The sequence below is a fragment of the Rhodanobacter lindaniclasticus genome, from assembly GCF_004799035.1.
GTDB lineage: Bacteria > Pseudomonadota > Gammaproteobacteria > Xanthomonadales > Rhodanobacteraceae > Rhodanobacter > Rhodanobacter lindaniclasticus.
Map to the genome: position 1 here is coordinate 1 of NZ_MWIO01000035.1, position 57,671 is coordinate 57,671.

44 protein-coding genes and 1 tRNA gene (1 of these 45 running past the window's edge) are annotated in these 57,671 nt (G+C 68.0%); 22 read left to right on the forward strand and 23 right to left on the reverse strand.

All coding sequences use genetic code 11. The annotated features are described in order from the left end of the window. From B1991_RS19095 to B1991_RS13025, 8 genes are all read right to left on the reverse strand, one after another. A partial coding sequence (locus tag B1991_RS19095; protein ID WP_281280545.1) for an ESPR-type extended signal peptide-containing protein occupies window positions 1-599 on the reverse strand: 599 nt, incomplete at its 3' end. Between the two features lie 82 nt (window positions 600-681). Then, window positions 682-822: a hypothetical protein gene (locus tag B1991_RS18685; protein WP_168709643.1), complete on the reverse strand. Its 141-nt coding sequence runs from the start codon at window positions 820-822 to the stop codon at window positions 682-684. 120 nt (window positions 823-942) lie between these two features. Continuing rightward, window positions 943-1,887: an AraC family transcriptional regulator gene (locus B1991_RS13000; protein WP_136259107.1), complete on the reverse strand. Its 945-nt coding sequence runs from the start codon at window positions 1,885-1,887 to the stop codon at window positions 943-945. A gap of 119 nt (window positions 1,888-2,006) precedes the next feature. Then, a complete protein-coding gene (locus tag B1991_RS13005) occupies window positions 2,007-4,076 on the reverse strand; it encodes an FUSC family protein (RefSeq protein ID WP_136259108.1) in 2,070 nt (689 codons plus the stop codon). 118 nt (window positions 4,077-4,194) lie between these two features. Next, on the reverse strand, window positions 4,195-4,758 hold the full coding sequence (gene efpL / locus B1991_RS13010) for an elongation factor P-like protein EfpL (RefSeq protein ID WP_136259109.1): 564 nt from the start codon (window positions 4,756-4,758) through the stop codon (window positions 4,195-4,197). Window positions 4,759-4,797: 39 nt separating this feature from the next. Next, the gene (locus B1991_RS13015) at window positions 4,798-4,989 is read right to left on the reverse strand and encodes a hypothetical protein (RefSeq protein WP_136259110.1); all 192 of its coding nucleotides are present in this window, start codon (window positions 4,987-4,989) and stop codon (window positions 4,798-4,800) included. 14 nt (window positions 4,990-5,003) lie between these two features. Then, window positions 5,004-5,486, reverse strand: coding sequence for a Tse2 family ADP-ribosyltransferase toxin (locus B1991_RS13020; protein WP_136259111.1), 483 nt, complete (start codon window positions 5,484-5,486; stop codon window positions 5,004-5,006). A gap of 70 nt (window positions 5,487-5,556) precedes the next feature. Further along, window positions 5,557-6,324 carry an SDR family NAD(P)-dependent oxidoreductase gene (locus B1991_RS13025; RefSeq protein WP_136259112.1) on the reverse strand — a complete coding sequence of 256 codons (768 nt, stop codon included), beginning with the start codon at window positions 6,322-6,324 and terminating at the stop codon, window positions 5,557-5,559. Window positions 6,325-6,518: 194 nt separating this feature from the next. Here B1991_RS13025 and B1991_RS13030 point away from each other — a divergent pair, with 194 nt between their 5' ends. Next, window positions 6,519-6,923 (forward strand): RcnB family protein, encoded by a 405-nt coding sequence (locus B1991_RS13030; protein ID WP_425466690.1) that lies wholly within the window; start codon window positions 6,519-6,521, stop codon window positions 6,921-6,923. Window positions 6,924-7,072: 149 nt separating this feature from the next. On the opposite strand, the gene B1991_RS13035 is transcribed toward B1991_RS13030, so the two are convergent. Then, on the reverse strand, window positions 7,073-7,651 hold the full coding sequence (locus tag B1991_RS13035; protein WP_136259113.1) for a GNAT family N-acetyltransferase: 579 nt from the start codon (window positions 7,649-7,651) through the stop codon (window positions 7,073-7,075). A 2-nt stretch (window positions 7,652-7,653) separates the two neighbouring features. Continuing rightward, window positions 7,654-8,142, reverse strand: a complete 489-nt coding sequence (locus B1991_RS13040) for a GNAT family N-acetyltransferase (protein ID WP_136259114.1) — start codon at window positions 8,140-8,142, stop codon at window positions 7,654-7,656. 55 nt (window positions 8,143-8,197) lie between these two features. Here B1991_RS13040 and B1991_RS13045 point away from each other — a divergent pair, with 55 nt between their 5' ends. Further along, window positions 8,198-8,836 carry a glutathione S-transferase family protein gene (locus tag B1991_RS13045; protein WP_136259115.1) on the forward strand — a complete coding sequence of 213 codons (639 nt, stop codon included), beginning with the start codon at window positions 8,198-8,200 and terminating at the stop codon, window positions 8,834-8,836. Further along, entirely contained in the window at window positions 8,833-9,309 is a 477-nt protein-coding gene (locus B1991_RS13050; RefSeq protein ID WP_136259116.1) for an NUDIX hydrolase, read from the forward strand. The genes B1991_RS13045 and B1991_RS13050 overlap by 4 nt, the downstream gene beginning before the upstream one ends. A 15-nt stretch (window positions 9,310-9,324) precedes the next feature. Here B1991_RS13050 and B1991_RS13055 read toward each other — a convergent pair whose 3' ends face one another. The 8 genes from B1991_RS13055 to B1991_RS13090 all read right to left on the reverse strand — a co-directional run bounded on the left by B1991_RS13055 (window position 9,325) and on the right by B1991_RS13090 (window position 21,698). Further along, entirely contained in the window at window positions 9,325-10,629 is a 1,305-nt protein-coding gene (locus B1991_RS13055; protein ID WP_136259117.1) for a metal-dependent hydrolase family protein, read from the reverse strand. A 65-nt stretch (window positions 10,630-10,694) separates the two neighbouring features. Next, complete coding sequence (locus B1991_RS13060; RefSeq protein WP_136259118.1) at window positions 10,695-12,167, reverse strand: restriction endonuclease subunit S; 1,473 nt, start codon at window positions 12,165-12,167, stop codon at window positions 10,695-10,697. Further along, window positions 12,164-13,822, reverse strand: a complete 1,659-nt coding sequence (locus tag B1991_RS13065; protein WP_136259119.1) for a type I restriction-modification system subunit M — start codon at window positions 13,820-13,822, stop codon at window positions 12,164-12,166. Before B1991_RS13065 ends, B1991_RS13060 begins: the two co-directional genes overlap by 4 nt. A 12-nt stretch (window positions 13,823-13,834) precedes the next feature. Further along, complete coding sequence (gene dinD / locus B1991_RS13070) at window positions 13,835-14,698, reverse strand: DNA damage-inducible protein D (RefSeq protein ID WP_136259120.1); 864 nt, start codon at window positions 14,696-14,698, stop codon at window positions 13,835-13,837. Window positions 14,699-14,723: 25 nt separating this feature from the next. Next, window positions 14,724-17,534, reverse strand: a complete 2,811-nt coding sequence (locus B1991_RS13075; protein WP_136259121.1) for a type I restriction endonuclease subunit R — start codon at window positions 17,532-17,534, stop codon at window positions 14,724-14,726. A 229-nt stretch (window positions 17,535-17,763) separates the two neighbouring features. After that, window positions 17,764-18,666 carry a hydroxymethylglutaryl-CoA lyase gene (locus B1991_RS13080; RefSeq protein WP_136259122.1) on the reverse strand — a complete coding sequence of 301 codons (903 nt, stop codon included), beginning with the start codon at window positions 18,664-18,666 and terminating at the stop codon, window positions 17,764-17,766. 151 nt (window positions 18,667-18,817) lie between these two features. Beyond that, window positions 18,818-20,806, reverse strand: a complete 1,989-nt coding sequence (locus B1991_RS13085) for an acetyl/propionyl/methylcrotonyl-CoA carboxylase subunit alpha (RefSeq protein ID WP_136259123.1) — start codon at window positions 20,804-20,806, stop codon at window positions 18,818-18,820. A 94-nt stretch (window positions 20,807-20,900) separates the two neighbouring features. Further along, window positions 20,901-21,698, reverse strand: a complete 798-nt coding sequence (locus B1991_RS13090; RefSeq protein WP_136259124.1) for an enoyl-CoA hydratase/isomerase family protein — start codon at window positions 21,696-21,698, stop codon at window positions 20,901-20,903. 114 nt (window positions 21,699-21,812) lie between these two features. Between B1991_RS13090 and B1991_RS13095 the strand changes: the two genes are divergently transcribed. The 3 genes from B1991_RS13095 to B1991_RS13105 are packed head-to-tail and all read left to right on the forward strand — an operon-like array spanning window position 21,813 to window position 24,189. Then, complete coding sequence (locus B1991_RS13095; RefSeq protein WP_136259125.1) at window positions 21,813-22,058, forward strand: FeoA family protein; 246 nt, start codon at window positions 21,813-21,815, stop codon at window positions 22,056-22,058. Further along, entirely contained in the window at window positions 22,055-23,890 is a 1,836-nt protein-coding gene (feoB, locus tag B1991_RS13100) for a ferrous iron transporter B (protein WP_136259126.1), read from the forward strand. The genes B1991_RS13095 and feoB overlap by 4 nt, the downstream gene beginning before the upstream one ends. After that, window positions 23,887-24,189 carry a DUF6587 family protein gene (locus tag B1991_RS13105; RefSeq protein WP_136259127.1) on the forward strand — a complete coding sequence of 101 codons (303 nt, stop codon included), beginning with the start codon at window positions 23,887-23,889 and terminating at the stop codon, window positions 24,187-24,189. The genes feoB and B1991_RS13105 overlap by 4 nt, the downstream gene beginning before the upstream one ends. 109 nt (window positions 24,190-24,298) lie before the next feature. Here B1991_RS13105 and rpsT read toward each other — a convergent pair whose 3' ends face one another. Next, window positions 24,299-24,562, reverse strand: a complete 264-nt coding sequence (gene rpsT / locus B1991_RS13110) for a 30S ribosomal protein S20 (protein ID WP_072760571.1) — start codon at window positions 24,560-24,562, stop codon at window positions 24,299-24,301. A 220-nt stretch (window positions 24,563-24,782) separates the two neighbouring features. Between rpsT and murJ the strand changes: the two genes are divergently transcribed. The 6 genes from murJ to B1991_RS13140 all read left to right on the forward strand — a co-directional run bounded on the left by murJ (window position 24,783) and on the right by B1991_RS13140 (window position 32,294). Next, window positions 24,783-26,393, forward strand: a complete 1,611-nt coding sequence (murJ, locus tag B1991_RS13115; protein ID WP_136259128.1) for a murein biosynthesis integral membrane protein MurJ — start codon at window positions 24,783-24,785, stop codon at window positions 26,391-26,393. Window positions 26,394-26,427: 34 nt separating this feature from the next. Beyond that, on the forward strand, window positions 26,428-27,381 hold the full coding sequence (locus B1991_RS13120) for a bifunctional riboflavin kinase/FAD synthetase (RefSeq protein ID WP_136259129.1): 954 nt from the start codon (window positions 26,428-26,430) through the stop codon (window positions 27,379-27,381). A gap of 98 nt (window positions 27,382-27,479) precedes the next feature. Next, the gene (locus B1991_RS13125) at window positions 27,480-30,446 is read left to right on the forward strand and encodes an isoleucine--tRNA ligase (protein ID WP_136259130.1); all 2,967 of its coding nucleotides are present in this window, start codon (window positions 27,480-27,482) and stop codon (window positions 30,444-30,446) included. 135 nt (window positions 30,447-30,581) lie between these two features. Continuing rightward, window positions 30,582-31,082, forward strand: a complete 501-nt coding sequence (gene lspA / locus B1991_RS13130; RefSeq protein WP_136259131.1) for a signal peptidase II — start codon at window positions 30,582-30,584, stop codon at window positions 31,080-31,082. A 113-nt stretch (window positions 31,083-31,195) separates the two neighbouring features. Next, window positions 31,196-32,158, forward strand: a complete 963-nt coding sequence (gene ispH / locus B1991_RS13135; protein WP_136259132.1) for a 4-hydroxy-3-methylbut-2-enyl diphosphate reductase — start codon at window positions 31,196-31,198, stop codon at window positions 32,156-32,158. 60 nt (window positions 32,159-32,218) lie between these two features. Further along, window positions 32,219-32,294, forward strand: a tRNA-Thr gene (locus tag B1991_RS13140). A gap of 80 nt (window positions 32,295-32,374) precedes the next feature. On the opposite strand, the gene pyrC is transcribed toward B1991_RS13140, so the two are convergent. Then, window positions 32,375-33,418: a dihydroorotase gene (gene pyrC, locus B1991_RS13145; protein ID WP_136259133.1), complete on the reverse strand. Its 1,044-nt coding sequence runs from the start codon at window positions 33,416-33,418 to the stop codon at window positions 32,375-32,377. A gap of 317 nt (window positions 33,419-33,735) precedes the next feature. On the opposite strand from pyrC, the gene pilV reads away from it, so the two are divergent. The 6 genes from pilV to B1991_RS13175 are packed head-to-tail and all read left to right on the forward strand — an operon-like array spanning window position 33,736 to window position 41,846. Beyond that, entirely contained in the window at window positions 33,736-34,266 is a 531-nt protein-coding gene (gene pilV, locus B1991_RS13150) for a type IV pilus modification protein PilV (protein WP_136259134.1), read from the forward strand. Beyond that, window positions 34,263-35,642 (forward strand): PilW family protein, encoded by a 1,380-nt coding sequence (locus tag B1991_RS13155; RefSeq protein WP_136259144.1) that lies wholly within the window; start codon window positions 34,263-34,265, stop codon window positions 35,640-35,642. The genes pilV and B1991_RS13155 overlap by 4 nt, the downstream gene beginning before the upstream one ends. 56 nt (window positions 35,643-35,698) lie before the next feature. Continuing rightward, window positions 35,699-36,328: a pilus assembly PilX family protein gene (locus B1991_RS13160; RefSeq protein ID WP_168709644.1), complete on the forward strand. Its 630-nt coding sequence runs from the start codon at window positions 35,699-35,701 to the stop codon at window positions 36,326-36,328. A 31-nt stretch (window positions 36,329-36,359) separates the two neighbouring features. Next, the gene (locus B1991_RS13165) at window positions 36,360-40,823 is read left to right on the forward strand and encodes a PilC/PilY family type IV pilus protein (protein WP_136259136.1); all 4,464 of its coding nucleotides are present in this window, start codon (window positions 36,360-36,362) and stop codon (window positions 40,821-40,823) included. Further along, entirely contained in the window at window positions 40,813-41,259 is a 447-nt protein-coding gene (locus B1991_RS19100; RefSeq protein WP_136259145.1) for a type IV pilin protein, read from the forward strand. Before B1991_RS13165 ends, B1991_RS19100 begins: the two co-directional genes overlap by 11 nt. Then, window positions 41,256-41,846 carry a GspH/FimT family pseudopilin gene (locus B1991_RS13175; RefSeq protein WP_168709645.1) on the forward strand — a complete coding sequence of 197 codons (591 nt, stop codon included), beginning with the start codon at window positions 41,256-41,258 and terminating at the stop codon, window positions 41,844-41,846. Before B1991_RS19100 ends, B1991_RS13175 begins: the two co-directional genes overlap by 4 nt. 246 nt (window positions 41,847-42,092) lie before the next feature. Here the strand turns inward: B1991_RS13175 and recD are convergent, their stop codons facing one another. From recD to recC, 3 genes are read right to left on the reverse strand one after another with little or no spacing between them, the layout of a single operon-like run. Continuing rightward, on the reverse strand, window positions 42,093-44,090 hold the full coding sequence (gene recD, locus B1991_RS13180) for an exodeoxyribonuclease V subunit alpha (protein ID WP_136259138.1): 1,998 nt from the start codon (window positions 44,088-44,090) through the stop codon (window positions 42,093-42,095). Continuing rightward, window positions 44,080-47,742 (reverse strand): exodeoxyribonuclease V subunit beta, encoded by a 3,663-nt coding sequence (recB, locus tag B1991_RS13185; RefSeq protein ID WP_136259139.1) that lies wholly within the window; start codon window positions 47,740-47,742, stop codon window positions 44,080-44,082. Before recB ends, recD begins: the two co-directional genes overlap by 11 nt. Further along, a complete protein-coding gene (recC, locus tag B1991_RS13190; protein WP_246031165.1) occupies window positions 47,739-51,236 on the reverse strand; it encodes an exodeoxyribonuclease V subunit gamma in 3,498 nt (1,165 codons plus the stop codon). The genes recB and recC overlap by 4 nt, the downstream gene beginning before the upstream one ends. A 173-nt stretch (window positions 51,237-51,409) precedes the next feature. Here recC and B1991_RS13195 point away from each other — a divergent pair, with 173 nt between their 5' ends. From B1991_RS13195 to B1991_RS13210, 4 genes are all read left to right on the forward strand, one after another. Then, window positions 51,410-51,832 (forward strand): YciI family protein, encoded by a 423-nt coding sequence (locus B1991_RS13195; protein ID WP_136259140.1) that lies wholly within the window; start codon window positions 51,410-51,412, stop codon window positions 51,830-51,832. A gap of 67 nt (window positions 51,833-51,899) precedes the next feature. Then, window positions 51,900-53,159 (forward strand): RNA polymerase sigma factor, encoded by a 1,260-nt coding sequence (locus B1991_RS13200; protein WP_136259141.1) that lies wholly within the window; start codon window positions 51,900-51,902, stop codon window positions 53,157-53,159. 313 nt (window positions 53,160-53,472) lie between these two features. Further along, window positions 53,473-57,237, forward strand: a complete 3,765-nt coding sequence (locus B1991_RS13205) for a diguanylate cyclase domain-containing protein (RefSeq protein WP_246031166.1) — start codon at window positions 53,473-53,475, stop codon at window positions 57,235-57,237. A 176-nt stretch (window positions 57,238-57,413) separates the two neighbouring features. Next, window positions 57,414-57,671, forward strand: the 5' end (the start) of a protein-coding gene (locus B1991_RS13210; protein WP_136259142.1) for a diguanylate cyclase domain-containing protein. The gene runs 3,462 nt beyond the window's last position; the window shows 258 of its 3,720 coding nt (coding positions 1-258); it begins with the start codon at window positions 57,414-57,416; the stop codon falls past the right edge of the window.

Below are 57,671 nucleotides of genomic sequence, written 5' to 3' on the forward strand. Positions count from 1 at the left end.
CCGCCGCCGCCGCCCCCGCCGATGCGGTCGCCATTGCCCGCGTTGCCGCCGTTGCCGCCGGTGATGATCAGGCCTGCGCCGACGACGAGGTTCGTATCCGCGGTGTACACCCCATCGCCGCCGCCACCGCCGCCGCCGCTCATGAACGAGGTGCCGGGGTCGGTCTGGCCGTCCATGCCGTTGCCGCCGGTGACCGACGTGGTGCCGATGGTCGTGGCGCCCACGCTGCCGCCGGCGCCGCCGGCGCTGATGGCCGAGCCGCCGTGGCCGCCGGCGCCGCCATTGCCGTTGCTGCTGGGGTCGCCTGCCAAGCCGCTGCCACCGCCGCCACCCGTGCCGTTGCCGTTGCCGCCGCTGCCGCCGTAGGCGCCGCCCCCCGAACCGCCGATACCACCCTGGCTGCCGCCCACGGTGGCCCATGCCGGCAACGGGGCGAGGCTGGCCGACAGCGCCACGGCGCAAGCCACGGCGAGCAGGCGGCGCGGCCTGCGCGAGGCTGTCGCGGCGGTGTCGCCCTGGCGCGGCTGTGTCGCCAGTTCCGAAGCCACCTGCATCACGCGCAGGGCACGGTTCCAGACCAGTCGATAGGTACGGTTCATGATGGGATTCCTTGGGACAGAAGAGTGATGCGACGGCGGCGCGAGGGCGCCATCGGAAAAGTCGAGTCGCGGGCGGGCTGCGCTACGTGCGGGCGCAGGCTCTGACCGGGGCGGTCATGGGCCAGGGCGGCCAGCCGAGGGCGGCCAGGGCGTCGGATTCGAGCGCGAACGGACCGCGGCGCGCACCGGCGCTCATGCTGCGATCACCGGCAAGCTTGTCCATCGCGCAAGATCCCCCTTGGTCACACTTGCGCCGCGGCCTCGTGCCGTCGAGCGCACCGCGGATTATGGCGGTTCATTGCAGCGGGCGTTTGATCGGGATTGCTGTCGCCGTGTGCCGGCATCAGAGCAGCTTGATCATCACCGTGACGGATTGCTCGCCGTCCGCGCGGAGCCATGGCGGTGATTCGTAGCGTTCCAGCGCCGGGGTCATGTCGAAGCGCTGGCCGTGCTTCTGCAGCCACACCGGACTGATCGCGAAATAGGTCGAAAAGATGCCGGCATAGGGGCCATCGTGGCGCAGGCAGGCGTAACGGCCGGCCGGCACGGTAAAGCGCTCCAGCGGCGCCGGCAGCGGATCGGGCAGGCCGGGGTCGGCGACCATGCAGAAGTAGCGGATCAGGCCGTTCGGGGTGATCTCCGGGTTGTCACGGATCAGCGCATGGGCGGCTAGGCCGTCGGGTTCGACGCCGAGGCTGCGCAGCAGGTCGGCGAAGCGCAGCCAGCAACGCTCGGCCTGGTCGTAACTGCCGTGGAAGCGGGCGCCGACGAGGGGCAGCGCCGGCCGCGTTTCCACCCGCACGTGCCGCGCCCGCTCCAGGTCGTCCGGCGTCATGTTCACCACCGCCTGGCGCGCCAGCTCGCGGTAGCGGGTGGGCGGCAAGCCGAACTGGCGGCGGAAGGCGTGGTTGAACGCCGCCAGGCTGCCGTAACCCACCGCCGTGGCGATCTCCTGTACCGCGCGCGGCGAGGCCAGCAGCAGGATCGCCGCGGTGTCCAGGCGGACGCGCCGCACGTAACCGTTCACCGTCTCGCCCATCACTTCGGCGAACAGGCGGTGGAAGTGGAACGGGCTGAGCTGGGCCTGCGTCGCCAGCGCAGCCAGGGTGGGTTCGGCGGGAAAGCCGGCCTCGATGGCGCGGATCGCCGCCAGCACGCGCGCGTCCTCGATCAGCGCGGGTGGCAGGTGCCGGCGCAGGTGGCGCAGGTGGGGGCCGGCCGGCGGCTTATCGAAGCGCAGCGGATTGGAGCGGTCTTGTTCCTGCGGGGGGATGACGGTGGTCTCCATGATGGATGGGCCTTCGCCCGACGGGCCGCGAGGCAGCGCCGCATGCGGGATGGTGATGGATGGTGGGCGCCGACGGTACGAACTCGCGCACGTTACGGACAGCGGACAGCGGCGCAGAGCTAGTCGGGTGTGCCGTGGACGGCCGTCGGTGGACTGCGCGAGATGACGTGGGCCAGTGTGTCCACGTTGTCGACCAGGCGGTCGCTGATCCGCGCCAGCAATTCGGCGGCCGCGGGGTCGCCGCCTTCCCGCGTGGCGCCGGCCAGCTGACGTTGCAGCGCGCGCAGGTCCGGCAGCGGGCCGGTCTGGCGCTGTTCGCGCAGGGCGGTGGCGATCGCGCGCAGATTGTCGGCGGCCTGTTCGACGAAGCGCGCGACGCCGGCCGGCTCGGCCAGCGTGGCGAGATCGCCGAGGGCGGCCTCCAGCGTCATCGCTGTGCGCGCCAGGCGGTTGCCGTTGGCAAACAGCGCGCGGGCCAGCGCCAGCAGCTCGGGCGGCGTGGCCGGTTCGGTGCGCATGCGGTCGATCGAGGCCTGCGCATTGGTGCGCGCGGTGCGCGCCGCGCTGCGCGTGTCGTCGTGCCGCGCGGTCTGCCCGGGCTGCGCCAGTGCCTGCAGGTAGCTGGCATAGGCGTCCAGCATCACGGCCAGCGCGGCGCGGGCGCGGCCACGCTCCCAGGTCGGCCAGGCCACGTAGGCGAGCAGCGCCATGCCGCAGCCGAGCGCGGTGTTGAGCACGCGGTCGCTCACCGCCAGACCGGGGTTCACGCCGTCGAACGAGAGCAGGATCACCACCGTGCCGGTCAGCGCCGCCACCGCGATGCCGTAATGCGCGCCGGCGAGATAGCGGAACGCCACGCACAGCACCGCCATCAGCGCCAGGTGCGCCCACGGCTCGTCCGGCGTGACGTGCAGCAGCACCGTGGTCAGCACCAGCCCGAGCACGGTGCCGAGCACGCGCAGCAGGCCGAAGTTGAAGGTGGCGGCAAAATCCGCACGCAGCACGATCGCCGCCGTCATCGGCAACCAGTAGCCGTGCGGAAGTTGCAGCCAGCGCGACAGCGCCAAGGTTGCGGTGAGGCACACGGCCATGCGCACGGCATGGCGGAACGCCACCGAACGCGGCGTGAGGGTGGCGCGCAGGGTGGCGCGGATCGACGTGCTGCGCAGGGTTGGCGGCAGGAGGGTTTCCGCCGCGCTGGCGCGCAACTCGCCCCGGCTGCCGGCCCAGTCGGCGTTGCGCACCGCCGCGGCAAGCTGGCCGACCAGGGCATCCCGATGTGGTGCCGACCCGTCGCCCTCGCCGTGCCCCGCACGCAGTGCCCGCAGCAGGGTGTCGGCACGCGCGGGCGAATCGCCGTGTTCCAGCGCGTCGGCGATCGCCGCGAGCACCTCGGCCGCCGCGTCGCGGAAGCCGGCCTGCAGGACAGGACCGGCATGCAGCTCGGCGAGGGCGGTGAGTTCCAGCCGGATGCGTTCGGCCAGCTCCAGCAGCACGCCGAAAGCCTCCATCGCACGGCCGTGCGCGCGGTGGCGGCCCAGCAGGGTCTGTTGCAACGTGGTCATCGCCTCGCTCAGCGCCGGCACGTCGGAAGCGTCGTGGCGGGTTTCGCGGGCCAGCGTGGCCAACCCGCGATATACCTCGACCAGCGCATGGCGCTCGGGCCAGTAGCGTTGCAGCGGCCACGCCGCCAGCGAGAACGAGGCCAGCAGCAGGCCGCCGGCGAAGATCAGCGCCGCGCCGCCCAGCGCGCCCGGCAGCGGCTGGGGAGAGGCGGCGGTGATCACCAGCAGGATCATGCTGGTCATGCCGGCGCGCGCCGTATCCGGGCCGAACACCACCAGCAGCCCGCCGCAGAAGCCAAGTGCCGCCGTGACCGCCAGCAGCGGCAGCAGGTGGCCGCCGAGCAGGAAACCGGCCAGCGAGGCCAGGCCCGCGGCCAGCGCGTTGAGCAGCAACTGCCGCAGACGCTGGCGATACGGGCCGGGCTGGTCGGAGAACATGGCGTTGAGCGCGCCGCTGGCCACGGCCAGGCCGATCGTCAGGTGGCCCGTCGCCATGCCCACGGCCAGGGGCAGCACCACGGCGGCGGTGTTGCGCACGACCACCCGCCACGGCACGTTCGGTCGCTTGACCCGGGTCAGGCTCTCGATGGCGTGCGCGCGCAGGGAGTAGCTGGTGGAGGACATGCCGCTTGGATACCTCGCGCCGACTTGTGCGACGGTAGGAGCGCACCCGGTGCGCGATGCTGTTGTGACGTGGCGAGAAGCTCGCGCACAGGGTGCGCCCCTGCAGGCCTCGACCTGCTCAGGCGCGGCCGGCGAACTCGCCGGTGAGCGTGTTCACCCACACCTTCTCGTCGACGCTGATGTACTCCGGCACCTGCACTTCGATGCCGGTGTTCAGCCTGGCCGGCTTGTTGCGCTTGGTGGCGCTGGAGCCTTTCATTTCCGGGGCGGTGTCGACCACGGTCAGCACCACGCTGGTGGGCACCTGCAGGCCGACCGGGGCGTCATCGATCAGCTGCACGTAATAGCCTTCCAGATCCTCCACGATGTAGCCGGCGTTGTCGCCGACCAGTTCGGGCGAAAGCAGGTACTGGGTGTAATCCTCCGCGTCCATGAACACGAACGCCTCGCCGTCCATGTAGGAGAAATTCGCCGCGCGGCGGACCAGGTCCATTTCCTTCAGGTCATCGTCCGCACGCAGGCTGAGGTCGTACTTGCGTGCCCCGGGGATCGAGTACATGGTGAAGCGGAAGGTGACGTTGCCGCCACGCGCGGTGGGTGCGCTGCGCTCGATGTCGCGCACCTGGTAGACGGTGCCGTCGTGTTCGACCACGTTGCCTTTCTTGATGTCGGAAGCTTTCATGATTTGAGATGATGTTTATTTGAAATTACGGTTGTGGTGTTAACCATTCTCGGATGGACTGTCTATTTTCCTTGCATCGACAAGTCGTTTTACAAGATGATCGGCCATCAGGATATCGTCATATTCATCACCCATTTCCTCGCCCATCGATTCGCGAAGATCCTTCTGATAGTGCTCCATGGCAACGATGATGTATGTCAACTCTCTGGCGGTGAAGGTTATCGAGATCATGTGGTTCTCCAGTGTCATGGCGTTCCGTAAAATTCGTGCCCGAGAGGTTGGAATTTGATGAGTGCGACGAGCTCAAGGAACGCCCGCACGGTCATGGATCTGCTTACGGTCAGGGTGCAATGCCCCGGGGGGACTCCGTCATATTTCAAGATCAATCCTGACGGGATGGGTTGGCCCAGTTCGATCGACCACCAGTGGATCTTGACTTGATGGCTTTTGTCGACCATTTTTCGCAGCGAATCGTCGAGGGCCACCATGCCGTCAGGTATCATCTTTTTCAAATACAGCGAAATCCCTTGGTCGGGTGACACGTTGTGTTTCTCCGAAAGGTTGCTCTCGATTCTCCCGGATTGATCATGGATGCCGATATCGATAAATCGAAGAAAATCAACGCCCGCCTTTGATGCGGCACCTTTTCGGAAGACTGCATTTTCAAGTTCGACATCGACAGCCCACAAAATTGTCCCGGGTGCGGGAAAATCATCTTCGTGTTGCATGATCGCTCCTTGTCGGTCTGCCGGTCGTTCGTGACTGGCGGAATTCCTTGCGGTTCGCCAGCATGGTTGGCTACTTCGCCGTCAACCGCACCGCCCCATCCAGGCGGATCGTCTCACCGTTGATGTAGCGGTTGGTGAGGATGAAGGCCACGGTGGCGGCAAACTCGTCCGGCTTGCCCAGCCGTGACGGGAACGGAATGGAGGCGGACAGCGACTGCTGCACGGCCTCGGGCATGCCGTCGACCATCGGCGTCCAGAAAATGCCCGGGGCGATGGTGGCCACGCGGATGCCGAAACGGGCCAGTTCGCGCGCCATCGGCAGGGTCATGCCGACCACGCCGCCCTTCGACGCCGAATATGCCGCCTGGCCGATCTGGCCTTCGTAGGCGGCGACGCTGGCGGTATTGATGATCACGCCGCGCTCGCCGTCCTCGCCCGCCTCGTTGGTCTGCATCAGCGCGGCGCCGGCCTTGGCCACGTTGAAGCTGCCGACCAGGTTCACCATCACGGTGCCGGAAAAGTTGGCCAGCGGCATCGGGCCTTCCTTGCCCAGCACGCGACCCGCACCGAGGATGCCGGCGCAGTTGATCACCACGTTGAGGCCGCCCATCGCGTGGTGCGCGGCGGCCACGTTGGTGGCCACGCCTTCCTCGGAGGTGACGTCGGTGCGGAAGAAGCGCGCGGCGTCGCCCAGTTCCTTCGCGGCGGCGTGGCCCTTCTCCTCGTTGACGTCGAACAGCGCGACCTTGCCGCCGTGGGCGACGAAATGCTGCGCCACCGCGTGACCGAGGCCGGAGGCCCCGCCGGTGATGATTGCCTTGACCTGATCGAGCTGCATGGACGTCCCCGGCCGCTGTGGAAAAGCCGCCATGGTAGCCGACCGGAAGCTGCGGCTGCAGGCTGAACGCAAAGCCTGCCACGGCAGCTGGTTCACGCACCGTTGGGGTGCGCCCGGCCATGTTGGCGCCGGACCGCCCGACGAGGATCTGCCCCGGACGGATCGTTCTTCCATCCAACGCAGGGGTGCAACGCATGAACATGAAGAAGCTGCTGAGTCTGTCTGTCGCGTGTGGCCTGGGGCTGATGCTGGCCAGCGGCACCGCGCTGGCCCAGAACCACGGCCGCGGCCATGATCATGGCCATGACCGTGACCGGCATGGACATTACGATCATCGCGACGACCATCGCGGTCCGCACCACCGGCCTGGCCACCCCCATTACTCCAACTGGCGCGACCGCGGTCGCCATGAGGGCTGGTACAAGCGCGGCGGCTACCTGCCGGTGGAATACCGCACCCGCTACGTGGTGACCGACTGGCATCGCGACCATCTGCGCCCGCCACCCCGCGGCTACCACTGGGTACGCAGCGACAACGGTGACTTCCTGCTGGTGGCGATCGCCACCGGGGCGATCATCGACCTGCTGCTCAACCAGTAAGCCGGTTCCGGCGTGAAGGCGTGCCCGCACCCGCGGGCACGTTTTTTTATGTCGGATGCCGACCCGGCCCGGGGGTGCGCAGGGCGGGCACCGCCCGCCGCCGTCTCTCACAGACGCCGAGAAGCCAGAGCCGGCGGGCAGTGCCCGCCCTACGTATTCCGGCTTTCCAGCAACTCCTGCAACGGTGCCGGTGGCAGTTGCGGGAACGGCGTGACGGTTGCGGGCGGGTTCGCCGCCGCCTGCAATTCCTTCTGCCACACGCCCACATCCCACCACTGCCCCAGCTTGTACCCGCACTGGCGCCACACGCCCGCGGGCGTGAAACCCATCGCCTCGTGCATCGCCACGCTGGCCGTGCCGGGCAGGGTGATCACGCCGACCGCCTGGGCCAAACCCTGCAGGCGCATCACGTCCAGCAGCACGCCGTAGAGGCGGCGCGCGATGCCGCGGCGCTGCGCGCTGGCGCGCACGTAGATCGAGGTTTCGGCGATCCAGTCGTAGGCGGCGCGTTCGCGGAAGCGGCCGGCGTAGGCGTAGGCGAGGACCTCGCCGGCTTCTTCCCACACCAGCCACGGGTAGTGCCTGAGGCGCGAACGGATGCGTTCGCGCATGGCGTCCACGCCGGGCAGTGCGGTTTCGAACGTGGCCGCGCCGTCGCTCACCGACGGCGCGTAGATCGCGTGGATGGCAGCGGCATCCGCGTCGCGGGCGGTACGGATGGTGGCCACGGTCACAGCTCGCGGATGAAGAAACGGTCGCAGCTGAAATGCCCGGTGCCGCCCATCGGCGAGCACAGCGCGGTGAAGCCGCTGCGCTTGTACAGCGCCTGCGCCGCGTCCATGCCGGTCAGCGTTTCCAGGTAGCAGCGGCGGAAGCCGTGCGCACGCGCCGCGTCCAGGCAACGTTGCATCATCGCCGTGCCCGCGCCGATGCCTCGTGCTTCGGGCAGGAAGTACATCTTGCGCAGCTCGCACACGTCCGCCTCGCCGCCTTGCAGCGGCGCCACGCCGCCGCCGCCGAGCACGGTGCCGCCGCGCTCGACCACGAAATAGCTGCAGCGCGGCTGCGCGTAGGCCGCGCACATCGCGTCCACCTCGGCATCGTGGATGGCAAAGCCGGGGCCGCCGGCGCCGAACGCGGGCATCACCGCGCGGATGATCGCGGCGACCGCGGCGTCGTCGCGCGGCTCGATGGGGCGGATGAGGTAGTCCTGGGTCATGGCAACGGCGTGGCATCTGCGGTGTAGTCTCGGCATTCTCGCACCGGAGCCGCCCATGTTGATCTACGACGCGATCAGTCCCGCGCCGCGCTGCCTGCGCATGTTCGTGCTGGAGAAGGGCCTGCGCCTGCCGGCCGTGACGGTGGACGTGACGCGGGGCGAGAACCGCGAGGCGGCCTGGCTGGCGGTAGTGAACCCCGCCGGGCAGACGCCGGCGCTGCGCCTCGACGACGGCACGGTGCTGGCCGAGGCGGTGGCGATTGCCGAGTACCTGGAAGATCTGTACCCCGCGCCGGCGCTGATCGGCACGACGCCGGAAGAGCGCGCGCAGACCCGGCAGTGGTGGCGGCGGGTGGAACTCAACGTCACCGAGTTCATCCACAACGCCTTCCACTACGCCGAGGGCCTGCCGCGCTTCACGCCGCGCATTCCGGTGGCGCCGGAGGCGGCCGCGGGCCTGAAACGCATCGCGCAGGATCGCCTGGCCTGGCTCGATGGCCTCTTCGGCGCCGGGCCGTGGCTGTGCGGCGAGCGCTTCACGGCGGCGGACATCTGGCTTTACGTGTGGCTGGATTTCGGCCTGGGGGTGAACCAGCCGTTCGATCGCCAGCTGCCGAAGATCGGGCCGTGGTTCGAGCGCATGGCGGCGCAGCCGAGCGCATCCGTCAGCTGCGAGCTGCTGGCTGCCGCATGAGCGCCGAACGCAGCCTGCCGGTGCGCAACTCCATGGTGTCGGTGGTCGCGTTGCGCGGTGCGGGCGCAGCCACGCGGATGCTGCTGGCGCGGCGCGCCGGCGCCTACCTCGACGGTGCGTGGAGTTACCTCGCCGGTCACGTCGAGGCGGGCGAGGCGGGCTGGCAGGCCGCGCTGCGCGAACTGCGCGAGGAAACCGCGCTGGAGCCGGAAAGCTTCTGGGCCACCAGCTTCTGCGAGCAGGTCTATCTCGCTGCGACGGACGCCATCGAGATCGTGCCCGCCTTCGTGGCGCGCGTGGCCGAGGGAGCGCAGGTGCGCCTCAACGGCGAGCACTCGGCGTTCCGCTGGGTCACGCTGGAGGACGCCGCCGCGCTGCTGCCGTTCGGCAGCCAGCGCGAGCTGCTGGCGCACGTGCGGCGCGAGTTCGTGGAGCGCGAGCCTTCGCCGTTCCTGCGCCTGGCGCTCGACTGAGCGCCGCGCTTGCGGCTACGGACGGCGGTAGACGCTGCCGTCCTTCATCACGAACACCGGATGGGCGAGGTCGCCGATGTGCGTGCTCGGATCGCCTGTGAAGGCGGCGAGGTCGGCGCGCAGGCCCGGCGCGATGCGGCCGAACACGCCCCGCTGGCGCAGGATCTTCGCCGCCACGTCGGTGGCCGCGTGCAGCGCCTGCGCCGGTGTCATGCCGGCGGCCACCATCGCCGCCGGCTCGCGCCAGTTCTCGCCGTGCGCGAACACGCCGACGTCGCTGCCGTTGCCGATGGTCACGCCCAGCTTCAGCGCGGTGCGGAACGCGCGCGCGGCTTCCTGCATGCGCGCGGTGGGCGGGTCGCGGCCGGGCACGTAATGGTGGAAATACTGCTCGGTGGCCTCGACCGCGGTGAGCGTGGGCTCGTAGGCGATGCCCTTCTGCTTCAGCAGCTTGAACGTCGCCGCGCTGGCGCCGTAGCCGTGCTCGATGCTGTCCGCGCCGGCCTGCGCCGCCATGCGCACGCCTTCGTCGCTGGCCGCGTGCACGGCGACCGGCCGCCCGAGCTGATGCGCGGTGTCGACCAGCGCCTTCAGCTCGGCGGGGGTGAAGGTGGGCGCGGTGGCGCCGCCGGGGCCGACGCGGTAGTCGCCGTAGAGCTTGATCCAGTCCGCGCCACGCGCGGCCTGCTCGCGCACCGCGGCCATCGCCTGGTCGACGCCGCTGACTTCCTGCGCGCCGCCGGGCAGTTCGAGGTCCGGCCGGAAGCCGCGGGGGCCGGGGCCGTAGCTGGCGGTGGCGACGATCGCGCGGGTGGCGACGAACAGCCGCGGGCCGGGGATCAGGCCCTCCTCGATCGCCCGCTGCACCGACACGTCGGCATAACCGGCGCCTTCGGTGCCGAGATCGCGCAGCGTGGTGAAACCGGCAAGCAGGGTGTCGCGCGCGTGCTTCGCGGCCAGCAGGGTGCGGTAATCCTGGGGCTCGATGAGCACCTGGTTATTCCACAGCGTCTCGTTGTACGGGTGCAGGAAGAGGTGCGAGTGCAGGTCGATCAGGCCCGGGGTGAGCGTGGCGCCGGGCAATTCGATGCGTTGCGCGTCGGCGGGCGCCTGGATGTCCGATCGAGGGCCCATCGCTGCAATCGCGCCGTCATGCACCAGCACCGCCCAGCCCGTATGCGCGGCGTCGCCATCGGCCGTCCACACGCGCTCAGGCAGCAGCAGCCAGTCGCCTTTGGGCGTGGTTGCGGCGGCCGCCAGCGAGCACAATAGAAGCAGCAGAAGCGTCGTCATCCATTGGATCATCGGGCTTGCACGCATCGTTGGCTCCCTTCGTCGATCAGGCTTTCGATGGCAATGAGTCACGCGGACTGCGAGCGGCAAGCTCAGCCGGAGGCGTGGGCGGCGAACACCCAGTCCTTGATTTGCTCGTAGGCGGCCATGCCCAGTTCCCGTTCGCTTTCCGGGTAAAGCGTTTGCAGTCGCGTCTGCGTGGCATCCAGAAACGCCGGCAAGCCGAAGGGGCGAGTGCCCAGATGGGTCTGCCAGGCCTCCAGCCATGCCGTCAGCAAGGCGAGCCGGCCCGCCTCATCCGCCAGGGCCCCGGCGGTCAGGCCGAGGTCGGGCAAGGGCGAGGTGGACACGTCGAGGTCGACGGTGACGGGGGCGGCTTCCGTGGGCATGGGTTCCGGTGCTGCGGCCGGCAACGGGATGCGTGACAGATCCAGTTCGCCCTTGAAGGCGGACTGGCTCAGGGCGGCGTAGAGGGTTTCGAGGTCGGTGAGGGTTTGCTGGTAGCGGGATTTGAGGGCTTCGATTTTCTCGGCAGCATCGGCGAACTGGTTTTGAAGCTCGACAGGTGGCTTGGGGACTTCGAGGCCTCGAAGGATTTCGAGGTTGATGTTTTTCTGTGCCGCAGCCGGTGCGTTCTTCTCAAGGATGGCCTGGAAAAACCAAAAAAGGCCAAGGACATACAGGGTGTTGGACTGCGCCTTGTCGGCGGTGAACCCGACCACGCTGTCCGGGAAGCATGCGTCGAACGTCAGGATGCCGGTTTGCGCAATGTTGGCCGCGATGGTGATGCAAAGCGTTCCAGCGGGCCACGGCTTGCTCTGGGCAAAGCCGATGTCGGAATACGTTTGCGTGTATGCCGTGATGTAGGTGCCTGCGTTCGACACCTCGCCTGTCTGGATGAGCGGGTGTCTGCCGCCCAAAAGTTGAGGGTCATTTCGTGGGCGGTGCTTTGATATGCCACGGTTGATGGAGCCGAATTGTTCGAGTGGTGCCTTGTCCCAGCCTTTCTCATTCCGCACCGGGTCGCCGAACATCTCCAGAAACACGCCCTTGAGCATCGCGTCGAGTTGCGCAAGCTGTTGCTTGCGTCGGGCGATCAGACCTTCCACCTTGCTCAGCAAGTGAGCGATGCGGATTTGGTCGTTGTAGGTGACAGCCGGAAGCGGGATGCTCTCGAGCGCATTCCTATTGATGTGGGGGATCGTTGCTCCTGTTGACGTCTGGCGAAGATATTCGAACTTCGACTTCAGATATGCCCCAATAAACGGTGTGAATAGTTGAGCGCCATGTCTGACTCGAAGACGCGCAATCGTGCTGCCGATGTAGCCGCTCTTGCTAAAGCCAATCGTTCCAGCGTTGGCTCCATCCCACGCGATCAGAATATCTTCAGGTACTGCTTCCACGCCGACTGGGTCGTCGGTGTAGCGGATCGAATCATCGTTTCGAAGATCATCAATTCCGATCAGACGCACTGCTTTGCTCGATGGCGAGGCCGATACCTCGTGTTTTTTGCCCTTGGTGATCGAAATGGCTGAGCCGAGTGTTGAGGGTGTGGAACCTGTCATCCCACCATCCTCTTCAGCTTCAGCAATTCCCCCACGATGCCGCCTTGCAGCTTGGCGAGTTCCTCCGCATCCAGCTTGCCCACCTCGTCGTGGATCAGCCGATCCAGAATCACGCCGGGCGTTTCGTACTCGATTTCCTCGAACAGCTCCTGCTTGTAGCGCGACAGCGACAGGTCGAAGCCTTCGGCCTCGATGTCCTTGTACGGCACCATGAAGCAACGCGCGGCGCGGTCGTTGTCCTTGCTGGCATCGCGTGCATGGAAGCGAGCAACGATGTCCTGCAGGTCGCCGCAGCCATCGAGCTTGCTGCGCTTGTCGTCCAGCGAATAGCCGTCGGCCTGCATCTCGTAGAACCACACGTGCTCGGTGGCCGGTTTGCTCACTTTGTCGTCGCGGCCCCAGACCTTGGTGAACAGCAGAATGGCTGTGGAGACGCCGGCATAGGGTTTGAACACGCCGCTGGGCAGGGTGATGACGGCTTTCAGGTCGCAGCGTTCCACCAGCAACTGGCGCAGCTCCTTGAACGCCCCGGCGGAGCCGAACAACACGCCTTGCGGCACGATCACGCAGGCGCTGCCGCCTTTCTTCAGCAGGCGATAGATGTTCTCGACGAACAGGAGTTCGGTCTTGGTGGTCTTTAAGTGCAGCGCCTCGTTGATGTCGCCCTTGTCGATGCTGCCGGTGAACGGCGGGTTGGCCAGCACCAGGTCGTAGGCGGCTGCTTCGTTGTAGCTTTTGCTCAGGGTGTCGGTGTAGTCGATGTTGGGCTCGTCGATGCCGTGCATCATCAGGTTCATCAAGCCCAGCCGCACCATGGTGGCGTCGATGTCGTAGCCGTACAGGCTTTGCTGCAGGATGGTTTGCGCCTGCTCGGTGAGGGTGGCTGCGACCGAGGTGCGGATGAAGCCGTCTTCGTCGGGCGTCAAGCCCTTGGTGCCGGCGCGCAGCGCCAGCTGGGTGACGATGTACTGGTAGGCGCCCAGCAGAAAGCCGCCGGTGCCGCAGGCGGGGTCTGCAATCTTGTGGCCCAGTTGCGGCTGCACCAGTTCGGCCATCAATTTGATGATGTGGCGCGGGGTGCGGAACTGGCCGTTCTTGCCGGCGGTGGCGATTTCGGCCAGCAGCATTTCGTAGACGTCGCCCTGGATGTCCTGGAAGGCCTGGCCGTTGTCCTGCGAGTCCTTCTCCATCACCGCGAAGATCTCGTCGATGGTCTTCACCGCTTCCACCAGCAGCGAGGGCTTGGGGATGATGAACACCGCGTTCTTCATGTGGTGGGTGAAGCGGCTCTCCGCGCCGTTCAGGTCTTTCAGGAACGGGAACACGCGGGTCTGCACGTGGGCCAGCATGTCCTCGGCCTGCATGTGCTCCCATTCGCTCCAGCGCAGGGTGCGGCGGTCGATGGCGTATTGCTTGGGCTTGTCGTGGCTGCGGTATTCGGGCGGTATCCACTGGCCTTCGAAACGCGACGCGTAGGGTTTGCCCAGCCATTCGGCGTCGGCGGCGCGCTTTGCGTCCAGTTCGTCCATGCGCTTCATGAACAACAGATAGGTGATCTGCTCGATGGCGGTGAGCGGGTTGGAAATGCCGCCGGCCCAGAACTTGTTCCAGAGCTGTTTGATGGCGTTCTTGAGTTCGGTGTTGTTTTGCAGCATGGCGTGGTTCTTTCAGTCGTGGTGCTTGGGGTTGGGCAACTTGCCGCTGGACTTGACCAGTTTCTTTTCCTCGGTCTTGACGCGGCGCTCCAGCTTCTTGATGTCTTCCTCGGGCGGCAGGCGCTCGGGCTGGATGCCGCGCTGGCCGAGCATGGCGCGCACGCTCTGGTTGTTCTGCACATGCTCGCGGCTGATGGCCGGTTCGCCGCGCAGGTTGTCCTGGCCGACGTTGTGGTTGGTCATTTCGGTGGCGAGGTTCTTGGCGGCGATGGTGAGCGTGGGCAGGAAGTCGGCCAGCGGACGGGTCTGGGTGATGCCGTAGCGGTCTTTCATGGCCTGCGTGGTGTGGCCGCCGAACAGGGCGGCATCGCCCTTGGAGCGGATGCGGCCAAAGCCGGCGTCGTCCACGCCGCGTTCATAGATGTTTTGCGACAGGGACTTTTCGGATTCGCGCAGGCGCTCGCGGGCATCCAGCCGGGCCTGCAGGCGCATGCGCTCCTCGATCAGCTCCTGCTTGCGCGTCTGCATGGCGAAGTAGCTTTGTGCGAAGGCGATGGGCTCCTTGCGCGGGTCGCCGTTCTGGGCAATCAGATAGCAGGCGTAGCGGGTGAGCATGAAATCGTCGACCGGGCGGTCTGCACCGCTCCCGATCCTGACCATTTTCGTGACGCCACGAAAATGGTCTAACTCGTCGTAACCGGTTGTTCTGCATGATTCCACGGCACGGGCAATGGCCGTCTGGAAGTTCTCCCAGCGGGTGTAGCCCAGCGGCTCCATCAGCTCGCGGGCGAACCAGAACTCCACACATTCCTCGGGCGTGCGCTGGCTCAGGGTGTCGAAGTGTTGCTTGAGTGCCTGAATGACGGTGGGTTCCATGTGGGTGTTCTCCTTGGGATGAGCGTCAGGCGGCAAGCTGCGTGGTCAGGCGCAGGATGTCGTGGATTTCCGCGGGGTTAAACACGCCGCGGATGCCTTGCGGGTGGATGACGGTGAAAGGAGCGGCGATCAGGTCCTGCTTCTCCACCTTTTCGCGTTCGATGATCACGTTGCGCAGCAGGGCGAGGAACTCCAGCTGGCGGCTGTTCAGCGTGCTGTGGGCGCGGATGAACTGGTCGAAAGCCGCGCCGACTTCCTCCGGAAAGCTCTTGAGCGGTTCCAGCCCAAGGATGTGGCGGATGAACTGGATGAAACGCGCCTTGTGGTTGCGATAGACCTGACGCAGCAGGTCCTCGGTGATGTGCGGGTGCTCTTGGTACAGGTAAGCGGCCAGCTCGGCGGCTTCGGCCTCGCTGACTGGCTTGCCGTGCTTGAGCTTTTGCAGCACAGGGTGGGTGGCAGTGAGTTCGGCGATCAGCGTTTCGACCATTTCGCGGTAGCGGGCGATGCCCACCGATTCGTGCTGCGGGCCGAATTCCACCCATTCCTTGCGATGCAGGGCATCTTGCAGGTTAAGGTGCACCGGGTTGGCGGGTTCGCCGCCGCCATTGCGGAACTTCATCAGCGGCGCGAGCTTTTCGATCAGCTCGTCGAACTGGTCTTCGCCGGCATGGGCCCAGTAGTCGGGGCGCTGTGCGCTGCGGATCAAAGCTTCCTGCTGTTTGACGAAGGGCACGGCGAGCGGCAGCTCGGCGATCTGCTCGACGATGGCGTCGCGGATGGCGACGGCTTGCAGTTTGTGCTCCTTGTCGTCGAAGAGTTTGTTCAGCGCGTATTCGACCAGGTCGCGCTCGAAGCGCATGGCCTTGAAATCCGCATCGGACACGGTGCGAAACAGCGGTTTGATTTCATGACGCAGGAAGTCGAGCCGGGGCGTGTCCAGCGTGATCCAGAAGTTCTCCTCGTCCAGCCGGGCCAATGCGGCGGCGGCTTCCTTGATGACGACCGACGCGGCGGGCAGGGCGGCGATCTGCCGGCGCAGTTTGGCGACCTCTCGCGCGGCAGTATCGGCGTGGCCGCAGGCGTTAGCCTGTTCTATCTTGTCGATGCGCAGGCCCGCCAGTTTCACCGGCAATGGCAACTGTGGCGTGGGTTCCTTGCCCTTGGGCTTGAGCTTGAAGTATTCGAAGTTGTCCCAGCAATCGAGGATCAGGAAGTGATCCTTTTCCACGCACCACGGTTTGATCTTGGCCGGTTCCAGCAGGCGCGTGCCGCGGCCGATCATCTGCCAGAACTTGGTGTAGGAGTACACCGGCTTGGCGAACACCAGGTTGACGATTTCACGCACGTCGATGCCGGTGTCGAGCATGTCCACGCTGATGGCGATGCGCGGCATGTCGTGGTTGGAAAACTGGTCGAGCAGGCCACCCTTGCCGTAGACGCGTGAATCGTCGGATACCAGTACCTTGGCCAGCTCGCCGTGGTGATGCGGGTAAAGCTTGTCGAAGGTTTCCTCGATACGGCGGGCGTGTGCCTTGGTGGTGCAGAAGAAGATGGTCTTGCCGGGCAGCACGCCGTTGACGTCCTTGATGGATTCCTCCATGAATTCGCGCACGATCAGCGCGTTGGTGCCGGCGTTGATGACCTGCTTTTCCAACTGGGTGCCGTCGAAGTTGATTTCCTCGACTTCCTTGCCTTCGAGGATCAGTTTCTTCTGGTCTTCCAGCGAGATGGTGCGCTTGGAGATGCCTTCCATCTGGAAGCGGGTCTGGATTTTCATGACCCGGAACGTGCTGAGGTAGGGTGGAGCGTGATTGATGGCTTCTTCGAAAGTGTAGGCGAAGCTGGGCAGGCCGTCTTCGCAGTCAAATAGCGCGAAGGTGTTGTGGTCGACCAGGCCGGTTGGCGTGGCGGTGAGGCCCAGGGTAAGTGTCTTGAAGTAGTCCAACACTTCGCCGTAGGTGTTGTAGATGGAGCGGTGACTCTCGTCGACCACGATGAAATCGAAGAAGTGCGGTGACAGCGACTGCGTTTCGTCGCGGACGAGGTTGAGCATGGTGGGGTAGGTGGCCACGTAGATGCGTCGATCCGTGGCGATCAGCTTCTCGCCCACGTTGGGCCAGCGCGGCTCGTCGGGAAGGTGTTCTTTGAAGGCAGTCAGTGCTTGCTCGCGCAGGGCGATCCGATCGACCAGGAACAACACCTTCTCGGCGTGACCAGCGCGCATCAGGGCGTCGATCAGGGCAATGCAGGTGCGGGTTTTGCCGGTGCCGGTGGCCATCACCAGAAGGAAGGCGCGCTTGCTGGTTTCGATGCCTTCGAGCACCGCACGGATGGCGCGGATCTGGTAGTCGCGGCCGGCGATCGAGGTGTTGATGAACTCGCTGGTCAGCGGCTTGCGGTTGCGGCGGATGTAGGCGAGGCGTTCCAGGTCGTCGCGTGTGGGATAGCCGACGATCTTGCGCGGCGGCGCGTGGCCGAGATCCCAGAACCAGAGGTCGCGGCCATTAGTGTAGAAGCAGAACGGCAGCTCGCCGCCACGATGGCGCTGGATGTTCTCGCAGTATTGCTTGGCCTGCTCGCGCCCCAGCGCGCCGTCGCGACTGGCTTTCTTGGCTTCGATCACGGCCAGCGGCCTGCCATCCTTGCCCAGCAACACGTAGTCGCTGAATTGGTGGCCTTCGTACGGTGTGCGTGGCTCGGCCACACCCTCGGGAAGGTTCACCAGAATGTCGAACTCTTCGACAACCTGAGTGGGGTCCTTGACGTTCCAGCCGGACAGGGCCAGTTGCTGGTCGATCAGCTCCGTGCGCGTCTGGGCTTCCGTTGTCGTCATGCGTTGCCGGCCTCGATGGCTGCGTGGGCTGGTCGGGAGGCGTCCCCTGTTTGGCGAACTGGGGCCAAGCGGTCACCAGCATGTGCCATGCGTCTTTGGCCTCTTAGTATGGGCCTGTAGGTCGCCCTTGGCACGTTTGTCCGGACATCGCTTGCCTGCTGCGATGTCCATGGAAATCTCGGTATACCGCCAGGCTGCGAAGTGGTCGGTTCTGCGCCGCAGTTGTTATTCAGCCGGCGGCCGTGCGCGCGCGGGTGACCCGGCTGGCGGTGTCCTTGTGCAGCTGCGCGGCGAGCCAGGCGCCGGTGGCGATCAGCAGGTCGAGGTCGATGCCGGTCTCGATGCCCATGCCGTGCAGCATGTAGACCACGTCCTCGCTGGCCACGTTGCCGGTGGCGCCCTTCGCGTAGGGGCAGCCGCCGGTGCCGGAGACGGCGCTGTCGACCACGCGCACGCCTTCCTCCAGGCAGGCCAGGATGTTCGCCAGCGCCTGACCGTAGGTGTCGTGGAAGTGCACCGCCAGCGCGGCCATCGGCACCTCCTGCGCCACCGCGTGCAGCATCGCGCGCGCCTTGGCCGGGGTGCCTGTGCCGATGGTGTCGCCCAGCGAGATCTCGCCGCAACCCAGCTCGTGCATGCGCCGCGCCACGCGCACCACGTCGGCCACCGGCACCTCGCCCTGGTACGGGCAGCCGAGCACGGTGGAGACATAGCCGCGCACCTGCACGCCGTCAGCCCGGGCCTGTTCCATCACCGGGACGAAGCGCTCGATCGACTCGTCGATCGAGGCGTTGATGTTCCGGCGGTTGAACGCCTCCGAGGCGGCGGTGAACACGGCGATGTGCGTGGCACCCACTTCGCGCGCGCGCTGGTAACCGGTGAGGTTCGGCACCAGCACCGGGTAGCTCACCCCCGGCAGCTTGCGGATGCCGGCGTACACCTCGGCGGCGTCGGCCAGCTGCGGCACCCACGCCGGGCTGACGAAGCTGGTCGCCTCGATGGTCTGCAAGCCGGTCGATGAGAGCCGGTCGATCAGCGCGATCTTCACCGCAGCCGGCAGCAGGGTCTTCTCGTTCTGCAGGCCGTCGCGGGCGCCGACTTCGACGATGCGGACGTGGTTGGAGGTGTTCATGACAAGAAGCTCCAAAGGACATCATTTCCCTTCTCCCCTTGGGAGAAGGTGCCCGAAGGGCGGATGAGGGTGCGGGGTCGAAGTGAACTCCCTGGCCTGCCCGAACCCTCACCCCAACCCCTCTCCCAAGGGGAGAGGGGCTCTAAAAAGCTCACTCGGCGAAGCGCACCAGTACGGCATCCGCCTCGACGAATTCGCCCTGCATGGCGTTGATGCTTTCGATGGTGCCGTCGCGCGGCGCCTTCAAAGCCAGTTCCATCTTCATCGCTTCCATCACCAGCAATTCCCGGCCCTGTTCGACCGTGTCGCCGGCCCTGGCTTTCACCAGCACGATGCGGCCCGGCATGGGCGCGATGATCTGGTTGCCGCCGGCGGCGTCGGTCGCTTCCCACGCGAAGGCGGCGGCGCGGCTGAAGCTGTAGCGCTGGCCGTGGGCGTCGTGCAGCAGCACGTGGGCGGCGTCGACGTGCAACGGTACGCGTTGCGATTCGCCGTCGAAGCGGGCGCTGAGGTTGTCGTGCGACAGGCACGCGCCATGCGCCTCGCAGCTGGTTTCGCCGTAGCGCAATTGATAGTTGCCAGCGTGCCCGCGCGCCTCGATCTCGAAACGCTGTTCGCGCCAGCCCAGCGCCACGATGCGCTTGCCGGGGTGGCCGATGCGCCAGGCATCGGCGCGGGCCCACGGCGAATGCGGATCGGTCGCGGCGCCGGCCACGTTCGCTTCGTCGTGCAGCAGGGCGGCGGTGGCGGCGGCGAACAGCACGTCCTCGCCCGGCACCGCGTCGCCGACCAGGAACTCTTCGAGGTGGCGATCCAGATAACTGGTGTCGATGCGGCCTTCGACCACGGCCGGATGGCGCACCAACCGTTCGAGGAAACCGATGTTCGATTTCGGACCGATGATCTCGCATGCCGCGAGTGCCTCGCGCATGCGCTGCAGCGCCTTCGGGCGATCCTCGTCCCACACGATCAGCTTGGCGATCATCGGGTCGTAGAAGATCGTCACCGTGTCGCCCTCGACCACGCCGCCGTCGAGGCGCACGTGGGTCGATGGGGCGGGCAGGTGCAGGGTCTGCAGCTTGCCGGAGCCAGGCAGGAAGTTCTGGTCGGGGTCTTCGGCGTACAGGCGTACTTCGATCGCGTGGCCGCGCGAAATCACGTCCTTCTGCGCCAGCGGCAGCGGTTCGCCATCCGCGATGCGCAGCTGCCACTCCACCAGATCCACGCCATGAGTCAGCTCGGTGACCGGGTGTTCGACCTGCAGCCGCGTGTTCATTTCCATGAAGTGGAAATCGCCCGCGGGGCCGACGATGAACTCGACCGTGCCGGCGCCCACGTAGTTCACCGCGCGGGCGGCCGCCACGGCGGCGGCGCCCATGTCGGCGCGCTTTTCGGGGGTGAGGAAGGGCGAGGGGGTTTCCTCCAGCACCTTCTGGTAGCGGCGTTGCGCGGAACATTCGCGCTCGCCCAGGTGGATGATGTTGCCGTGGCGGTCGCCGAAGATCTGGAACTCGATGTGGCGCGGGTGCTCGACGTAGCGCTCCAGCAGCATCGAGGCGTCGCCGAAGGCGGCTTGCGCCACGCGTTGCGCGGTGGCCAGCGCCTCGGGGAATTCGGCTTCCGAGCGCACGATCTGCATGCCCTTGCCGCCGCCGCCGGCCGAGGGCTTGATGATCAGCGGGTAACCGATGGCATGTGCCTGTTCGGCGAGGTGGGCGTTGTCCTGCTTGTCGCCGCTGTAGCCGGGCACCAGCGGCACGGCATGTTTGGCCATCAGCTGCTTGGCGGCGGCTTTCGAACCCATCGCCTCGATGCTTTCGGGATCGGGGCCGATGAAGACGATGCCAGCCTGCTGGCAGGCACGCGAGAAGGCGGTGTTTTCGGAAAGAAAGCCGTAGCCGGGATGGATCGCCTGGGCGCCGCTCTTTTTCGCGGCGTCGAGGATGGCGTCGATGCGCAGGTAGGAATCGGCCGGCAGCGGGCCGCCGATCGGCCACGCCTCATCGGCCAGCCGCACGTGCTGGGCGTCCTGGTCCGCCTCCGAATACACCGCGATGGTGTGGATGCCGAGGCGCCGGCAGGTGCGGATCACGCGGCAGGCGATCTCGCCGCGGTTGGCGATCAGTACGCGTTCGAACATGCGGGGTTCCCGGAGCCGTTGGATGTCGATGCAAAGCCGTCGAAGCTAACAGATTGTGTCGTCGCAGCCGATGCGCGGCGCAGCATGGCAGTGCTCACGTGGCCTGGCCGAACCACGCCGGCGCGCGCTTGTCGAGAAACGCGCCCAGGCCATGCTGGCCTTCGGGCGAGACGCGCAGACGGGCGATCAGTTCGGCGTTTTCGGTGTCGATGCGCTCGGCCGTGGCCGGATCGGCGCCGTCGATGCGCAGCGCCAGTTGCTTGGCTTCGCGCTGGGCCAGCGGACCGGCCTTGGCGAGCAAGTGCAACTGGCGCTCGATCGCCGCGTCCAGTTCACCGCCCGCCACCACGGCGTGCAACAACCCGACGCGCCGCGCCTCGTCGGCGTCGAACACCTCGCCGGTGACGAACAGCCGGCGCGCCTCGCGCAGGCCGATCGCGGCGACCACGTACGGCGAGATCACCGCCGGCACCAGGCCCAGCTTCACTTCCGACAGCGCGAACTTGGCGCCGTCCACGCCGATCGCGATGTCGCAGCAGGCGACCAGGCCCACGCCGCCGCCGTAGGCCGCGCCGTTGACGCGGGCGATGGTGGGCTTGGACAGGAACTGCAGCGTGCGCATCAGCCGCGCCAGGCGCAGCGAATCCTCGCGGTTCTCCTGTTCGCTGGCGGCGGCCATGCCGCGCATCCAGTGCAGATCCGCGCCGGCCGAGAAGGTGCTGCCGTTGCCGCTGAGCACCACGCAGCGCACGGCCGGATCGGCATCGGCCTGGGCCAGCGCGTCGGTGAGTGCGGCGATCAGGCCGTCGTCGAACGCGTTGTGCACCTGCGGCCGGTTCAGGGTGAGCCAGGCCACGGCGCCGCGGCGCTCGTTGAGGATGGAGTCGGTCATCGGTCGTCCCGGCAAATAACCCGATGATAAACGCAGCGCGCCACCACTACCGGCGTGGTGCGGCCGCCGGGGCAAAGGAATACAATGCGAACCATTCTTGTTTGGATTCCGCCCGTGCGTCTGTCCGAATTGCCCAAGGGTGCCCTTGCCGTGGTCGAGCGCGTGCTCGATGCGCATGCGGCCGATCCGATCGCCCAGCGCCTGCGCGACCTCGGCTTCGTCGATGGCGAGCCGGTGCGCGTGGTGGCGGTCGGTCCGATGGGTGGCGATCCGGTGCTGATCCAGATCGGCTTCACCCGTTTTGCGTTGCGCCGCGCCGAGGCGGCGCGGGTCAGCGTGCGCGCCGAGGTTGCCGCGTGAGCGCATCGAGTCTGCGGATAGCCCTGGTCGGCAATCCCAACTGCGGCAAGACCGCATTGTTCAACCTGCTTACCGGCGGACGCCAGAAAGTGGCCAATTACGCCGGCGTCACGGTGGAACGCAAGGAAGGGCGGTTCATGGCACCGTCGGGCCGGTTGCTGCAGATCCTCGACCTGCCGGGCACCTACAGCCTGGAGGCGAACAGCCCGGATGAGCAGATCACCCGCGACATCTGCGCCGGCACCTTTCCGGGCGAGGCAGTACCGGATCTGATCGTCTGCGTGGCCGACGCCACCAACCTGCGCCTGCACCTGCGCTTCGTGCTGGAAGTGAAGCGCCTCGGCCGCCCGGTGGTGCTGGCGCTGAACATGATGGACACGGCGCGCTCGCGCGGCATCGTCATCGACGTGCCGGAGCTCTCGCGCCGGCTGGGCCTGCCGGTGGTGGAAACCGTGGCGGTGAAGCGCGGTGGTGCGCAGGCGCTGATCGAGCGGGTCGACGGTGAAGTTCCCGCGGCTGCGCCGCGGCAGCCGGACGACGCGGCCGACCGCGCCGACCTGCATGCGCAGGTGCGCGAACTGCTGACGGCCACGGTGACGATGCCCCGCGTCACCGCCGAGATCGACGATGCGCTGGACCGCTGGACGCTGCACCCGGTGTTCGGGCTGGCGATCCTGGCGGTGGTGATGTTCCTGGTGTTCCAGGCGGTGTACTCGCTGGGCAAGCCGATGACCGACGCGATCGGCGACGGCTTCGGCTGGCTGGGCGCTCATGTCGCCGCGTGGATGCCGGCCGGGCCGCTGCAGAGCCTGGTCAACGACGGCCTGTTCGGCGGCCTCGGCACGGTGCTGGGCTTCCTGCCGGAAATCCTGGTGCTGTTTTTCTTCATCATCGTGCTGGAGGAATCGGGCTACCTGCCGCGCGCGGCGTTCCTGCTGGATCGGCTGATGCTGTCGGTGGGTCTGACCGGCCGCTCGTTCATTCCGCTGTTGTCGAGCTTCGCCTGCGCGATCCCCGGCATCATGGGCACGCGCAGCATCACCGATCCGCGCGACCGGCTCACCACCATCCTGATCGCGCCGCTGATGACCTGCTCGGCGCGGCTGCCGGTGTATGCGCTGCTGATCGGCGCATTCATCCCGATCCATTACGTGTTCGGCGTGTTCAACCTGCAAGGCCTGGTGCTGTTCGCGCTGTATCTGGCCGGCATCCTCGGCGCGATGCTGGTGGGCTGGGTGATGAAGCACATCCGCCGCGACAAGAGCGAGCATGCGCTGATGATGGAATTGCCGTCGTATCGCCTGCCCAAGCTGCGCGACGTGGCGATCGGCCTGTACGAGCGCGGCATGATCTTCCTCAGGCGGCTGACCGGCGTGATCCTCGGCCTGACCGTGCTGATGTGGTTCCTCTCCACCTTCCCGGGTGCGCCGGAGGGCGCGACCCGGCCGGCGATCGAGTACAGCTTCGCCGGCTATATCGGGCGGGCGCTGCAGTACGTGTTCGCGCCGATCGGCTTCAACTGGCAGATCAGCCTGGCGCTGATCCCGGCGTTTGCCGCGCGCGAGACCGCGGTGGCGGCGCTGGCCACGGTCTACCTGGTGGGCGGCGAATCCGGCGGGCTCGGCCAGGCGCTGGCCGGGCAGATCCCGTTGGCCAGCGCGCTGTCGCTGTTGGTGTGGTTCGCCTACGCGCCGCAGTGCATGTCCACGCTGGCGATCATCAAGCGCGAGACCGACTCCTGGCGCAACGTGGCGATCTCGTTCGGCTACATGTTCGTGATGGCCTATACCGCGTCGTTCATCGTCTACCAGGTGACGAGGGCGCTGACGTGAGCACTAGCCTGCTGCTGCAGTACGTGGTGATCGCCCTGGCCGTGCTGGCCAGCGTGTGGATCGTGCTGCGCAAGCTGGCCCGGAAAACGACCAACCGCTGGCTGGCCGCTGCGTCCATCCATTTCAACCAGCCGAATCGTGGCGCCCTGGCGCGGGCCTTCGGCCGGCGCCTGCAACCGACCGAAGCCACCGGCGATTGCAGCGACGGCTGCAGCACCTGCGGCGCCTGCGGCCCGAAGCCGCCGTCGGCGGCGCAATTGGGCGAGCCGATGCCGCTCGAATTCCGCCCGCGGCGGTGAGGGCCAGCTTCAGCTCCTCCCCCTGCAAGCAGGGGAGGGAGCAGAAGCGGCGCACGAAAAAAGCCGGCTTGCGCCGGCTTTTTCATGCAACCCGAGTCGCGCCCCCGGCTTACGCCAGTTCGCGGATCTTCGCGTTGAGGCGGCTCTTGTGGCGGGCGGCCTTGTTCTTGTGGATCAGGCCGCGGGCGGCGTAGCGATCCATCACCGGCTGGGCGACGGTGAATGCGGCAATGGCACCGGCCTTGTCCTTGGCCTCGATGGCCTTGACGACCTTCTTCAGGGCGGTGCGGACCATGGAACGTGCGCTGATGTTGCGCAGGCGGCGCTGTTCGGACTGGCGCGCGCGCTTCTTCGCGGACTTGATGTTGGCCAAGGTAGAACTCCGGGATGCAGTGTGTTGGGTGGAAAAAGACGCCAATTATGCGGTCGATTCGTCGACGCGTCAATCACTTGGGCGGCTGCTTCCGCGGCCGGCGTGGCGCGCGGCGGCAGGGCTGCCGGCATTTTGCCATAACCGGGCCGTGATCCCGCCGGCGCGGGCTGTCAAACTGTGCGCCCCCGTGCGATCCCCACCGAAGGTAGAACCGCTGCTCATGAAGTCTCCCAGCATGCTCCGCGGGCTGCTCTCGTTCAGCAGCATGACCATGATTTCGCGGGTGCTCGGCCTGGTGCGCGACATGTCGATCAACGCCGCGTTCGGCGCCAACGGCGCCACCGACGCGTTCTGGGTGGCGTTCCGCATTCCCAACTTCATGCGCCGGCTGTTTGCCGAGGGCTCGTTCTCTACCGCGTTCGTGCCGGTCTTTACCGAAGTGAAGGAAAAGGGCACGCACGCGCAGTTGAAGGAGCTGATGGCGCGCGTGTCGGGCACGCTGGGCGGTGTGCTGCTGCTGATCACCGCGCTGGGCATCATCTTCGCGCCGCAGGTGACGGTGCTGTTCTCGCCGGGCGCGATCGACGAGCCGCGCAAGTTCGAGCTGACCGTCGAGCTGCTGCGGCTGACCTTCCCGTTCCTGCTGTTCGTCTCGCTGACGGCGTTGTCCGGTGGCGCGCTGAACAGCTTCCACCGTTTCGCGCTGCCGGCGCTGACGCCGGTGATCCTCAACCTGTGCATGATCGCCGGCGCGCTGTGGCTGTCGAAGAAGCTGCAGACGCCGATCCTGGCGATGGGCTGGGCGATCCTGGCCGCCGGCATCCTGCAGCTGCTGTTCCAATTGCCGGCGCTGCGGCAGCTCGACCTGCTGACCCTGCCACGCTGGGGCTGGAGCCATCCGGAGGTGCGGAAAATCATGCGGTTGATGGTGCCGACCCTGTTCGGCTCTTCGGTGGCACAGATCAACCTGCTGTTCGACACGGTGATCGCCTCGCTGCTGGTGGTCGGCTCGCAGAGCTGGCTGTCGCAGGCAGACCGCTTCCTGGAGCTGCCGCTGGGCGTGTTCGGCGTGGCGCTGGGCACGGTGATCCTGCCGTCGCTGTCGCGCCACCACGTCACCACCGACACGACCGGTTTCTCGCGCGCGCTGGATTGGGGACTGCGAATCACCCTGCTGATCGCGGTGCCGGCGATGTTCGCGCTGATGCTGCTGGCCGGGCCGCTGGTGGCCACGTTGTTCCAGCATGGCCGCTGGACCGCGCATGACACGCACATGGCGACGCTGTCGATCACCGCATTGAGTTTCGGCTTGCCGGCGTTCGCGCTGGTGAAGGTGCTGCTGCCGGCGTTCTATGCTCGCCAGGACACGCGCACGCCGGTGCGTGCGGCGGTGGCCTCGCTGCTGACCAACATGCTGCTGAACGTGGTGTTCCTGGCGCTGCTGTTCGAACTGTGGGCTCCGGCCGGGTTGAAGCAGCTGTCGTGGCTGGATGGCATCGCCCGCGTGCCCGGCCTGCACATGGCGCTGGGCATGGCCAGCGCAGTGGCCGCCTACGTCAACTTGTGGCTGCTGTGGCACTGGCTGAAAAGGGCCGGCGTGTACCGGCGCCAGCCGGGCTGGTCGCGCCACTTGCTGCGGCTGGCCGCGGCCTGCGCGGTGATGGTGGCCGTGCTGTTGGCCGGCCGCTGGCTGTGGCCAGACTGGACCCATGGCGTGTCGGTGCTGACCCGGCTGTGGCATCTGGCCGGGCTGGTGCTGGCCGGTGGCGCCAGCTACGTGGCGATGCTGTTTGCCGGCGGCTTCCGTCTGCGCGACCTGCGGGCGGCGTGAGGCTGCGACGTCGGCCGTTCTATATACTCGCGCGATGATGAGACTCTCCAGGGATGTCGCCGGCCCTTGCCTGGCGCCCGGCGGCAGCGTGGTCGCGGTGGGCGCGTTCGACGGCCTGCATCGCGGCCACCAGGCGCTGTTGGCGCAGGTGTTCGCGCGCGCTGACGAGCTGGGCTGCAGCCCGCTGGTGGTGAGCTTCGAGCCCTTGCCGCGTGCGTTTTTCTCGCCGCAACCGGTGCCGCGGATATCCAGCGTGCGCGACAAGCTGTGCGGCTTCGCCGCGGCCGGCATGCAGCAGACCCTGCTGCTGCGCTTCAACCGCGCGCTCACCGCGATGTCGGCCGAGGATTTCGTGCGCCGCGTGCTGGTCGAGCGACTGGCCGCGCACGAGGTGTGGGTGGGTGCGGATTTCCGCTTCGGCCACAAGCGCGCCGGCGACGTGGCGTTGCTGCAGCAGATGGGTCCCGCATGCGGCTTTCGCGCCTGCACGATGCCGGAGGTGCAGTGGCACGATGCGCGCGTATCCGCCAGCCGGGTGCGCCAGTTGCTTGCCGCCGGCGAGTTCGCCGCCGCCGAGCCGCTGCTCGGTCGCCCCTTCGTGATCGACGGCAAGGTGCAGCGCGGCAACCAGCTCGGCCGCACCCTGGGTTATCCCACCGCCAACATCCATCTGCGCGATCGGGTCAGCCCGGTGCAGGGGATCTTCGCGGTGCGCGTGGGCCTGGGCGAGAGCGAATGCAGCTGGCCCGGCGTGGCCAGCCTGGGCGTGCGCCCCACCGTGAACCAGGTCAGCCAGCCGCTGCTTGAAGTGCACCTGTTCGACTTCGAGGGCGATCTTTATGGCCAGCGGATGGCGGTGGAATTCGTCGGCAAGCTGCGCGACGAGCAGAAGTTCGACGGGCTGGAGCCGCTCAAGGCGCAGATGGCGCTCGACGCCCGCCGGGCGCGCGAGCTGCTGGGCATGAATCCGCGGCTGGTCGGAGCGTGACGCATCCCCCGGTATTTCCCGTGCGCCCGCGCATCCATTAACTTAGAAGCCTTTGCCCGCCATGGGCGGGCCGCAATATCTTCAACGGCACCCACGCGATGACCCACGATTACAAGAGCACCATCAACCTGCCGCATACGGAATTTCCGATGCGCGGCGATCTGCCGAAACGCGAGCCGGGCTGGCTGGCGCAGTGGGAGCAGGTGGGCCGCTATGCGCAGATCCAGCGGAAGACCGCCCAGCGCGACCGCACGTTCGTGCTGCACGACGGTCCACCGTACGCGAACGGTGCGATCCACATCGGGCATGCGGTCAACAAGATCCTCAAGGACATGGTGGTCAAGTCCAAGTTGCTGGCCGGCTACCGGGCGCCGTACGTGCCGGGCTGGGATTGCCACGGCCTGCCGATCGAGATCGCGGTGGAGAAGAAGTTCGGCAAGCCGGGCGACAAGCTCGATGCCGCCGCGTTCCGGCAGAAGTGCCGCGAGTATGCGGCCGAGCAGGTCGACACGCAGCGTGCCGGCTTCAAGCGGCTGGGTGTGCTCGGCGACTGGGAGCACCCGTATCGCACCATGGATTTCAAGTACGAGGCCGACATGCTGCGCGCGCTGGCGCGCATCGTCGCCAACGGCCACGTGCTGCGCGGCGCCAAGCCGGTGTACTGGTGCTTCGATTGCGCCTCCGCGCTGGCCGAGGCGGAGATCGAGTACGGCGACAAGGTCTCGCCGGCGGTCGACGTGGCCTACGACGCGGTCGATGCGAACGCCCTGGCGGCGAAGTTCGGCGTCGACGCCGGCGACGCCGTCGTCGCCATCCCGATCTGGACCACCACGCCGTGGACGCTGCCGGAAAGCCAGGCGGTGTCGCTGGGCGCGGATCTCGAATATGCGTTGATCGAAGGGCCGGCGCGCGATGGCCGCCGCGTGCTGCTGGTGGTTGCCAGTGCGCTGGTCGAGCAGGTGGCCGCCCGCTATTCCCTTCTCCCCTTGGGAGAAGGTGCCCGAAGGGCGGATGAGGGTACGGGCGGAGCGGAACATCCCGGCGCAGCCGAACCCTCACCCCCAGCCCCTCTCCCAGTGGGAGAGGGGAGCAAAAGCGTGCTCGGCCATGCCGAGGGCAAGGCGCTGGAAGGCATCAAGCTGCGCCACCCGTTCTACCCGCGCGAAGTGCCGGTGATCCTCGGCGACCACGTCAGTGCCGAGGACGGTACCGGTGCCGTGCACACCTCGCCCGACCACGGCGTGGAGGATTTCGTGGTGGCGCGCGAGTACGGCATCGGCCTGCTCAACTATGTCGGTTCGCGCGGCGCGTATCACGCCGACACGCCGGCCGCCGACGGCGTCGAGCTGGCCAACATGCACGTCTGGAAGGCCAACGACGCCATCGTCGACGTGCTGCGCCAGCGCGGCGTGCTGCTGGCCTTCGCCAGGATCGAGCACAGCTACCCGAACTGCTGGCGGCACAAGACGCCGGTGATCTACCGCACCACGCCGCAGTGGTTCATCTCGATGGAACAGGCGGACCTGCGCAAGACTGCGCTGGCCTCGATCAAGGACGTGCGCTGGGTGCCGGGCTGGGGCGAGGAACGCATCGCCGGCATGGTGGCCGGCCGCCCGGACTGGTGCATTTCGCGCCAGCGCACCTGGGGTGTGCCGATCGCGCTGTTCGTGCACAAGGTCACGCAGGAGCCGCACCCCGATTCCGTCGCGCTGCTCGAACAGGTAGCGAAGATCGTGGAGCAGGGTGGCATCGACGCGTGGTTCGCGCTCGATCCCGCCACGCTGCTGGGCGACCAGGCGGGCGACTACGAGAAGGTCACCGACGTGCTCGACGTCTGGTTCGATTCCGGCGTCACCCACTTCGCGGTGATCGGCCAGCGGCCCGAGCTGCAGCGCGGCGACGCGAAGCAATACAAGGTGATGTACCTGGAAGGCTCCGACCAGCATCGCGGCTGGTTCCAGTCGTCCTTGCTCACTTCCTCGGCGATCCACGGCCGCGCGCCGTACGACGAGGTGCTCACCCACGGTTTCACGGTGGACGCCAACGGCCGCAAGATGTCCAAGTCGCTGGGCAACGTTGTGGCGCCGCAGAAGGTGATGGACACGCTGGGCGCCGACGTGCTGCGCCTGTGGGTGGCCTCGGCCGACTATCGCAATGAGATGTCGGTTTCCGACGAGATCCTCAAGCGCGTTTCCGACAGCTACCGGCGCATCCGCAACACCGCGCGCTTCCTGCTCGGCAACCTCGACGGCTTCGATCCGGCGCAGCATCTGCTGCAGGTGGGAGACAGCCTGCTGCTCGACCAGTGGGCGGTGCAGCAGGCGTTCGACGTGCAGCAGGCAGTGGTGGCCGCCTACGAGCGCTACGACTTTCCCGAAGTGGTGGCGCGCATCCAGAACTTCTGCACCAACGAACTGGGCGCGTTGTACCTGGACATCACCAAGGACCGCCTCTACACCATGCCGACCGACAGCCGCGGCCGGCGCAGTGCGCAGAGCGCGATGTATCGCATCGCCGAGGCACTGGTGCGCTGGCTGGCGCCGATCCTGGGCTTCACCGCCGAGGAAATCTGGCAGCAGTTGCCCGGCGAGCGCGGCGAGAGCGTGCTGTTCGAGACCTGGTACGACGGCCTGACGGCCACCCAGGGGACGCCCGAGCAGCGCCGCTGGTGGAGCGACCTGCTGGCGATCCGCGATGGCGCCTCGCGCGTGCTCGAAGGCATGCGCAAGGCCGAGCAGATCGGCGCGGCGCTGGAGGCGAAGCTGGTCGTGGATGCTGACGCGGAACTTGCCGCGCGCTACGCCGCGGTGGCCGACGAGCTGCGCTTCTTCTTCATCACCTCGGACTTCGCGCTGGCGCCCTTGGCACCACGGACGGACGAGGCGATGAAGGTGGAACTGGACGGTGCCGAGGCGCGGGTTTCCGCCAGCGTCAGCGACGCGGCCAAATGCGTGCGCTGCTGGCACCGCCGCGAGGACGTCGGCAGCCATGCCGAGCATCCGGAACTGTGCGGCCGCTGCGTCGGCAATGTCGAAGGGCCGGGCGAGGATCGCCGCTGGTTCTGACCTGAAAATAGGCCGTTCGCCCTGAGCGTAGGCCCGCAGGGCCGAAGTCGAAGGGCGTGCCGCATGGAGTGCCCTTCGACTCCGCTGCGCTACGCTCAGGGCGAACGTTGTTGGAAACACTGCCCGGACTGGTTCATGCAAGCGAAACCCAACGCACTCCCCTGGCTGTGGCTTTCCGTCGTCGTCATCGCGCTCGATCAGCTCAGCAAGTGGTGGGCGGTCCACGCCCTGCAACCCATGGGCGTGCCGCACGAAGTCATCCCCGGCTTCCTGAACTGGACGCTGGCGTTCAATACCGGCGCCGCCTTCAGCTTCCTCGCCGATGGGGCGGGCTGGCAGCGCTGGTTCTTCGTGCTGTTGGCGGTCGCGATCAGCGCGGTGCTGGTGGCCTGGCTGGCGCGCACGCCGCGGCGCGACTGGCGCACCGCCTTGCCGCTGGCCTTCATCGTCGGCGGTGCGATCGGCAATCTGGTCGACCGCCTGCACGCGTCGCAAGTCACCGACTTCATCCACGTGTACTTTCGCCAGTGGAACTACCCGGTGTTCAACCTGGCCGACTGCGCCATCACGGTGGGTGCGGTGATGCTGGTCGTGTTCGGCCTGTTCGCCGGCAAGCCCGCGGACGGCGTGCGATAATCTCAGCTTGTATGTAGGAGCGCACCCTGTGCGCGATGCCTTTCGGGACATGATGAAAAGCATCGCGCACAGGGTGCGCTCCTACGGGTTGCTCATCATCTGTCGGTACGTCCATGGACATCCTGCTCGCCAATCCCCGCGGCTTCTGCGCCGGCGTGGACCGCGCCATCGCCATCGTCGAGCGTGCGCTGGAATCCTACGGCGCCCCGATCTACGTGCGCCACGAAGTGGTGCACAACCGCTACGTGGTGGACAAGCTGCGCGCCGACGGTGCGGTGTTCGTGGAAGAACTGCACGAGGTGCCCGACGGCGCCACCGTGATCTTCAGCGCGCACGGCGTGTCGCAGGCGGTGCGCGAGGAGGCCGCGCAGCGGCAGCTGAAGGTGTTCGACGCCACCTGCCCGCTGGTGACCAAGGTGCACATGGAGGTGGCGCGGCTGGGCCGGATCGGCCGCAGCGTGGTGCTGATCGGCCACGCCGGGCATCCGGAAGTGGAAGGCACGATGGGTCAGTGGAATCCGGCCAACCGCGGGCAGATCCTGCTGGTCGAGTCGCTGGAGGACGTCGCCACGCTGGCGCCGAAGTTCCCGCAGGCGCTGTCCTACGTCACCCAGACCACGCTGTCGGTGGACGACACCAAGGCGATCATCGAGGCCCTGCGCGCGAAATTCCCCAGCATCGAGGGGCCGCGCAAGGACGACATCTGCTACGCCACGCAGAACCGACAGGACGCGGTGCGCCGGCTCGCCGATGCGGTGGACCTGATGCTGGTGGTCGGCTCGGTCAACAGTTCCAACTCCAACCGCCTGCGCGAGCTGGCCGCGAAACAGGGCGTGCCTTCATACCTGATCGACGGCGCCGAGCACATCGAGCGCCAGTGGCTCGACGGCGTGCAGCGCATCGGCCTGACCGCCGGTGCCTCCGCGCCGGAGAAACTGGTGCGCGACGTGATCGCTCGCCTGCAGTCGTGGGGCGCGGGCGCCGTGCGCGAGCTGGACGGCGAGCCGGAAAGCATCACCTTCGCCCTGCCCAAGGAGCTGCGCGTGGTCGGTACCAGCGGCTCGGCCAACTTCTGACATCGCCGGTCCCACGCGGTTGCGCGGGGAGGGCGGTCACCGTAAAATCCACGGCTCTTTGCCGGAATAGCTCAGTTGGTAGAGCGGCGCATTCGTAATGCGTAGGTCGTAGGTTCGATTCCTATTTCCGGCACCAGATGCAATGCATGCAAACGGCTCGATCTGCGGATCGGGCCGTTTGTCTTTGTGGCGTCCCGCTTTTGCGGGATTGACGGGTCAGTCGCCAACCAGCGACCACGCCACCGTGCTTCCAGCGCGCATCGGCACACAGGTGGCGTCGCCGAGTGCGAGCTCGGCGGGTGCCGTCCAGGGGCGGCGTTCCAGCAGCAGGCGGTCGCTGTTGCGCGGCAGACGGTAGAAGTCCGCTCCGTGGAAGCTGGCGAAGGCTTCCAGGCGGTCGAGTTTGCCGGCCTGGTCGAAGGCCTCGGCGTACAGCTCGATCGCGGCGTGGGCGCTGTACACGCCGGCGCAGCCGCAGGCGGATTCCTTGGCGTGGCGCGGGTGCGGGGCGCTGTCGGTGCCGAGGAAGAAGCGCGGATCGCCGCTGGTCGCCGCCTTCACCAGGGCGGCGCGGTGGGTTTCGCGTTTCAGGATCGGCAGGCAGTAGTGGTGCGGGTTCAGGCCGCCGGCGAACAGCGCGTTGCGATTGAGCAGCAGGTGGTGTGCGGTGATCGTGGCCGCCAGGTTGGCCGGAGCGGCGGCGACGTACTCGGCTGCGTCCCGCGTGGTGATGTGTTCCAGCACCATGCGCAGGGCAGGGAAGCGCGCGCGCAGCGGCATCAGGTGGCGCTCGATGAACACGCGCTCGCGGTCGAAGATGTCGATCGCCGGGTCGGTCACTTCACCGTGCAGCAGCAGCGGCAGGTCGTGGCGCTGCATCGCCTCCAACACATCCGACACACGCTCCAGATCGCGCACGCCATCCTGCGAATTGGTGGTGGCACCGGCAGGGTAGTACTTCACCGCGAACACGCTGCCGCTGGCCTTGGCCCGCTCGATCTCCTGCGCCAGCGTGGCCTCGGTGAGGTACAGCGTCATCAGTGGCTGGAAGTCGGTGCCCGACGGCAGGCTGGCGAGGATGCGGCGACGGTAGTCCTCCGCCTGTGCCACCGTGGTCACCGGCGGTTTCAAGTTGGGCATCACGATGGCGCGGCCGAACCGGCGCGCGGTATGGCCGACCACCGAGGCCAGCGTGGCGCCATCGCGCAGATGCACGTGCCAGTCGTCGGGGCGGCAGATGTCGAGGCGGTCAACGGTCATCGTCGGGGCTTCCTTTGGCAGCGCGCAGCCGGAGCAGCGGGACGGGTGTGGCGAAGGGGCATGCGGTTGGTCCGGATGGATGGTGCTGGCGGCGGGAGGCCGCGAGTCGGGCACCCCATTATCTCCGGTGTAGGCGCCCAACGCCCCTTTTTTCGCGGGGGGAAGCTCCCGGGAATCCTGTCGCCGGCGTGATCGGGATCACCCTTTCCCATGGGCCACGCACCGCTCATCGGCCAATTCCTACCGCCGGTCGGCTGGGGGCTGGCCGTGCGTCGCGGGGTGGGTACATTGCACGCAGGGGTATCAGGGAGAATTCCATGCAAGTCCTGTCGCGTCAGCGAGGCATCTCGTTGATCGAGGTGATGATGGCCGTGCTGATCTTCAGCATCGGCCTGATTGGCCTGGCCAGCCTGATGGTGATGGCCACGCGCTCCAACCACGCCGCTTACGTGCGCACCCAGGCGGTGTTCCTCGCCAACAGCATGGCCGCGCGGATGAGTGCCAACCCGATCGGCGTGTGGAACGGCAACTACAACAGCACCGCGTATCCGGTGTCGTCCAGCTCGATCGGCTGCGGGTCCGGCGCAGCCTGCGACGCGGCGGAGCTGGCCACCCATGACCAGCGCCTGTGGAGCAGCCAGTTGAAGACCTTCCTGCCGAATCCGACGGCCAGCATCGCCTGCGGCGGCGTGGGCACCGCCGGCTACGACCCCACCTCGCAGCTGGCCATGCGGCCGCCCTATGGCGGCAACTGTACGATGACGATCAACTGGAACGAGCAGGGCGCCGGCGACAAGGACCATCGGGACAGCGAAGCACAATCCTTCACGTGGGACTTCCAGCCATGAGCGCGTTCCGCATGCTGTCGCGCGCTGCGCGCGGCTTCACCCTGATCGAACTGATGGTGGCCATGGTGCTGGGCCTGCTGGTAGCCGCCGGCATCGTCACCGTGTTCGCTTCCACCTCCAGCAGCAATAAGGCACAGAACCAGCTGGCTCAATTGCAGGAGGCCGGCCGTTTCGCGGTGACGCGCATGGGCACCGACCTGCGCATGGCCAACGGGCAGTACTGCACCAACACCGGGGGCGTGGCCAAGGTCGCCTCGGGCGGCAGCGCGCTCGATCACATCCGTACGCCCAAGGTCTATGCCAAGAAGCTGATCGGTGCCGCCGGCGCGGTCAGCGGCGCGTTCGGCGACGTCACCACGGCGTGGGGCAGCGGCTCGTATCCGGCTGCGCCCACGGCGCCGTATTCGATGCCCTCGTTCCTGTTCATGCGCGGCTATGACTGCACGCTCACCGCCTGCCAACCGGTCGATCCGCACACCACCGTCGGCACCATCCCGGCGATGGGCACGGCGATCGACAACCGGGTCAAGGGCGCGGACGTGCTCACCGTGCGTTACGTCGACCCCGCTGCCGGCTGGGCCATCGTCCCCCCAGGTGTCACCGGCAGCACCTTGGCCACCAGCAGCAGCGCGGCCACCATCACCTCGATCACCCTGGCCCCGCGGACCGGCGAACCGCCGGTGAGCAATGCCGCCAATGGCGACCTGTTCATGCTGGCCGACTGCTCCAACGCGCAGATCTTTCCGGCCACCGCCAGCAGCGTTGGCGTGATCACCCCGGTGGCCAACACCACCGACGGTTTCGGTACCGGCGCAGCCAACCTTCCGACCGCGCAGGAGCCGGAGTCGGCGCCCAAGGTGTTCGACGTCAACCGCGATTTCCAGACCGTCACCTATTACCTCAAGCTGGTCAGCGTCAACAACGACGGCAAGGCGCCATTGACCGGCGCGCTGATGCGGCGGGTCAACGGCGGCACGGCTGGTCGCGGCGGCTCGGAGGATGAACTGGTGCGCGGCGTCGAGCGGCTGGACTTCCGCTACGGGGTGCAGGATGCCAATGGCAAGATCAGCTTCCTCAGCGCCAAGGATGTCGATGCGGCCACCAGTTGCCCGCCGAGCGAGCTGAACGCGCTCACCAGCACCGGCTGCCTGTGGCGCGGCATCGTCAGCATCGAGGTCAGTCTGCTGATGGACGGCCAGACGCCGCTGTACACGCTGACCGGCAACCAGCTGAACTACCGCTACAGCGCCGATGCCAACACCGGCCTGCTGCCGCCATCCGGCCATGCCGTCAAGCCCAGCGACCAGGGCTTCCCCGACCAGTTGCTGCGGCGCGAGTTCAGCGTGCTGGTGCCCGTGCGCAACTACAACCCGTGATGAAGGCGGCGGCCCTCACCGGTACCGCCGTGCGAGTGTTTTCCTGGAGCCGAACCATGGCGATACCGAACAAGCCACTGTCGATGCGAACCGCCCCGCGCGCCCAGCGCGGCGCGGTACTGGTGGTGGCGCTGATCTTCCTGATCCTGCTGACCATCCTGGCGATCAGCGCCTCCGGCCGTTCGCTGCTGCAGGAGCGCATGGCTGGCGGCCTGCACAATGCGCAGCAGGCGGAGATGAGCGCGATGACCGCGCTGCGCGGCGCCGAGTGGAAGCTGTGGACCAGCACCACCAACGTCACCGCCCACCTCAACTGCGGCACCGGCATCTTCACCGACTGCTACGTGTACGACCCGGCCAACCCGATCGCCAACGTGGTCGACTTCCGCACCAAGCAGGGCTGGGTCACCGCAGGCTCCACCGAGTACAAGGGCTACAGCGGCTCGGGCTACACCAGCGGCGACGGCAAGCTGGCGCAGAACCCGCGCTACATCATCGAGGACCTCGGCGTGGAGCTGCCGCCGGGGGTCAGCGGCGGACTGCATGAGTCGGGCACCACCGGCAGCACCGGCACCGGCACCGCCAGCGCCAGCCGCCACATCTATCGCATCACCGCGCGCGCCACGGGCGGCAGCGCCAACACCGTGCGCGTGATGGAAAGCACCTTCGCGGCCAAGAGCAATTGAGCCAGAGCAACTGAGTCGGAGTATCCAAGCCATGTCCAGTCGTCGGTTTCTTCCCGGGTGCATGTCGTCGGCGCTGATGGGCGCCGTGCTCACCGCCCTGGGTGGTCTTTCCGCACCGGCCCAGGTGCCCGCGACGCTGTCGGTGATGGCGCTGGTCGCCGCCGGCAGCAGCTTCGTTTCCGCCCCCGCTTCCGCGGCCACGGCAGCGACCAGCGGCATCGTGGAGCTCAGCCCCACGCCGCCCAACGTGACCCAGGCGGTGCCGCCGAACATCGTGGTGACGTTCGATGATTCGGGATCGATGGCCAGCAATTACATGGGCGACAACCGGCCGTTCGATGGCGGCAGTTGGAGCGGACCGTGGCGCTGCGCCGGCGTGATTGATCCGCGCATCACGTCCAGCGGCGACGTCCGTTCCAAGGCCATGAACGGTGTGTACTACAACCCGAACGTCGTGTATTCGCCGCCGGTGAAGGCAGACGGGTCGTTGTTCCCGAACGCGGACAAGACATTGGCTGCGGTGTGGCTGGACGGCGTTGGCGTCAACCGACCGTATTCGCCGGTGACGGCCGACACTTACTCCAGCTATCGCAACAATCCCAACGGCACGACCGATCCCACCGGCTTGACAGATCTCACCGGTGTCCTTACCTACAAGACCACTGTCACCTACTACGCCATGTTCGGAACTACCTGCGCGGCGAACGCGGACACGGGTAGCTGCCAGACGAACACCTCTGACACTTCCAGTGGCGGCACCCACCGTTTCTGGACGGACAACGTCGCCAACACCAGCGGCAGCGGTATCGCCACCGTGTATTCGGGCACCAATCTGAAGACTCGGGACAGCAGCGGTTCCGGATACACCCGGAGGGACGGCGACAAGACCAGCGCCACCGCGAATTACGTTACCTGGAAAGTCTCGACCACCGACACCTCCACGGTCGCCAGCGACAACCGCTGGAAATGCGGCTATGGCAGCTCGCCGATGGACGGCAGCAGCGCTGACTCCGATGGCAACACCTATCCGAACGGCGGTCCGTACTACTACCGCTACAAGTTCACGGCGCCCACCATCACGGTCGATACTTTCGGCAACCCGGACAGCGCCGGCCGCACCAATCTCTACACCAGCGCCAACTGGGAGGCTGTGGCCGTCCCCAACACGACCGTCACCATCAATGGCCAGTCGGTCAACCAGTGGCAGAATTTCGCCAATTGGTATGCGTACTACCGTACGCGCAACCTGATGACCAAGACCGCGTTGTCGCGCGTGTTCGGCTCGCTCGGTGCAACCACGGTAACCGGCGGCTTCGGCAACAGCATTCGTGCCGCGTGGCAGAACATCAACGATGGCACGTTCAAGCTGCCCAGCAGCGCGATCATCACCAGCCTGATCGATGCGTCCGGATGCGATGCGAGTTCGACGACAACCTCCAGTCCTTCGGCCATCCAGCAATCCGGCGCGATCAAGACTCCGCCCGATTGTTACCGCAGCGCATTCTTCAACTGGATGTTCCAGACCGACGCCAGTGGCGGCACACCAAACCGCGCCTCGACTATCCGTGCGGGCAAGTTCTTCCAACGCGGCAATGGCAATACAGGCGGCACCGGCAACCTGCAGGACCCGTACTGGGATCCACCCAAGACGAGCGGTGCCGATGGACTGGAGCTGGTATGCCGGCAGAACTACCACATGCTGGTGACTGACGGTTACTGGAACGAGAGCGATCCAACTCTGCCCACCCCGTTCCAGACGTCGCAGTCGGCCGTCTCGGGCAATTTGCCTGACGGCACCCCCTATGCTGCCAATACCGCCGAGTCCCGCGTGTATTGGGACGTGCAGGGCAACGTCTACACCTCATCACTGGCCAATATTGCGTTCAACTATTGGGCGACCAATCTGCGCCCCGACCTGTACAAGCCATCCCAGGGCAAGATCGTGCCGCCGTACATGCCCGACACCACGACGGGCGTGGTCACCGGCGCCACCTCGCCGGCCCTGGAGAAGTATTTCAACCCGAAGAACGATCCCGCCAACTGGCCGCACCTGGTGCAGTACATGGTGACCCTGGGCGTGCCCGGCAACCTGACCCATTCGACCGACGCCGACTGCACGGATGCCAACAACGATCTATGCCGTCTGCGGCGCGGGCAGACCAACTCCAGCGGAAGTACGGGTTGGCCGCGGCCAATCAACAACGATCCGGCAGCGATCGACGACACCTGGCACGCCGCCATCAACAGTCGCGGTGACTACTTCAATGCAGCCAACCCGCAGAACCTGGTCGACCAGCTGACCAACATCCTGACCAACATCAGCGCGCGCAACGTGCCGGCGACCACCAGCGCACTGAATACCAGCGTGCTGGTGCAGGGCGCGATCGGCTTCACCTCAGGCTACAGTTCGGGCGACTGGACGGGTGTATTCCAGGCCATTACGGCAAATGTCGACGGCACCGTGGCGGGCCTGCAGTGGGATGCGGGCGTGATCCTCACTGACGCGACGAAGACCCCGCCGGCCAACCGGCAGATCCTCAGCGCCAAGGAGAAGGCGGACGGTTCGTTCGACGGCGGCGCCGCTTTCCGCACCTTTACCGGTCTGGACAACCTGACCGCCAGCACGGGCAGCAGCTACCTGAGCGCACAGACCTTGCTCAGCGGCCTGCCGGCCAGCACCGGCAGCACGGATACGGGGCAGGCACGACTGGACTACCTGCGCGGTTCGCGCGCGCTGGAGGGTAGCGTCTACCGCACGCGCAGCAGCCTGCTCGGGGCCATCATCAACTCGCAGGCCCTGTACGTGGGGGCGCCGTCGAGCGGCTATCACAGCGGCTGGCCGTCGGGCTCGCCCGAAGCGCTGGCGATGCAGAATGACGGCAGCACCTGCGTGCAGTCGGCGCCGACCCTGACGACCTGCCACAGCTACGAAGCGTTCGCCAAGATCTACCAGGACCGCACGCCCGCTGTGTACGTGGGCGCCAACGACGGCATGCTGCATGCGTTCAACGCCAAGATGGTGCTGGACTCGTCGACGCCGCCGGTGGCGGTGCCTGATGCCGACGCGGGCAAGGAGATATTCGCCTACGTGCCCCGCACGGTGTATCCGAACCTGGGCAACCTCACGGCCAGGACCAACTTCAAGTTTGCCCCGACCGTCGATGCCACCCCGGTGACGCGCGATGTGTACTTCGCCAACGACACCAGCACGCCGGCCGTGACCACGAAGGGCTGGCACACGCTGCTGGTGGGCGGCCTGCGCCTGGGCGGCCGTGGCGTCTATGCGCTGGACATCACCAACCCCGGCGATGTCACCGAGGCCAATGCCAGCCAGAAAGTGCTGTGGGAGTTCAACGCCGACACCCCGGCGGTGAGCGGCGTGGGCGACCCGGCCGACCTGGGTTTCACCTTCGGCCAGCCCAACATCGGCCGTCTGGCCAATGGCAAGTGGGTGGTGCTGGTGCCGGGCGGCTATTTCCCCGACTGCAGCAAGTCCGATCGCCCGCCGAACTGCGTGACCCTGGCGGCTGCGTCCAAGGGCTACAGCGCGCTGTTCGTGCTGGATGCGCAGACCGGCACGCTGTTGCGCGAGCTGAAGACGCTGACCACGATCAGCGGCGTCACCAGCGGCGGCCTGTCGTCCGTGGTGCTCGGGGACTACAACAACGACCAGATCGATGACGTGGCGTTTGCCGGCGACCTCAACGGCAACCTGTGGCGCTTCGACCTGACCGATCCCAATCCGGCCAACTGGCAGGCGCACGTGACGCTGGCATTCAAGCCGGCCACTCAGGGTGCGCAACCGATCACGGTGATGCCGCGGCTGTTCCCCGACCCGGCCACCAACCGCTTCATCGTGGTGTTCGGCACCGGCAAGTACCTCGGTGCAGACGACAATACCAGCACCAGCGCGGTGACTCAGTCGATCTACGGCATTCGCGACAAGCTCGACACCAGCGGCAACCCGATCACCGCGGTCAAGGCCGACCTGCAGCAGCAGACGCTGTACGAGGCGCAGTCTGCCAATGGGCTCAACACGTTGCGCGGCTTGACCGACAACTCGCTGACCCTGGCGCAGAATGGTTGGTACATCGACCTGAATCTGTCCTCTTCCCCGGGTGAGCGCATGGTGGTGACCGCCGGTGCGTTGTTCAACACCAACCGTGCCATCATCACCACGCTGATCCCGGGCAGCCAGGATCCCTGCAGCGCCACGATCGGCGGTGCGCTGATGGTGCTCAACGCGGCCACCGGCGGTTCGGGCGGCGGCCTGTCCGGCCCGGCCGGCCCGACCTCGGGTTGGGCCAGTGGGGTGAGTACCGTGGGCGGCCTGGTCAACAATCCGCCCACCGGCGGCTCGGTGCCGGTGGCGTCGGTGATCGGCGGCGGCAAACTGCTGATCCCGGGCCTGGAGCTGCAGGGCGGCGGCAATCTCAATATCGATGACGCGATCTGGCGTCGGCGCGCGTGGCGGGAGTTGAACAATGACCTGTGACGGCAAGCAGAAGGAATGGGCGATGGGGCACATGCGCGGCTTCACCCTGCTCGAACTGATGATCGTGGTGGTGATCATCGCGGTGCTCGCCGCCATCGCGATTCCGACCTATGGCCGCTACGCGTTCCGCGCGCATCGGGCGGACGGACAGGAGTTGTTGTTGCGCGTCGCTACGGCGCAGGAGCGCTACTACGCCACCGCCAATGCCTACGGCGGCCTCACCGACATCGGCTTCACCAATCCGGCGCCTTCCGAGAAGGGCTTCTACTCGGTGACCGTGGTGGCCAGCTCCTCGTCGCAGGCCTTCGTGGCCACCGCCACGCCGGTGGGCGGACAGGCCAACGACTTGTGCGGTCCGTTGACCATCGACAACGCGGGCAACAAGACACCAGGCCCGGCCTCGGCCTCCTCCAACAGCAACGGAAGCTGCTGGTGAGCGCCGTGACGGCCACGCCCAACCGCGAACGCGGCTTCAGCCTGCTGGAGCTGATGATCACCATCACGGTGATGGCTATCCTGCTGGCGATTGCCGTGCCCAGCTTCCGCGACGTGATCCACCGCAACCAGGTCAGCTCGGCCAGCAACGCCATGCTGGCCAGCCTGAACTACGCACGCAGCGAGGCGATCACGCGCGGCCAGCTGGTGTCGATGTGCCCCGGCGAGGCGACTGCCGGCTGCACCTCCGGCGGCACGGCGTACGACCAGGGCTGGCTCGTCTATACCTATCCCGCGGGCGCCGCGTCGGCGAACAAGGCCTACGCCGCAGGCACCTCGATCCTGCTGCGCAGCGTCGACCCGCAGACCAACGTCTCGATCCAGGCCAAGAGCGGCACCATCGTCACCTTTGGCCAGCAAGGCCAGCTCAAGCCGAGCACGCCGCTGGTATTCGCCGCCTGCTATCGCAGCGGCAGCAGCGGTACCGGCACCATCACCGCCAAGGTGCCCGGTGCCCAGCTCGACGTGAACGGTTCGGGCAGCGTCACCACGAAATCGCTGACGAGCGGGAGCTGCACGCCGAGCTGAGCCGGTCCAGGCATTGAACATGGCGCCGTCGCGGATTCCGCGGCGGCGCTTTTTTTATACGGGTGTCGTCGAAGTCCTGAGGGCAAGGTTCACCGCGTCGTCATGCCTGCAACTATCCCGACCGTCATCCCGGCGAAGGCCGGGATCGCACCTGGTTCGGTGGCCTGGATGCGCAGGGCGGTGCGATTCCTGCCTTCGCAGGAATGACGGCAAGGGCTGGGCCGGCTGCGTGGCGGTGCGTTGCGCTCAGGTGGCAGGGGCTGCGGGACTGCTTTGGTCGTGGACGTCCTCCGCCAGTCGCTCGGCCAGGCCGGAATGGCGGCGGGTGCGGCGTGCCGCCGCGTCGGCGAGGATCGCCTCGCTGCCGAGCAGGCTGAACCAGCGGCGCGCGCGGGTGATGCCGGTGTAGAGCAGCTCGCGGGTCAGCACCGGGCTGGTTTCGGCTGGCAGGACCAGCGCCGTATGATCGAACTCCGAGCCCTGCGATTTGTGCACGGTCATCGCGTAGGTGGTGGCGACCTCGCCCAGCCGTGAGGGTGCCACGTGGCGTACGCGGGTGCCGGAGCCGCCGCCGCCGCTGGCCAGGAAGACCACGGTCAGGCGCAGCTGACCGTGGTCGTCGGGCGTGCGCAGGCAGATGCCGACGTCGCCGTTGGCCAGGCCCAGGGCGTAGTCGTTGCGGGTCACCATGACCGGGCGGCCCTCGTACCAGCCGCTGCTGGCTTCGATCAGGCCCTGCGCCTGCAGTGCGGCGGCGATCAACTGATTGAGCCCTTCCACGCCATGCGGCCCGCGGCGCAGCGCGCACAGCAGCTGGAAGCGATTGAATGCCTGCAGCACGTTGCGCGCCCACTCGTCGTGCGCGGCGGGGCCGGCGTCGGCGTCGGGGCGCCATTGCCGCAGCTGTTCGAGATAGTGGCGGTAGCCGCGGCTCGCGGCCGTGCCGTCGCCGGTGAAGCGCGCGCCGCCGCCGTCGATCGCCAGCTCGGCCACTTCCGTGCTGCTGGCGGCGGGAACCCAGGCCAGATCGGCGCACGGCGTCCCCAGCAGGTTCGTGATGCGCGTGATGTCGCCGGCGTTGACCGCCTGCGCCAGTTGGCCGATGCCGCTGGTTTCGGCGAAGCGATGGCTGTAACGCAGCATCGCGACGTGCTGATCCAGTGGTCGCGCGTCCGCCCGCACGAAGGGCCGGATGTCGTCGCCGGTGATGCTGCGCAGCCACTCGGCGGTGGCGTCGCTGTAATGGCCGACCTCCGCGCGCTGGCACAAGTCGCCCAGCGCCGCACCCGCTTCCACCGACGAAAGCTGGTCCTTGTCGCCGAGCAGGATCAGCCGCGCACTGGCCGGCAGCGCGGCAAGCACGGCGGACATCATTTCCAGGTCGATCATGGAGGCTTCGTCGATCACCAGCACATCCAGGTGCAGCGGGTGGTCCTGGTCATGGCGGAACCTGCGCGTGTCCGGCCGGGCGCCGAGCAGGCGATGCAAGGTTTCGACCTGGGCGGGGATGGCGTCGCGCGTGGCATCGTCGACATCGAGCCGGGCCAGTTGCTCGGCGATGGAGGCATTCAACCGTGCGGCCGCCTTGCCGGTGGGCGCGGCCAGGCGGATGCGCAACGGATGCGGCTGGTCGCGCAGGTGCAGGGTCTGCAGCAGGCCGAGCAGGCGCACCACGGTGGTGGTCTTGCCGGTGCCGGGACCGCCGGTGATCACGGTGAAGCTGCCCCGCGCCGCCAGGGCGCAGGCGATCTTCGGCCAGTCGGGCAGGCCGGTCGCTGTCGCGGGAAACAGGCGCGCCAGCTCCGCGGCAAGCGCATCGGGCACCGGCTGGATCGGCTGCAGTCGCTGACGGATCGCGGCGGCCACCTGGCGCTCGTGGTTCCAGTAGCGGCGCAGGTAAAGGCGCGGACCGTCGAGCACCAGCGGCGCGTCCAGCGGCAAGCCGTCGCGATCGGCGACCAGGCGCGAGGCCAGCAACGCGTGACCGTCGCCCAGCGCGGCCTGCGCCTGGCGCCAGTGTGCGGGCCAGTCCTGTTCGTCGGCCAGTGCTTCCAGCGCGGTGAGGTCGAGGCACAGATGGCCGTCGGCGAGCTGCCGGCTGAGCACGGCGGCGAGCCACGGCAGCGTTGCCGGGCCGTGCGGATCGCGTTCGGCGATGAAGCGCGCCAGCGCCACGTCCAGCGGGCGCAGGCGATGCTGTTGCTGGTCGCGTTGCAGCAGCCCCAAGGTGCGCTCATGCGGCATCGCGCGATTCCCCTTCGGCGAACAGGCGATCCATGGCGTCGATCAGGGCGAACGGCAGCCGTTCGCGATGCACGCCGTGGCCGTGCCCGTCCACGCCACGCAGGTAGAGGTACAGCACGCCGCCGATGTGCCGTTCGTAGTCATAGCCGGGCAGGCGCGCGTGCAGCTGGCGATGCAGCGCCAGGGTGTAGATCGCGTACTGCAGGTCGTAGCGGCTGTGGCGCACCGAGGCGTCCATCGCTTCGGCGCTGTACGCGCGCGCGTCGCCGCCGAGCCAGTTGGATTTGTAGTCGACCACGTACCAGCGGCCGCCGTGCTCGACGATCAGGTCGATGAAGCCCTTGAGCATGCCGTTGAGCTGGTCGGCGAGCAGAGCGGGGCGCGGGCGTGCCGCCAGCGTCTGCGCGCTGACCAGCCGGTCCAGCGCCAGCGTGTGGACGTGGCGGGCTTCGAACCAGAACTCCATCTCGGCGCGATGACCGTCGGCGTCGGCCAGGCTCACCCGCTGGCCATCGGGCAGCGCCAGCGGCGTGCGCAGGAAGTCCGGCAGCCACTGCGACAGGGTGTCCGCGAATTCGTCCCAGCCGCGCCGCTGGCAACGGCGTGCAATCAAGGCCTGCAGCACCTGCGGTGAATCGGCGGTGGCGGCGAAACCCGCCTCCGCGCACCATTCCAGCAACTCGTGCAGGAACGTGCCCGGTTCGGCGCCGCGCGGGAACGCATGGATGCCGACCGCGGCGCCGGCCGCGGGCGGGTCGACCGCTTCGCCCGCCAGGCCTTCGGCCAGCACATCCTGCCGCGCCGTTTCCGGGGCGGCCGGTCGCGAGTTGTCTTCGTGGCCTATGCGCAAGGCGCTGTAGCTGGCGATCCACCACGGTTCGACCGGCGTGCCGTGGTAGCGGCGCGCGGGCTGCACGGGCACTTCGCCGCGGGTGGGCTGGTAGCGGTGGGTGGCCGGTTCGGCGTCGAGGGTGACGAGATGGACCTCGGCTTGCTCATCGGCAAGCGCTTCCAGTTGCGCGGCCAGCTCGCCCTCGGCAATCGGCTCATCGCCATTGAGCACGTAGCCGAAGGCGGACTTGTGCAGTCCGGATGCCTTCTTCTGGCCATCCCTGGGGTTGGCCACGCCCAGCCAGCAGGCGTGGATGGCGCGGGTTACCGCCACGTAGAACAGGCGCAGGTCTTCCTGCAGCCGTTCGCGATCGGCGCGTCCACGGTCGGTCTCGGAGACGACCAGGTCTAGCGTGGCGCTGCCGTCTTGCTGGTGCAGCACGAAGCGGTCGCTGGCCTTCGTTTCGCGCGCGAAGCAGATGAAGGGCAGCAGCACCAGCGGATATTCCAGCCCCTTGGATTTGTGGATGGTGATCACCTGGATCAGCGCCGCCTCGCTTTCCAGCCGCACGATCTTCTCGTCGGCCGGCTCCGCGCCCGCCTCGCCGGCCTGGGTGATCTGGTGGGCCAGGTGGCGCAACAGCGCGTGTTCGCCATCGAGCGTGGCAGCAGCCTGCTGCAGCAACTCGGCCAGGTGCAGCAGGTTGGTCAACGCGCGCTCGCCGTCGTCGCGGCGCAGCAGTTGCGCGGGCAACTCGAAGCGATGCAGCAGCTCGTGCAGCATCGCCAGCACGCCATGTTTCAACCACAGCTCGTGCAACTGGCGGAAGCGTTCACTCATCGCCTCCCAGCAGGTTTCGTCGCGGTTGAGCAGATCCAGCGCGGCGTAGTCCTGATCCAGCGTGGCAGTGGCCAGGGCCGCGCGCATCGCGCGATCGGAGCCCGGCTCGGCACAGGCGCGCAGCCACAGCAGCAGGTCGGCCGCTTCAGCCGAGGCGAACACCGATTCGCGATCGGACAGGTAGACGCTGGCCAGTCCGCGCGCGCGCAGAGCCTGGCGCACGCAGGCCGCTTCCGTGCCGTTGCGCACCAGGATGGCGACGTCGCCCGGCACCAGCGGGCGCAACGGATGTTCGCCATCATCGAACCCGCAACGGCCGCGCTGCGCCGCGTCGAGCAGATGCACCAGCCACGCCGCCGCGTGATCGGCCAGCCCGGTCTGGCCGGCGCCCTTGCCGATCGGTTCGAGGCTGGCTGCGCGCGCCAGTTGCAGCGCCGCCACCGGCTTGCCGTCCAGCAGCAGGGTTTCCTTGCGGCCATGGGCGCGCACGGGGAAAAAGGGCAGCGCGTCGGCACCCTTGCCGAAGGCGAACGCGCCGCGCGGGTGCTGCTCGGCATGTTCGAACAGGTGATTGACCGCGCGCACCAGAGCCGCGGTGGAGCGGTAGTTGGTGCCCAGTGTCCAGGTGGGCGACTGGGCACGGCGGCGCGCGCGCAGATAGGTGTGGATGTCGGCTCCGCGGAAGCCGTAGATCGCCTGCTTCGGGTCGCCGATCAGCAGCAGGCCGGTGTCGGCTCGCCCGGCATGCGTGCGCTGGAAAATGCGCCACTGCAGCGGATCGGTGTCCTGGAACTCGTCGATCAGCGCGACCGGGTATTGCGTGGCGATGGTGCTGGCCAGCCGCTCGCCGCTGATGCCGTGCAAGGCCTGGTCGAGGCGCGTGAGCATGTCGTCGTAACCCATCTGCGCCAGCCGCTGTTTGGCTGCCTGCAGGCGCGCGGCGATCCACGGTACGGCGTGGGCGAGAACCAGCGGCTGCGGCGAGCCGGTGGCATCGATCGCCGCGAGCAGGCGATCCATCGCCTCGAAGCACGGATGCGTCGGCGTGCTGCCGTTCTTGTTGGTCGATGCCGAAAGCCTGGTCTGGGCAGCGCGCTCGATCACGTCGCGCGGGGGGCGGATGGCGCCGTCGATCCAGGCTTGCAGGACGGCGAGGTCGCTGTCGAGCTTGGCGGCGGTGTATGTCCTGCCGTTCAGCGCCTTGGCCTGCAGCGCTTCGCGCAGCATCGTTGCCGGTGCGCCCGCGTGCTCGCTCCAGTCTTGCCGCGCGGCGCGCTCCGCGTCCGCCAGCGAGGCGTAGTGTCCGCTCAGCATGCTGGCGAGGTCGTCGATTTGCGGCAGCGGCTCGCCGCCGACGCGCAGTTGCTCCAGCGGTTGCCGCAGCAAGGGCGCAACCGCGGCCTGCAGCTGCGCCGGGTTGGCCCACAACGCGCTGATCCGCGCGCTGTGTTCGCGTTCGAGCACGAAGCAATGCTGGCGCCAGTAGTCGCGCACCGCCTCGGCCAGCAACGCGCTTTCGTCGCTGTTCACCTCCTGCACCAGCGGATGGCCGCTGTCGAACGCGTGCTGGCCCAGCATGCGCTGGCACCAGCCGTGGATGGTGAACACCGCTGCCTCGTCCATCCATTGCGCGGCAAGTTCCAGTTGCCGTGCAGCCAGCGCGCGGGCGTCGCCGGCGGGGTAGTGCGCCATCAGGCGGGTCAGGTAATCGTCCGGCGTGCGCTGGCCGCGGAACACTTCGGCAGCCTCGGCCAGGCGCGCGCGGATGCGCTCGCGCAACTCGGCAGTGGCAGCCTTGGTGAAGGTCAGCACGAGGATCTGCGGCGGCAGCAGTGCCGGGCCGGCGCGGCCGTGGCCCAGCACCAGGCGCAGGTACAGCGCCGCGATGGTCCAGGTCTTGCCGGTGCCGGCGCTGGCTTCGATCAGTTGCACGCCCTGCAAGGGCACGTCGAGCGGCTGCAAGGCGGCGAGCGCGGTCATGCGGCGCCCTCCGTCGGCAATAGCGACATGCCCAGCGGCCGATACAACTGCAGCAGTTCTTCGAAGCCTGCCGCGTGCATCGCCGCGAACGTCGGCCAGGCGCGGGCAAGGCAGGGATCGCGGTCGCGTTCGCCGGGGACATGGGCGAATGCATTGCCCTCGTAACACGCGGCGGCGACGATGGCCGGCTCGCGCTTGCTGCCTTCCGACTTCAGCCAGGCGAAGGCGGTACGCCGGGCCAGCGGCAGCGGCGCGCGCATGCCTCGGCACAGCGCGTCGAGCAACTGGTCGAGCCAGGCGCAGGCTTGTTCGCGTGGCAGTTCGGCGAACGCTGGCTGCGCGTCGATCGCGACCAGTTGGGTCTGGGTCGGCACGCCGCAGGCATTGGCCAGCAGGTGGGCGGCCCACGCGTGAGTGAGCTTGTCCATGCGCAGCACGTCGTCCTTGTCCAGCAGCTCGCCGTGGACCAGTTCCAGCCGGCGCTGCTGGCCCTGTGCATCGCGGCGCAGATCGGTGAGCCAGTCCTCCAGCAGCAGGTCGCCGCGGCGGTAGCGCAATTCGTGCTTTGCCTCCAGCGGTTGCCAGCGCGTGCATGCCGCCTCCCAGCGTTCGGCCAGGGAACGGGCCTGGATGGCGATGGCTTGCGCCAGTTCGGCGCCGAAGCCGCCCGGCGGCAACACGCCCTCATCGGCGAGCCGACGCACTGCCGAGGCCACGGACTGCTCCGTGTTGCTCTCCAGCGCGGCGGCAAACACGCGGCGGGTAGCGTCGTGGCGCTGCAGCGGGTCGAGGTCGAACGGTTCGTCGTCGAGCGCTTCGTCGTTGCTCTCGGTGAAGTGCACCTTCAGGCGCTGATTGAAGAAGAACGCGACCGGCCGGGCCAGGAAGCGCTGCAACTGGCCCAGGCTCAGCGCGGCGTCCGGCAACCACGGCTCCAGTGCGGCCGGTGCGGCCACGGCGGACGGTGCCTGATGAACCTGTTGCCATTGCCTGGCGTAGGTGAACACGCGCGGGTCGTGGCCAGCCTCGAAGTAGCTTCGGCTGAACGGTTGCAGCGGGTAGCTGGTGGTCAGCGCGTCGAGCAGGTGCTGGCCGGCTTGCGGTGCGTCGGCGGCTTCGTCGACGTGATGCCAGCCGGCGGCAAGGTAGTCGCGCAACTGGCCGACGAGCACCGACGGCGGCAGCACGCTGTTGTCGCGCACGCTGTGGCCGACCCAGCTGAGGTGGAATGCATCGCGCGCGGACAGCAGCGCCTCCAGGAACAGGTAGCGGTCGTCTTCGCGGCGCGAGCGGTCGCCCGGTCGCGCGTGGCCGGGCTGCGCCATCAGGTCGAAATCCTGCGGCGTCTGCCGGCGCGGGTAGTCGCCGTCGTTCATGCCCAGCAGGCACACCACCCGGAAGGGAATCGCGCGCATCGGCATCAAGGTGCCGAAGCTCACCGCGCCGCCGAGGAAACGCTGCGACAGGCGGTTCTCATCGATCGCGGCGAGCCAGTGTTCGCGTACCACGGCAAGCGGAATCGGGCGCTCGAAGGTGGCCTCGGCGCAGGCTTCCAGCCAGGTGTCCAGTGCGTCGTGCAGGCGGTTGAGGCGCCAGGCATCCTCGGCGTCGTCGTGGTCGAAGAAGTTGCCCAGCAGTGCGTGCAGACGTTCGGCCCACTGGCCCGGCGTGGCGGCGGTGCCGAGCTGTTTCCACGCTGCCTCCAGTTGATCGAGCAGGTTGGCCAGCGGCCCGATCTGTGCGGCGTCGAGCCCGCCGATCTCGGCGTAGGGCGCGATGCCGTCCAGGCTCTCGCCATCGCCCACGGCGTAGCCCAGCAGCATGCGGCGCAGGCCGAAGCGCCAGCTGTTCTGTTCCAGCGCGGGCAGCCCGAGGCTGAGTTTCTGCGCGCCGTCCAGGCCCCAGCGGACGCCGGTGCCCTCGATCCAGCGGCGCAGCGTGGGCAGGCCGTCGTCGTCGAGCCCGAAGCGCCGGCGCAGTGCCGGCACGTCGAGCAGGTCGAGTACGTCGCTGACCGCGAAGCGCGACTCGGGCAGCGCCAGCAGATGTGCCAGCGCCACGATCAGCGGCGCGCTGCGGCGGGCGGACTGGTCGGCCACGCTCCACGGCAGATGGCGCGGGTCGCCGGCCGGCAGCCGGCCGAACACTGCCTCGATGTGCGGCGCGTAGGTCTGGATGTCCGGCACCATCACGATCACGTCGCGCGGCGCCAGCGGCCTGCCAACGCGCTCGGCCTGCTCGAACAGGTCGAGCAAGCGGTCGTGCAGGATTTCCACCTCGCGCTGCGGGCTGTGCGCCACGTGCATGCGCAGCGTGGCGTCGCCGGGATGCCACGTTCGGCGCGCGGCCGGATCGGGCGGCAACGGCTGCAGGTCGAGCACCGCCTGCTGTACCTGCTGCAGCAGGCCGTCGCCGGGCACATCCTGGAACAGGTCGATGCTGCGCCCGATCGCGCTGAAGCGGTCGCGGTAGCGCGCGGGGTCGTCGAAGCTGTCGAGCAGGCGGATGTAGTCGCGTCCCTGTTTGCCCCAGGCCGCCAACAGCGGGTTGGCGTGCAGGTGCAGGTCTTCGTAGCGCGGTGCCGCCGCCAGGCCGGGCTTGGCGTGCTGGCGACGGTGCGCGGCGCGCAGCAGTTCGCGGTCCTCGATGATGTCGGCCCAGTAGTGCCGGCACGGATTGGCCACCACCAGCAACACCTGGCTGAAGCGCGCCAGCGCGGTGAGTGCTTCCAGCGTCTGCTGCGGCAGCGAGGAGATGCCGAACACGACGATCCGCCGTGGCAACGCCGCGGGTCGTTCGGACAGTTCGTGGATGCCTGCCAGGAAGGCCCGGTGCACCTCGGCGCGGTGTTTCGCGCGCGCGTCGGCGCCGACGTCGTCCAGCAGCAGTCGCCACAGTCGCGGCTGCCAGCGCTGGTTGGCGTCGACCGGCGTGCGGCGCCCGCGCAACTCGTCGCGCAGCACGTCGTCGCCGCGTTCCCAGTCGTCCAGCCAGTCCGCGCGATAGACCTGGTACTGGTCGAACAGGTCGGCGACCTGGGCCGCGAGCTGGTACTGGCGCAGGCCGTCGGCTTCGGCGCGCCCGGCCAGCAGGTAATCGCGCAACGGGCCGAAGTCGGGGTCGTCCACGTGCTGCGGAATCAGCCGCAGCAGCCGCCAGGTCAGCCGCGACTTGTCGAATGGCGAGGTGGTGGCCACCGCTTCGCGGCCCAGCACCGCACGATAGGCGGTCCACAGGAAACGCCCGGGCAACTGCACGTCGATCGCCGCGCTGATGCCCAGCCCGCCATCCGCCGGTGCGCGGGCCAGCGCCAACTTCAGCCACTGCGCGATGCCGTTGCTCTGCACCAGCATCAGCTCGTCTTCCAGCGGCCGCAGCGGCGTGCGCGCCAGCCAGGCGGCGAGCAAATCGCGCAGGTCTTCCAGGCGGTTGCCGTGCAGCACCATCAGGCCCGCTTCGATCGAACCCCCGGCAGGGATCGTGGCGGTGCTCACCGGGGGCGGGGCTCGTGTGCGCTCATGCGGCAATTGTCTCCAAGTGGAGCGGCATTGTCGCCCGTCCGGATCTCGCCGCCTGCGACGGGTGGGCGGTGTCGATCCAGGGCGCGCTGGTTCGTCGGTGAAGTGAAGCCGGCACATGCTGATCCGGCCCCATGGGAGACACGACGATGCGATGCATGGTGATGGTCAAGGCCACGGCCGAATCGGAAGCCGGCGTGATGCCCAGCCAGGAGCTGCTGGCCGCGATGGGCAAGTTCAACGAGGAGCTGGTCAAGGCTGGCGTGATGCTGGCCGGCGAAGGGCTGACGCCCAGCGCGCGTGGCGCGCGGGTGACGTTCTCCGGCAAGCAGCGCCATGTGATCGACGGGCCGTTCGCCGAAACGAAGGAGCTGGTCGCCGGCTTCTGGCTGTGGCAGGTGAAGTCGCTCGACGAGGCGATCGCCTGGGTGCGGCGTTGCCCCAATCCGATGGAGGGCGAGTCGGTGATCGAGATCCGCCCGGTGTTCGAGGCGGAGGATTTCGGCGAGGCGTTCACTCCCGAGCTGCGCGAACAGGAAGCACGCCTGCGCGCGCACCTCGACCGCGAGTAGCGCGAGCTGCGCCACCCCAACCAATGGCGCTTGCGCCCGCCGCACGCCGGTGCTGTGATCGGCGGTCATGAGCATGACCGACACCCATCGCGCCATCGACGCCGTCTGGCGCATCGAATCGGCCCGCCTGATCGCCGGCCTCGCGCGCATGCTGCGCGATGTCGGGCTGGCCGAGGAGCTGGCGCAGGATGCGCTGGTGACCGCACTGGAGCAGTGGCCGCAGACCGGCGTGCCGGACAACCCCGGCGCCTGGCTGATGACCACCGCCAAGCATCGCGCCATCGATCGCCTGCGCCGGCACAAGCTGGTCGAGCGCAAGCACGAGCAACTCGTGCACGAATGGGACCGCCAGCACGAATCCGCCGAGGCCGTCGCCGAACGCACGCTGGACGATCCGTTCGGCGACGACCTGCTGCGGCTGATCTTCACCGCCTGCCACCCGCTGCTGTCGATGGAAGCGCGCGTGGCGCTGACCCTGCGCCTGCTCGGCGGGCTGGGCACGGACGAGATCGCGCGCGCGTTCCTGGTGCCGGAGGCAACGATTGCCCAGCGCATCGTGAGGGCCAAGCGCAGCCTGGCGAAATCGGACGTGGCCTACGAAGTGCCGCGCGGCGACGAGCTGGCTGAGCGGCTGGCCGCCGTGCTCGGGGTGATCTACCTGATCTTCAACGAGGGCTATGCGGCCACCGCTGGCGACGACTGGATGCGCCCGGGCCTGTGCGAGGACGCGCTGCGCCTGGGCCGCGTGCTGGCCGGGTTGATGCCGCGCGAACCGGAGGTGCATGGGCTGGTGGCGCTGATGGAGATCCAGGCCTCGCGCGCGCGTTCGCGCACCGATGCGCACGGCGAGCCTGTCCTGCTGCTCGACCAGGATCGCGCGCTGTGGGATCGCCTGCTGATCGGGCGCGGCCTGGCCGCGCTGGAACAGGCGCGCCGGCTGGGCGGCGAATTGGGTCCGTACGCCCTGCAGGCGGCGGTGGCGGCCTGCCATGCGCGCGCCGCCACCGCGGCGGAGACCGACTGGTCGCGGATCGCCGCGCTGTACGCCGTGCTGGCCCGGGTCACGCCTTCGCCGGTGGTGGAGCTCAATCGCGCGGTGGCGGTGGGCATGGCGGACGGGGCAGCGGAAGGCCTGGCCCTGGTCGATGCGCTGGGCGACGAGCCGAGCCTGCGCCATTACCACCTGCTGCCAGCCGTGCGCGGTGACCTGCTGGCGCGGCTGGGGCGGGGCGAGGAGGCGAGCCGGGAGTTCGAGCGCGCCGCCAGCTTGACCCGCAACCGCCGCGAACAGGCGATGATGCGCGAGCGGGCGCGCGCCTGCCTCTAGGATGGGCTGGATGGACCAGGGCCTCCCGGGGGGACTCTGCGGCGCTGGCTGGCTCGTTATGACCCAAACGGCATGGGATTTCTCCGGCGGCTGGATCGTGGATGGGCGCCGGACGGGCCGTGGGGCCTGCAGGACAGGGGTTTTCCGCGCCATGGGCCGGCTGGCGTGGAATTTGCTTCAACTGCCTCCGTAAACCTGTCTTTGGCAGGTTTGCGGGTCGGGGCGACGCGTGCGTCGCCAGGTCGCCGTCCGCTTTTCGGCCATGGGCCGGGCAGGCGAATGTCGAGGCAGGGCATTTCGGAAAGGATCGGGCATGGGAGTGGAGGGGCAGGATCGGCAGCATGGCGGACTTCGCGAACGCTTCTACCAGAGCGTGGCGGAGACGCTTACCTTGCTGCACCCCGCTGCCGACTACGATCGTCGTCGCGCGCTGCGCGAAGTGGCCACCACCCTGGTCAGCACGATGGATTTGCCGCTGGTCTGGATCGGTCGCCGCGAACTGGGCCAGTCCACGCTCGACCTCATCGCCGCCGGCCCCGCCGCGGAGTACGCCAGCGTGTGGCCGGTCAGCGACGATCCGCGCGAACCGGGCGGCCGCGGTCCGGTCGGCGCGGCGCTGCGCGAGGGTCGCCCGCAACTGGCCTCGATCGACGCCCCCGAGGATGCGGACTGGCATGGCGCGGCCCACACCTACGGGCTGGACTCGATCATCGTGGCCGCCTCCGGCACGGCCGACGGCGGCCAGCTCGGACTGGCCGCGTACTCGCGCCGGGGCGGCCCCCCGCTCACCGACGAATTGCTCGACTGGGCGCAGCGTCTCGCCGACGAACTGGCCCGTTTCTGGGACGACCAGGCCCAGTTAGAGCGCAGCCTGCGCCTGAGTCGCTTCCGCGACGCCCACCGCACGATCCAGCGCGCATTGCTGGCGCACCCGGAGCCTGCGGCGATCTACATGACGCTGGCCAATGCGCTGGTCAAAGACGCCGCCGCCAGCGCAGTGATGGTCTACGTTCCCGAGGGCGGCGTGTTGCGCCGCGCGGTTGGCGCCGGCCCGCTGGTCGAGCTGCTGGCGGCGCTGCCCGAGCCCCCGAAACATGCCGACGAACCGCCCATGCCGGTGGCCACCCAGGCCTGGATGGACGGCGAGCCGGTGGTGCGGCTGCAGCCTTCGGCGTGGCCCGACGTGTCACCGGTATGGCGTGGCGAGTCACTGGGGGAGGTGGCCGCGATCGGTTGCTGGCCGATCTTCCTGGCCCTGCCCGGCGACACCGAGATCGAACACCACGCCAACGCGGTGCTGTTGCTGGCGGCGACCGAAATCGACGCCTTCGACGCCGACCTGCGGCGCCTGCTGGACGAGATCTCCGACACCGTCGGCCTGGCGCTGCGCCAGTACGCCCAGCGCCAGGCGCTGGTGCGCGAACAGGAGCGGCAGACCTATCTCGCCCTGCACGACGCGCTGACCGACCTGCCCAACCGGCGCGCGCTCGATTACCACCTCGAACGCGCGTTGGCGCGGGCGGTCCGGCACCATCACCTGGTGGCGGTGGGCATGCTCGACCTGGACGATCTCAAACCGATCAACGACCGCTACGGCCACGCCGTCGGCGATCGCGTGCTGGTCGAAGTGGCACGCCGGCTGCACGACGCACTGCGCTCGGAGGATTCGGTGGCGCGCGTGGGCGGCGACGAGTTCGTGCTGGTGCTGGAGGACCTGGCCAGCGAGGACGACCTGGTCCTGCTGCTGGAGCGGCTGTGGCAGTCGCTGCAGCAGCCCATCCCGGTGGGCGGGCAGAGCATCGACATCACCGTCAGCCTGGGCGTGGCGCTGTACCCGACTCACGCGCAGGACAGTGGCGAACAACTGCTGCGGCTGGCCGATCAGGCGATGTACCACGTCAAGGCGCACAAGCAGCAACGCTCTGCCTGGTGGGCGCTGGCACGGACCGAAGGCGATGGCCGGGAGACGTCCGGTGAGGACGTCGGCCTGACCGAGCCGTACGGCCCGCAGGCGGCGGCAGTGATGCGTCCTTGCGCCGACGCCTGGCAGGTGCAGTTGCCGGTGGTGGCGCAGCGCTTCCACGCCGCGCTTGCCGCCCACGCCGGCATCGCCGGCTTGCTGGCGGACTTTCCCCCGGCGGCGCTGGAGGCATTCCGGGAACGTCTGGCCCGTCATCTGCAAACCCTGTGCTACCCCGAGCTGGACGAGGCCGGCCAGCGCGCGGGCGCGATCCGCGCCGGTGTTTGCCAGGCCGCGTGCGGGCTGGAGGAAGCGTGGCTGGCCGAGGCGATCGAGCAGTTGCGGCTGATCCTGGGCGCCGCCCTGGGACGCGGCCCGCGCTCGCAGCGCAATGCGCTGGCGATCGTGCTGCAACGCCTTGCCAGGGACCAGCAGTGGCAACTGGAAAGCATGCGCGACCTGCAGCGCCGGCGCGAGGCGGTCCTGGCCAGGATCCACGCGGCAGCCTGGTCGGCCCACGACATCCTGGACCTGCTGGAAGACACCGTGCAGGTGCTGGCGGCGCACGAGGAACTGGTCGTCTGCGCGGCCGGCCGCCCGGATGCCTCCGGCGAGATGGTCAGCGAACTGGTGGCCGGCGCGGTGCCGGCCGAGTACCTGCGCATCACCAACCAGGGCGTGGCGCCGCCGCTGCGGGTCGGCCCGGCCGCGATGCAGCGGGAGGAGCCGCTGCGGCGTGCCTGGCAAAGCGGCCGTGTCGAGCGCAGCGCACACTACGGCACCGATCCGGCGATGGCGTCGTGGCGCGACACCGCCGAGCGCCACGGCATCGTGTCGCAGGTCGCCGTGCCGCTGTGCCTGGCGCCGGGGCAGCCGGTGGCGCTGCTGGCCTTGTACAGCGGCTATGCCGGCGGCTTGCGCGGCGAACATCAGCGCGCGTTCGTCGAGCGGATCCGGCAGGCGCTGGAACTGGCCCTGCTGCGCATGGCGCCGCGCCGCCAGCTGGCCGCCCTGCTGCCGGCCTTTGTGCGCGAGCGCTGGCGCGGCATGCTGGCCGGGGGCGCCCTGCGCATGCATTACCAGCCGATGGTGAGGCTGGCCGACAACCAGATCGCCGGCTTCGAGGCCCTGGCGCGGCTGCGTGACGACAGCGGCGGCCTGCAGCTGCCGGCGAGCTTCATGCCGGCGCTGGGCGCGGCGGGGCTGATGCGGCTGTTCCGCGACGGCATCATCCAGGCGGTGGCGCGGCGGCAGTCGCTGGCGCGCAGCGGGCTGGTGCTGGGCATGTCGGTCAACGTGCCGGTGGCCGCCCTGCGCGATGCCCGCTACGCGCGCACGGTGGAGACGATTCTGCAGGCCAGCGGCTGTCCGCCCGGCTCGCTGCGCTTCGAGGCTTTCGAGAACGCCAGCGGCATCGGCTGCTGGGCGCTGCTGGCGGAAACCGGCGTGCAGTCGCTGAAGTCGATCGACCCCCAGGCGCTGGACGACGACCGCACGCTCAGCCGCAACCTGGTGGCGCGGCTGAGCCAGTCGCCGTTCGACCGCGTCAAGATCGACCATGCGCTCATCGCCCAGGCCCGGCACGATCCGCTGGGCACCTTGCGCGTGCTGCGCCAGCTGATCCGGGTCAGCCATGACCTGGGCCTGGAAGTGGTCATCGAGGGCCTGGAGTCGGCCGGCATGCTCGAGGCTGCCTCGATTCTGGGCGCGGACTTCGGCCAGGGCTACGCGCTGGCCCATCCGATGCCGCCGGAGGAGCTCCCCGACTGGCTGGGCATCGCCCGGACTTCCCGGGCGGGTGCGCCGCCGCGTTGCGCGTTGGGCGCGCTGGCCAGCGCCTTGCGCTGGGAGGAGCGCTTCGCGGGGCTGTTCGATGTCCCCGACGCACGCCAGCGCCACGTGCGCGCCGGCAGCGGCGTGGCGGAATGGCTGCGCGTGGCGGAGGGTGTGCCGGCGGCACTGCACGCAGCCCATCGCGAGATGCTCGAGGGCGCTGCGCTCGGACCGTTCGATCCCGGCCACGCCCGCCGCCGCGACCGGCTGTTCGCCCTGCTGGTCGAGCGCGCCCTGGTCGAGGAGCAGCGCCAGGGCCACGACCAGCCCCGTCCGGGGCGCTGAATGCGGGTGTTTCGAGGGTGGCGCACGGCTGCTGCGCCGACCCGATTTCCGGTAGGCTGACCCACGTTCCACCGGGGTAGCAGAGGGCCGCCGTGCCGCCGGTTCGCGGCGCTGGTGGCGATCAGCGGGAAGCACCGAGAAAGTCCGCGACGACCAGGGAGCCGCCGAGGAAATCCATGCCGAACCGAGCCGCCGTGCCAGGCGAACTGCGCGAACGCTTCTACCGGAGCGTGGCGGAAACCTTGAGCCTGCTGCACGCCGCCCCCGACCACGACCGTCGGAGGGCGCTGCTCGAAGTCAGTCGCATCCTTGCCGCCACGATGGAGCTGCCGCTGGTGTGGGTCGGCCGCCGCGAAAGCAGCACGCATGCCGTGGAGGTGGTGGCGGCGGCCGGGCCGGCGCAGGCATACGCGGCCACCCTGCAATTGAGCGAC

Coding starts and splice junctions, on each gene's coding strand:
- B1991_RS18685 (WP_168709643.1), bottom strand. CDS start 822: ATGGACAAGCTTGCCGGTGATCGCAGCATGAGCGCCGGTGCGCGCCGC.
- B1991_RS13000 (WP_136259107.1), bottom strand. CDS start 1,887: ATGGAGACCACCGTCATCCCCCCGCAGGAACAAGACCGCTCCAATCCG.
- B1991_RS13005 (WP_136259108.1), bottom strand. CDS start 4,076: ATGTCCTCCACCAGCTACTCCCTGCGCGCGCACGCCATCGAGAGCCTG.
- efpL (WP_136259109.1), bottom strand. CDS start 4,758: ATGAAAGCTTCCGACATCAAGAAAGGCAACGTGGTCGAACACGACGGC.
- B1991_RS13015 (WP_136259110.1), bottom strand. CDS start 4,989: ATGATCTCGATAACCTTCACCGCCAGAGAGTTGACATACATCATCGTT.
- B1991_RS13020 (WP_136259111.1), bottom strand. CDS start 5,486: ATGCAACACGAAGATGATTTTCCCGCACCCGGGACAATTTTGTGGGCT.
- B1991_RS13025 (WP_136259112.1), bottom strand. CDS start 6,324: ATGCAGCTCGATCAGGTCAAGGCAATCATCACCGGCGGGGCCTCCGGC.
- B1991_RS13030 (WP_425466690.1), top strand. CDS start 6,519: ATGAACATGAAGAAGCTGCTGAGTCTGTCTGTCGCGTGTGGCCTGGGG.
- B1991_RS13040 (WP_136259114.1), bottom strand. CDS start 8,142: ATGACCCAGGACTACCTCATCCGCCCCATCGAGCCGCGCGACGACGCC.
- B1991_RS13045 (WP_136259115.1), top strand. CDS start 8,198: ATGTTGATCTACGACGCGATCAGTCCCGCGCCGCGCTGCCTGCGCATG.
- B1991_RS13050 (WP_136259116.1), top strand. CDS start 8,833: ATGAGCGCCGAACGCAGCCTGCCGGTGCGCAACTCCATGGTGTCGGTG.
- B1991_RS13055 (WP_136259117.1), bottom strand. CDS start 10,629: ATGCGTGCAAGCCCGATGATCCAATGGATGACGACGCTTCTGCTGCTT.
- B1991_RS13060 (WP_136259118.1), bottom strand. CDS start 12,167: ATGACAGGTTCCACACCCTCAACACTCGGCTCAGCCATTTCGATCACC.
- B1991_RS13065 (WP_136259119.1), bottom strand. CDS start 13,822: ATGCTGCAAAACAACACCGAACTCAAGAACGCCATCAAACAGCTCTGG.
- dinD (WP_136259120.1), bottom strand. CDS start 14,698: ATGGAACCCACCGTCATTCAGGCACTCAAGCAACACTTCGACACCCTG.
- B1991_RS13075 (WP_136259121.1), bottom strand. CDS start 17,534: ATGACGACAACGGAAGCCCAGACGCGCACGGAGCTGATCGACCAGCAA.
- B1991_RS13080 (WP_136259122.1), bottom strand. CDS start 18,666: ATGAACACCTCCAACCACGTCCGCATCGTCGAAGTCGGCGCCCGCGAC.
- B1991_RS13085 (WP_136259123.1), bottom strand. CDS start 20,806: ATGTTCGAACGCGTACTGATCGCCAACCGCGGCGAGATCGCCTGCCGC.
- B1991_RS13090 (WP_136259124.1), bottom strand. CDS start 21,698: ATGACCGACTCCATCCTCAACGAGCGCCGCGGCGCCGTGGCCTGGCTC.
- murJ (WP_136259128.1), top strand. CDS start 24,783: ATGAAGTCTCCCAGCATGCTCCGCGGGCTGCTCTCGTTCAGCAGCATG.
- B1991_RS13120 (WP_136259129.1), top strand. CDS start 26,428: ATGATGAGACTCTCCAGGGATGTCGCCGGCCCTTGCCTGGCGCCCGGC.
- B1991_RS13125 (WP_136259130.1), top strand. CDS start 27,480: ATGACCCACGATTACAAGAGCACCATCAACCTGCCGCATACGGAATTT.
- lspA (WP_136259131.1), top strand. CDS start 30,582: ATGCAAGCGAAACCCAACGCACTCCCCTGGCTGTGGCTTTCCGTCGTC.
- ispH (WP_136259132.1), top strand. CDS start 31,196: ATGGACATCCTGCTCGCCAATCCCCGCGGCTTCTGCGCCGGCGTGGAC.
- pyrC (WP_136259133.1), bottom strand. CDS start 33,418: ATGACCGTTGACCGCCTCGACATCTGCCGCCCCGACGACTGGCACGTG.
- pilV (WP_136259134.1), top strand. CDS start 33,736: ATGCAAGTCCTGTCGCGTCAGCGAGGCATCTCGTTGATCGAGGTGATG.
- B1991_RS13155 (WP_136259144.1), top strand. CDS start 34,263: ATGAGCGCGTTCCGCATGCTGTCGCGCGCTGCGCGCGGCTTCACCCTG.
- B1991_RS13160 (WP_168709644.1), top strand. CDS start 35,699: ATGGCGATACCGAACAAGCCACTGTCGATGCGAACCGCCCCGCGCGCC.
- B1991_RS13165 (WP_136259136.1), top strand. CDS start 36,360: ATGTCCAGTCGTCGGTTTCTTCCCGGGTGCATGTCGTCGGCGCTGATG.
- B1991_RS19100 (WP_136259145.1), top strand. CDS start 40,813: ATGACCTGTGACGGCAAGCAGAAGGAATGGGCGATGGGGCACATGCGC.
- recD (WP_136259138.1), bottom strand. CDS start 44,090: ATGCCGCATGAGCGCACCTTGGGGCTGCTGCAACGCGACCAGCAACAG.
- recB (WP_136259139.1), bottom strand. CDS start 47,742: ATGACCGCGCTCGCCGCCTTGCAGCCGCTCGACGTGCCCTTGCAGGGC.
- B1991_RS13195 (WP_136259140.1), top strand. CDS start 51,410: ATGCGATGCATGGTGATGGTCAAGGCCACGGCCGAATCGGAAGCCGGC.
- B1991_RS13200 (WP_136259141.1), top strand. CDS start 51,900: ATGAGCATGACCGACACCCATCGCGCCATCGACGCCGTCTGGCGCATC.
- B1991_RS13205 (WP_246031166.1), top strand. CDS start 53,473: ATGGGAGTGGAGGGGCAGGATCGGCAGCATGGCGGACTTCGCGAACGC.